This is a genomic window from Winogradskyella sp. A2, from assembly GCF_046762865.1.
GTDB lineage: Bacteria > Bacteroidota > Bacteroidia > Flavobacteriales > Flavobacteriaceae > Winogradskyella.
Window position 1 is genome coordinate 57672 of record NZ_JBKQXM010000007.1, and the last position, 57671, is coordinate 115342.

42 protein-coding genes (2 of these 42 cut by a window edge) are annotated in these 57671 nt (G+C 34.0%); 30 read left to right on the forward strand and 12 right to left on the reverse strand.

Going from position 1 to position 57671, the window contains the following annotated elements; all coding sequences use genetic code 11:
* From ACFWV9_RS13425 to ACFWV9_RS13440, 4 genes are all read left to right on the forward strand, one after another.
* Positions 1-1317, forward strand: the 3' portion of a protein-coding gene (locus ACFWV9_RS13425) for an MBL fold metallo-hydrolase RNA specificity domain-containing protein (RefSeq protein ID WP_411895744.1). Its footprint begins 57 nt before the window's first position; 1317 of the gene's 1374 nt are visible here — the last part of the coding sequence; the start codon falls outside the window, past its left edge; it ends in the stop codon at positions 1315-1317.
* A gap of 86 nt (positions 1318-1403) precedes the next feature.
* Entirely contained in the window at positions 1404-1856 is a 453-nt protein-coding gene (locus ACFWV9_RS13430; RefSeq protein WP_411895745.1) for an Hsp20/alpha crystallin family protein, read from the forward strand.
* A gap of 66 nt (positions 1857-1922) precedes the next feature.
* Complete coding sequence (locus ACFWV9_RS13435; RefSeq protein WP_411895746.1) at positions 1923-2366, forward strand: hypothetical protein; 444 nt, start codon at positions 1923-1925, stop codon at positions 2364-2366.
* Positions 2367-2369: 3 nt separating this feature from the next.
* Complete coding sequence (locus tag ACFWV9_RS13440) at positions 2370-3041, forward strand: hypothetical protein (RefSeq protein WP_411895747.1); 672 nt, start codon at positions 2370-2372, stop codon at positions 3039-3041.
* A gap of 3 nt (positions 3042-3044) precedes the next feature.
* On the opposite strand, the gene ACFWV9_RS13445 is transcribed toward ACFWV9_RS13440, so the two are convergent.
* The gene (locus ACFWV9_RS13445; protein ID WP_411895748.1) at positions 3045-3776 is read right to left on the reverse strand and encodes a VIT1/CCC1 transporter family protein; all 732 of its coding nucleotides are present in this window, start codon (positions 3774-3776) and stop codon (positions 3045-3047) included.
* A 53-nt stretch (positions 3777-3829) separates the two neighbouring features.
* A complete protein-coding gene (locus ACFWV9_RS13450; protein ID WP_411895749.1) occupies positions 3830-3961 on the reverse strand; it encodes a hypothetical protein in 132 nt (43 codons plus the stop codon).
* Between the two features lie 68 nt (positions 3962-4029).
* Between ACFWV9_RS13450 and ACFWV9_RS13455 the strand changes: the two genes are divergently transcribed.
* The 18 genes from ACFWV9_RS13455 (at position 4030) to ACFWV9_RS13540 (ending at position 38729) form a co-directional block, all read left to right on the forward strand.
* Positions 4030-6834 carry a LuxR family transcriptional regulator gene (locus tag ACFWV9_RS13455; RefSeq protein ID WP_411895750.1) on the forward strand — a complete coding sequence of 935 codons (2805 nt, stop codon included), beginning with the start codon at positions 4030-4032 and terminating at the stop codon, positions 6832-6834.
* 272 nt (positions 6835-7106) lie between these two features.
* Positions 7107-10172, forward strand: coding sequence for a SusC/RagA family TonB-linked outer membrane protein (locus ACFWV9_RS13460; protein WP_411895751.1), 3066 nt, complete (start codon positions 7107-7109; stop codon positions 10170-10172).
* 6 nt (positions 10173-10178) lie between these two features.
* Positions 10179-11690: a RagB/SusD family nutrient uptake outer membrane protein gene (locus ACFWV9_RS13465; protein ID WP_411895752.1), complete on the forward strand. Its 1512-nt coding sequence runs from the start codon at positions 10179-10181 to the stop codon at positions 11688-11690.
* 28 nt (positions 11691-11718) lie between these two features.
* A complete protein-coding gene (locus ACFWV9_RS13470; RefSeq protein WP_411895753.1) occupies positions 11719-13587 on the forward strand; it encodes a hypothetical protein in 1869 nt (622 codons plus the stop codon).
* Positions 13588-13743: 156 nt separating this feature from the next.
* Positions 13744-16926 (forward strand): glycoside hydrolase family 2 TIM barrel-domain containing protein, encoded by a 3183-nt coding sequence (locus tag ACFWV9_RS13475; protein WP_411895754.1) that lies wholly within the window; start codon positions 13744-13746, stop codon positions 16924-16926.
* A 12-nt stretch (positions 16927-16938) separates the two neighbouring features.
* A complete protein-coding gene (locus ACFWV9_RS13480; RefSeq protein WP_411895755.1) occupies positions 16939-18375 on the forward strand; it encodes a carbohydrate-binding protein in 1437 nt (478 codons plus the stop codon).
* A gap of 15 nt (positions 18376-18390) precedes the next feature.
* A complete protein-coding gene (locus ACFWV9_RS13485; protein WP_411895756.1) occupies positions 18391-19233 on the forward strand; it encodes a family 16 glycosylhydrolase in 843 nt (280 codons plus the stop codon).
* A 120-nt stretch (positions 19234-19353) separates the two neighbouring features.
* A complete protein-coding gene (locus tag ACFWV9_RS13490; RefSeq protein WP_411895887.1) occupies positions 19354-22776 on the forward strand; it encodes a hypothetical protein in 3423 nt (1140 codons plus the stop codon).
* Positions 22777-22789: 13 nt separating this feature from the next.
* Positions 22790-24085 (forward strand): glycosyl hydrolase family 17 protein, encoded by a 1296-nt coding sequence (locus ACFWV9_RS13495; protein ID WP_411895757.1) that lies wholly within the window; start codon positions 22790-22792, stop codon positions 24083-24085.
* Between the two features lie 4 nt (positions 24086-24089).
* Positions 24090-25583, forward strand: a complete 1494-nt coding sequence (locus ACFWV9_RS13500) for a glycoside hydrolase family 30 protein (RefSeq protein ID WP_411895758.1) — start codon at positions 24090-24092, stop codon at positions 25581-25583.
* Between the two features lie 27 nt (positions 25584-25610).
* Entirely contained in the window at positions 25611-27176 is a 1566-nt protein-coding gene (locus tag ACFWV9_RS13505) for an MFS transporter (protein WP_411895759.1), read from the forward strand.
* Positions 27177-27199: 23 nt separating this feature from the next.
* Positions 27200-28114, forward strand: a complete 915-nt coding sequence (locus ACFWV9_RS13510; protein ID WP_411895760.1) for a glycosyl hydrolase family 17 protein — start codon at positions 27200-27202, stop codon at positions 28112-28114.
* Positions 28115-28129: 15 nt separating this feature from the next.
* The gene (locus ACFWV9_RS13515) at positions 28130-29020 is read left to right on the forward strand and encodes a glycosyl hydrolase family 17 protein (protein WP_411895761.1); all 891 of its coding nucleotides are present in this window, start codon (positions 28130-28132) and stop codon (positions 29018-29020) included.
* 90 nt (positions 29021-29110) lie between these two features.
* Entirely contained in the window at positions 29111-32410 is a 3300-nt protein-coding gene (locus ACFWV9_RS13520) for a VCBS repeat-containing protein (protein WP_411895762.1), read from the forward strand.
* A 205-nt stretch (positions 32411-32615) separates the two neighbouring features.
* The gene (locus ACFWV9_RS13525; protein WP_411895763.1) at positions 32616-33974 is read left to right on the forward strand and encodes a T9SS type A sorting domain-containing protein; all 1359 of its coding nucleotides are present in this window, start codon (positions 32616-32618) and stop codon (positions 33972-33974) included.
* A 179-nt stretch (positions 33975-34153) separates the two neighbouring features.
* A complete protein-coding gene (locus ACFWV9_RS13530; RefSeq protein ID WP_411895764.1) occupies positions 34154-35446 on the forward strand; it encodes a T9SS type A sorting domain-containing protein in 1293 nt (430 codons plus the stop codon).
* Positions 35447-35562: 116 nt separating this feature from the next.
* The gene (locus tag ACFWV9_RS13535; protein WP_411895765.1) at positions 35563-37680 is read left to right on the forward strand and encodes a thioredoxin domain-containing protein; all 2118 of its coding nucleotides are present in this window, start codon (positions 35563-35565) and stop codon (positions 37678-37680) included.
* 44 nt (positions 37681-37724) lie between these two features.
* Positions 37725-38729, forward strand: coding sequence for a LacI family DNA-binding transcriptional regulator (locus ACFWV9_RS13540; protein WP_411895766.1), 1005 nt, complete (start codon positions 37725-37727; stop codon positions 38727-38729).
* 37 nt (positions 38730-38766) lie between these two features.
* On the opposite strand, the gene ACFWV9_RS13545 is transcribed toward ACFWV9_RS13540, so the two are convergent.
* Positions 38767-39156 carry a hypothetical protein gene (locus tag ACFWV9_RS13545; protein ID WP_411895767.1) on the reverse strand — a complete coding sequence of 130 codons (390 nt, stop codon included), beginning with the start codon at positions 39154-39156 and terminating at the stop codon, positions 38767-38769.
* Positions 39157-39248: 92 nt separating this feature from the next.
* Positions 39249-40484 carry a 3-deoxy-D-manno-octulosonic acid transferase gene (locus ACFWV9_RS13550; RefSeq protein ID WP_411895768.1) on the reverse strand — a complete coding sequence of 412 codons (1236 nt, stop codon included), beginning with the start codon at positions 40482-40484 and terminating at the stop codon, positions 39249-39251.
* 117 nt (positions 40485-40601) lie between these two features.
* On the opposite strand from ACFWV9_RS13550, the gene ACFWV9_RS13555 reads away from it, so the two are divergent.
* From ACFWV9_RS13555 to ACFWV9_RS13565, 3 genes are read left to right on the forward strand one after another with little or no spacing between them, the layout of a single operon-like run.
* A complete protein-coding gene (locus tag ACFWV9_RS13555) occupies positions 40602-41762 on the forward strand; it encodes a DegT/DnrJ/EryC1/StrS family aminotransferase (RefSeq protein ID WP_411895769.1) in 1161 nt (386 codons plus the stop codon).
* A 3-nt stretch (positions 41763-41765) separates the two neighbouring features.
* Positions 41766-42782, forward strand: a complete 1017-nt coding sequence (gene galE, locus ACFWV9_RS13560) for a UDP-glucose 4-epimerase GalE (protein ID WP_411895770.1) — start codon at positions 41766-41768, stop codon at positions 42780-42782.
* A 10-nt stretch (positions 42783-42792) separates the two neighbouring features.
* Positions 42793-44070 (forward strand): amidohydrolase family protein, encoded by a 1278-nt coding sequence (locus ACFWV9_RS13565; protein WP_411895771.1) that lies wholly within the window; start codon positions 42793-42795, stop codon positions 44068-44070.
* Positions 44071-44072: 2 nt separating this feature from the next.
* Here the strand turns inward: ACFWV9_RS13565 and lspA are convergent, their stop codons facing one another.
* From lspA to ACFWV9_RS13580, 3 genes are read right to left on the reverse strand one after another with little or no spacing between them, the layout of a single operon-like run.
* Positions 44073-44567 (reverse strand): signal peptidase II, encoded by a 495-nt coding sequence (gene lspA / locus ACFWV9_RS13570; RefSeq protein WP_411895772.1) that lies wholly within the window; start codon positions 44565-44567, stop codon positions 44073-44075.
* A gap of 11 nt (positions 44568-44578) precedes the next feature.
* Positions 44579-45472 (reverse strand): ACP S-malonyltransferase, encoded by an 894-nt coding sequence (gene fabD / locus ACFWV9_RS13575; protein ID WP_411895773.1) that lies wholly within the window; start codon positions 45470-45472, stop codon positions 44579-44581.
* A gap of 38 nt (positions 45473-45510) precedes the next feature.
* Positions 45511-46443, reverse strand: coding sequence for a dihydrofolate reductase (locus tag ACFWV9_RS13580; protein WP_411895774.1), 933 nt, complete (start codon positions 46441-46443; stop codon positions 45511-45513).
* Positions 46444-46729: 286 nt separating this feature from the next.
* Between ACFWV9_RS13580 and ACFWV9_RS13585 the strand changes: the two genes are divergently transcribed.
* A complete protein-coding gene (locus tag ACFWV9_RS13585; protein ID WP_411895775.1) occupies positions 46730-47029 on the forward strand; it encodes an isoamylase early set domain-containing protein in 300 nt (99 codons plus the stop codon).
* Positions 47030-47099: 70 nt separating this feature from the next.
* Here ACFWV9_RS13585 and ACFWV9_RS13590 read toward each other — a convergent pair whose 3' ends face one another.
* The 5 genes from ACFWV9_RS13590 to ACFWV9_RS13610 form a co-directional block, all read right to left on the reverse strand.
* Positions 47100-47924: a thymidylate synthase gene (locus ACFWV9_RS13590; protein WP_411895776.1), complete on the reverse strand. Its 825-nt coding sequence runs from the start codon at positions 47922-47924 to the stop codon at positions 47100-47102.
* A 159-nt stretch (positions 47925-48083) separates the two neighbouring features.
* Entirely contained in the window at positions 48084-49781 is a 1698-nt protein-coding gene (locus ACFWV9_RS13595; RefSeq protein WP_411895777.1) for a nucleoside transporter C-terminal domain-containing protein, read from the reverse strand.
* A gap of 16 nt (positions 49782-49797) precedes the next feature.
* A complete protein-coding gene (locus tag ACFWV9_RS13600) occupies positions 49798-50412 on the reverse strand; it encodes a bifunctional nuclease domain-containing protein (protein WP_411895778.1) in 615 nt (204 codons plus the stop codon).
* 150 nt (positions 50413-50562) lie between these two features.
* On the reverse strand, positions 50563-51525 hold the full coding sequence (locus tag ACFWV9_RS13605) for an electron transfer flavoprotein subunit alpha/FixB family protein (protein ID WP_411895779.1): 963 nt from the start codon (positions 51523-51525) through the stop codon (positions 50563-50565).
* Between the two features lie 11 nt (positions 51526-51536).
* Positions 51537-52283, reverse strand: coding sequence for an electron transfer flavoprotein subunit beta/FixA family protein (locus ACFWV9_RS13610; protein WP_411895780.1), 747 nt, complete (start codon positions 52281-52283; stop codon positions 51537-51539).
* 243 nt (positions 52284-52526) lie between these two features.
* Here ACFWV9_RS13610 and ACFWV9_RS13615 point away from each other — a divergent pair, with 243 nt between their 5' ends.
* From ACFWV9_RS13615 to ACFWV9_RS13630, 4 genes are all read left to right on the forward strand, one after another.
* Entirely contained in the window at positions 52527-53504 is a 978-nt protein-coding gene (locus tag ACFWV9_RS13615) for a pyruvate dehydrogenase complex E1 component subunit beta (protein WP_411895781.1), read from the forward strand.
* Positions 53505-53594: 90 nt separating this feature from the next.
* On the forward strand, positions 53595-56105 hold the full coding sequence (locus ACFWV9_RS13620; RefSeq protein ID WP_411895782.1) for a DUF5686 family protein: 2511 nt from the start codon (positions 53595-53597) through the stop codon (positions 56103-56105).
* Between the two features lie 146 nt (positions 56106-56251).
* Positions 56252-56779, forward strand: a complete 528-nt coding sequence (locus ACFWV9_RS13625) for an inorganic diphosphatase (protein WP_411895783.1) — start codon at positions 56252-56254, stop codon at positions 56777-56779.
* A gap of 127 nt (positions 56780-56906) precedes the next feature.
* On the forward strand, positions 56907-57671 hold the start of the coding sequence (locus ACFWV9_RS13630) for a sodium-translocating pyrophosphatase (RefSeq protein ID WP_411895784.1). The gene runs 1605 nt beyond the window's last position; the window shows 765 of its 2370 coding nt (coding positions 1-765); it begins with the start codon at positions 56907-56909; its stop codon lies off the right edge, out of view.

The window sequence follows — 57671 nt, forward strand, 5'->3', positions numbered from 1 at the left end:
AAGTTTTTATTAGAAACTTCAGAATGTAATATGATGATAGATTGTGGCATGTTTCAGGGTTTAAAAGAGCTTAGGAAATTAAATTGGGTCAATTTACCCGTAGATGTGCCTGCAATAGACTTAGTATTATTGAGCCATGGTCATTTAGATCATGTAGGTTATCTACCCAGACTGATACAACAAGGATTTAAAGGTAAAATTCTAGGCACTTCACCAACTTTGGCAATTGCAGAAATTATATTAAAGGATAGCGCAAAAATTCATGAAGAGGAAGCAAAAAAGGCCAACAAAGAAAAGTATACGAAGCATAATCCTGCCTTACCATTTTATACCATAAATGAGGCTGAAAAGACTATTAAGCACTTTAAATCTATTGAGCCAGACAAGTGGTTTCAATTAACGGATAATATAGCCGCCAGATTTCAGTATAATGGACATATAATAGGTTCAACTTTTATTGAGTTAGATATAAATGATAAGCGTTTTGTTTTTTCGGGTGATGTTGGTAGAAAGAATGATTATTTACTTAGTAATCCTAAAAAACCACAATGGGCAGATTATCTCTTTATAGAAAGTACTTATGGAAACAAACTTCATCCAGAACAAAATGTAGAAATTGTTCTTACGGATCTTGTTAAAAAAACAATTCAAAACAAAGGTAATTTGATAATACCAAGCTTTGCGGTTGAAAGACTTCAGACCTTAATGTACATTTTCTGGAAACTGTATAAGCAAAATAAAATTCCAGATATACCAATATTCATTGATAGTCCTATGGGAACCAATGTGTTAGATGTTTTTAAACACTATCCAAATTGGCATAAATTACCAGAATCAGAGTATTATGCCATGTGTAATCATATAAATATTGTTAGTTCCTACAAGGAAACCTGGGAGACAATAGATGATAGAAGAGCAAAGGTTGTTATTGCTGGTAGTGGCATGGTTACTGGAGGAAGGGTGCTTACATACTTGCAACAATATATTGATGAACCTTCAACAACAGTTTTATTGGTTGGTTACCAAGCCGAAGGAACCCGTGGACGCCAATTGATAGAGGGTGCTCATGAAATTAAGTTCTTTGGTAAATACTATCCAATAAAAGCACAAGTAGAGCATATAGAAAGTTTATCTGCCCATGCCGACCAAGGTGAACTTTTAGACTGGTTAGGTGAAATTAAAAACGTCCCTGAGCAGGTTTTTTTAATTCATGGTGAGCCCAACGCTCTTAGCGCATTTAGGGTTAAGCTAGAAACCTTAAATAATTGGCTTGTAAAAATTCCAAAGCTGACTGATGTAGAACAACTAATTATTTAATAGTAAACTGATTAATATCATTTCAGGAATCAGCCTTGATTTTTAAATTTCAGCTAGAATCATGTTTAACTATTAAAATAAAAGCTATGTCATTAATTAAATTTAACAATCGTAACCGATTATTCCCATGGAATAACACGCAGCTAAAAGATTTTTTTAGCTCTGATGATTTCTTTTTTAACGATAACTTTTTTGAAGGAGATTCTTTAATGCCTGCAATGAATGTAAAAGAGTTAGAAGGTGAGTTTGAAGTTGAATTTGCAGCACCTGGTTTTAAGAAATCTGATTTTGAAGTTACATTAGAAGATAATATGCTAAATGTATCTGCTAAAAAAGAAATGGAAAAAGAAGAGGAAAAAGAAGATTACATGCGCAGAGAATTTAGCTATAATGCGTTTAAACGTTCATTAAGATTGCCAGAAACTGTTGATAATGCAGCAGATATAAAAGCAGTTTACAATGAGGGTATTTTAAAATTAAATCTTCTTAAAAAGGAACCATCAAAAGAAACACCTAAAAAAGTTATAGAGGTTATTTAAAAATCAACATTTTAAGCAGAGTACATTTTTTAGGTGTTGTACTCTGCTTTTTTATACCATACTATCATGAAAACAATTCACACAAAAGCAAAACACACAGAATGGTTAAGTGCAGAAGACATGCACGATGCCTCAAGACTATGGCTTTCTGAATTACAGTTTTTTAAAGAAGAACAACTTTTCTTAGAAGATCTGATTAAATCCTACACATTGAATTTAATAGACAATAATCATTTTGAAGAAAGCAAAACAATTATTGATAAACTTTCAGTGGTTGTTAAAAACACGCAAGTTTTATTAAATGCAGTTAATTCTCACGAAAAAGGTCTAGCAATTATGGTAGATGGAATAGATCAACTAGAAGAAGAAGCAGCGTATAGAAAAGAACATCGAAATTTAATTGAGCTTATAGGCGAATTCAAAAAGCGTTACCAAAAAATAAAGAAAAAGCTTTTTAGTTTAATAAAACTGGTAATGAAGGAAAGTAAACAAAAGAGACTTTTAAAATAGTATATGAGATATTTTAAATATTTATTGGCTTTAATAATAATTACTAGTTGTTCTGAGACTCAATTGGTTGAGTATTGGAAAAACCCAGAAATTGATAATTATAGTCCAAATAAGGTACTTGTTGTAGGACTCACATCAAATGAAGAGGCAGGTCTGAAATTTGAAAATAAACTCAAAGAGGCTCTAGAAATTAGAGGTGTTGAAACTGCAACGAGTACCGATTTCAATATACTTTCGAGTTCAAAAGATCCACTTAATGAAAATAAGCTCAATAGTTTAGAGAAAACATTAATTGAAAAAGGGTTTGATGCTATCTTATTTTCTAAGGTCGTGGGTGTAGAGGATATGATAACCTATAAGAAAGACTTCGATGGATACGATGAAACTTACCGAAGATTTAAAGAAGATTTTTTAAGATATCAAGACGCATTTTATAATGAGGATTATTACAATGAATATACTGTATATCATGCTGAAACGTCCATGTACTGTATATGCCCTTCAAAAGAAAGGGAACTCTTATGGAAAGGATATATTGATATTACAGACCCAAGAGAAGTAGATAAGACTATAAACCAGTACGTTAATATAGTTGTTAGTGCATTAGAAGAACTTAGTTTAATAGATCCAGTAGAGATAATTACCGATAAAAAAGAGCAAGAAAATATACTGTAATAATTAAGATCCTACTATTATTGCTTCTAATATATCACCAACATAATAGGCCACAGTTGCCGCTATTGCGCCAAGTACTAAGGTTTCAAATATGCCTTTAAGCTTGCTAGTTTCAGTGATATAGGTCTTTAATAAACCTATGAGTATAAAGGCTGAAGAAGTTAATATACTAGTCCATAAAAACAAATGACCTGGAAAATTCCAAATAATATCCCATACATAAACAGTTAAAGGGATGAGGCCAACACATATAAATGCCAAATAGGTAGATAATCCAATTTTGAAAGCTGATTTGCGCAAATTAATTGGGTCAATATTATTTTTTTTAAATTCCTTTTTCCATATATCTTTTTGTGTGACAATTTCTTTTACTGTAGTTTCTAATGACTCTCCCTTGTAACCTTTAGATATAAGGATTTCTTTAATCTTTGTTGACTCTTCTGCTATATTGCTATGTAAATATTCAATATTAGTTTTATCAATATTTGTTTGGCTGTCTTTTACTGATTTTGCAGACAGATAAGCCCCTACAGACATGGCAAAACCATCTGCTAGTAAATTTGCAAACCCAAGAATTACAATTACAGAATTGCTAAGACCAGCGCCAACAGCGCCAGAAACAACAGCAAATGTTGTAACAGCACCATCAATGCCACCATATACAATTTCTCCTAGATATTTTTGAATAGGATTGAACCAATTATTAGTCTTAATAGGTGGTTTTTGTTTCGTCACAATCAATAAAGTATAACTAAAAATAGAGATCATTTATCTCATAATCTATGATATTAATCATTCTCTTTATTATTTGATAATAATGGGAAATTGGGTTTATTCTGTTGCATTAGTAGTGATTCTATAGCTGTTTTATCTGTAAAATCATGATAGTTTACCACTACAGATATTGTAATAACCCTCATAAATACTTACCTTGCACCTTAACAAATCATTTTGCCAAATGTTGTGGTGATATTTAAAGCATTATAAAATGAGTTTTGTTAGAAAACCACTTTGTGTATTTTTTATTCTACTTGCTACTTTAATCCAGTCTCAAGAAATTCCACCTATTAATATTTTTACGCCCCAAGATTATGGTGCGGAAGATCAAAATTGGTCTATAACTCAAAACGATAGAAACTTCATTTATGTTGCTAATAATATTGGTCTATTAGAATACAATGGAGCGTCTTGGAAATTATACAAATCCCCAAATGACATAATTCTAAGATCTGTTAAAAGTGTTGGCAATCTTATATACACCGGTGGCTATATGGATTTTGGCTATTGGCAGAGAAATGAATTCGGAGAATTGTTTTATACATCCTTATCTAAGGAAAATGATGTCATTATTCATGAAGATGAGGAGTTTTGGGGTATTATTGAGGTTGAGAATTATATTCTATTTCAATCATTTGAAAGTATTTTCATCTACAACACAAATGACAATTCTTTTAGAATAATTGAATCAAAAGATCGAATCAATAAGGTTTTTGAAGTTAATGATGTTGTTTATTTTCAGAAACGTGGTGAGGGAATATTTAAATTCGAAAATGGGAAAGAATCCGTATTTCTATCTTCAGATGAAATAAATAACCTCGAAGTAGTAAATATGTTTAGCTATGAAGATGATTTATTACTTATTACTAAAGAAAATGGATTTTATAAAGTAGATGGTGAAGACTTGTTTAAATGGTCTATCAATGCTGATAATGTTATTCTTAATGAGAGCATATATAGCAGTGCAAGATTAAAGGATGGTAGTTTTGTACTCGGCACAATTTCAAATGGTATAATTAATATTGACGCTAATGGTGATATACTGTTTACAATAAATCAAGAGATAGGATTAAGTAATAATACTGTGTTGTCTATTAATGAAGATACTTACGGAAATGCCTGGCTGGGATTAGATAATGGTATTAATGTCATTAATTTTAATTCACCATATAGAGTTTATAAAGATAAGTTAGGGATATTAGGAACAGTATATGTCTCTAAGAAAATAGGTACTACATTGTATCTTGGTACAAATCAAGGATTATTTTATAAAGATCTTAATACTAATGAGGGATTTACTTTCATTAATGGAACCAATGGGCAAGTTTGGAGCCTAGAATTAATTGATAACGTTTTATTTTGTGGGCATGACAAGGGGACATTTGTTATAACTAATAATCGAGCAAATTTAGTCTCTGATGAAATGGGAACTTGGAACATGAAGCCGATAAAGAATCAGCCTAATTTAATTGTTACAGGTAATTATAAAGGACTTCATGTTTTAGAAAAGACTGAAAGAGGATGGGAAAAAAGAAATAAAATTCAAGGTTTTGATATCTCCAGTAGATATCTAGAATTTATATCGCCTTCAGAAATATTGGTTAGCCATGAGTACAAAGGAGTATACAAGTTAACATTGGATGATGATTTTAGAAACGTTGTTAAGTCTAATCAGATTTCAAATTTAATGGGTTCAAAGTCTGGTATTGCACGTTATAATGATAACCTGCTATATTGTAACCAAGACGGTGTATTTACATATATGAGTGAGACTTCGACTTTAATAAGGGATAGTTTATTTAGTTCTATTTTAAGTGAAGACAAGTACCTTTCCGGTAAATTAATTTATAACACTGATGAAAAAAGACTTTGGGGCTTTCCTAAAAATGATATCGTATATATTGAACCTGGAAAACTCTCGGATAAGCCAGAAATAGAAGTGGTTCCCATTCCTAGTGAGATTAGAAAAGGAAAACCTGGTTATGACAATATTCTATATTTAGATAATAAGCGCTATCTAATTGGTACAACCGAAGGTTATTTAATAATTGATTTAGACAAGTTTAAAGAAGAAAAGAAAGAAATATTTTTAAATGGTGTTACCTATAATTCCGCGCAAGATAAATCTGTTCCATTAGCAATTAATGCGTCACCATCGCTAAAAACAAATGAAAATAGGATCCATTTTAAATATAGTGTGACAAGTTATAATGCATTGTCATCGACCAAATTTCAATATAGGTTGTTGGGGATGTATGATCAATGGAGTAATTGGTCTAACATGCCAGGAGTAGTATTTGAAAATTTACCACATGGCGATTTTACATTTGAAACAAGAGCTAGTACCGACGGTAATCTCTCAGAAAACATCGTAAAGTATAATTTTTCCATAGAAAAGCCATGGTACCTAAAACCATTGGCTATAATCCTATACACTATATTAGCTTTGGTTACTGTATATCTAGTTCATTTTTTTAATAAGCGTTACTATAAAAGGCAAAAGGAAGAATTATTAAGAAAAAAAGCGCGTGAGTTAGAACTTGAGCAATCAGAAAATCAAAGACAGCTTATTCAGTTTAAAAACAAAAATCTGAAGTTAGATATTGAAAATAAAAATAGGGAATTAGGAATAGCAACTATGAACCTCGTTAAGCGAAATGAACTATTAAATAATATTAAAGAGGAACTTACAAGATCAAAATCATCCGATGATATTAAAAATGTAATTAAGGTTATTAATTCAAGTTTAAATAGCACTGGAGATTGGAAACTTTTTGAAGAAGCATTTAATAATGTAGATAAGGACTTTATGAAAAAAATAAAGTCATTACATCCCGCAATTACACCAAATGATTTGAGACTTTGTGCTTATTTAAGACTTAACTTATCGTCTAAAGAAATTGCACCACTCTTAAATATCTCACATAAGAGTGTTGAAGTTAAACGTTATCGTTTACGTAAAAAAATAGGCTTAGAGCATGATCAAAGCCTGTCTAACTATATCATAGAGTTGTAAATCTCCTATACAACTTCAAAAAACACCTATACATAAACTATACATTCGTGTTAAATCAGCTGTTTTAATGAAATTGTGTTAATTAATTATTAAATTCAAGAATCCTTATTTTATTGGCTAAATATTGAGTTTGCGTTAAAAAAAGGCCTAAAATATTGCCTTGTATATTCATTGTATAGCCAATAATTAATGATTTCTTAACAACTTGTTTTAAGTTGCAATAAATCAAAATAACTATGCGCAATCAATTTTTAACTTTAATTGTTATGCTAATGACAAGTTTAATCTCTGGTCAAAACATTAGCATTTCAGGAACAGTTACAGAAGCCTCCTCAGGCCAACCATTACCCGGAGTAAATGTTATTCTCAAAAACACCGCAAAAGGTGCTTCTACAGATTTTGACGGAAAATTTACTCTAGATGATGTTCCACTTAACTCAATACTCGTTATTTCATATATCGGGTATCAAACACAAGAAATTACAATTGTCAATGCAGAGCCATTAGCCATTCAACTTCAAGAAGATGCTGAAGCATTAAGTGAAGTTGTAGTTATTGGTTATGGGACACAAAAAAAGAAAGAAGTCACAGGTGCTGTTAGTGTACTTGATTCTAAAGCGATTGAGAAGCTTAATCCAGTCAGGGTTGAGCAAGCTATTCAAGGTCAGGTTGCGGGTGTTAACATTACATCCAACTCTGGTTCTCCAGGAAGTGGACTCAATATTAGAATTAGAGGTATTACTACAAATGGTAATAACGCACCATTAATTTTAGTAGATGGTAACAGAATTACTGATTTATCTGTTTTAAATCCTAATGATATTAAAACTATTAATGTTTTAAAAGATGCTACGGCAGGTATATATGGTGTACAGGCAGCAAATGGTGTTATTTTAATTACTACTAAATCTGGTAGAACAAATTCTGAACTAAAGTTTCAATTAGATACTTACTCTGGTTTTCAAGTAACAAGTAAGAAAATGGACCTATTAAACTCAAGAGAATTTGCAATCTATGTAAATGACGCTGCAGATGACACAGAGTTTTTTGTTTATCCAAATAGCGGTACGAATTGGCAAGATGAAGTTTTTGAAGCTGCACCAATTTCAGATATCAGTTTAAATGTTAGCGGTGGTACTGATAAGTCTGCATTTTCTGCAGGTATTTCATATTTAAATCAAGATGGTATTGTTGGTGGAGATAAAAACGGTTATGAAAGGTTAACAGGTAGAATAAATTATCAATATGATATATTAGATAATTTAAAGCTAACTGCAAACACTTTACTTACTAAGTCTGAAAAAAGTAATTTAGCTGAAGGTGGTATTGGAGCAGTTTTATATAATGCGGTAAATATTAACCCGACTATGCCAGTACGAGACGCAAATGGTGCTTTTGCATTGGCAAATGATATCACACAAATTGAGATTATAAACCCAGTTGCTCAAATAGCAGACACCTATAATACTAGTAAAGTAGAACGTTACAGTGGTGTATTAGGGTTAGACTACACATTCTGGGAAAACTTTACCGTTACTTCAAGATTTCAAGGAAACCATGCCAACGTTCGTGATGATATTTTTAGACCAGAAGTATATTATGGTGGTGGTAAATCTGCTAATACTGTAAATTCCTTAGCAGCTCTAGAAGATGACGTTATATTCAACGAAGTAGTAGATTTTGGTGCAGATTTCACTGATTTTACTTGGGATAATCTTATAACATATACAAACACCTTTAATAATGATCATAATTTAACGGTTTTATTGGGAACATCCTTATATAGAACAAAAGGTCGTTTCTATGGTGATGTTGGTAGAACTGAGATGGGTACAAATGAGCCTGGACAATCTATCTATGATGAAGGAATGGAAAGACAGCCAAGATTCACTGAAGCTGCATTAGAAAATGGTGCGGACTGGTTTGATTCTCGACTATCATCTTTATTCACAAGAATTCAATACAATTATAAAGGCAAGTATTTATTTTCTGCAGTATTGAGAAGAGATGTGTCTTCGCAATTTTCTTCACAAGATGATAATAATGTAGGCTACTTTCCTTCAGGTTCTATCGGATGGAATGTTTCCGACGAAGACTTTATGCAAGAAGTTAATTGGATAAACAGTTTAAAACTGAGAGCCAGTTACGGTGTAATTGGTAATGACCGTATACCTAACTTTGCCTTCGTTACTAGATTAGACGGACAAGCAACTATTGATGTTGGTTCTGATGATTTATTATTTGGATTAGCGCCTGGTAGACCAGGTAATCCAGATTTAAAATGGGAAGAACAAGAAACTGCAAATATTGGACTTGATTTACGTTTTTGGGATAATAAAATTAACATAACTGCAGATGCCTACAGAAAACAAACCAAAGACTTGTTATTAACACCTCAGGCTTCAGGGGTTACTGGTGTTGGTGCACCTGCTACAGGGCCATCAGTAGTTAACGCTGGTACAGTGCGTAATACAGGTTTGGAGTTTGCAATAGGGTATAATGATGATTTATCTGATGATTTCAATTTTAATATAAATTTCAATTTTACAACTATAGACAATGAGGTAATCTCTTTAAATGGAAGAACAACTCCTGTTGGTGGAGAATATGGTGTAGGTATCAACCAAACCGGGATAACTAGAATGGTTCCTGGTCTTCCGCTTGGTCACTATTATGGGTACGAGACAGATGGTATTTACCAAACACAAGCACAAATAGATGCCTTAGATGCTTCTGCACCTTCTGGAACATACAGTACTATAGGAGATGTAGCGCCAGGTGATTTAATATTTGTAGATACTAATGGAGATGGTGAAATAACAGCAGAAGATAGAACTAATATAGGTGATCCAATACCAGATGTTACCTTTGGTTTAAATATCGGTTTTACTTATAAGAATATAGATTTTAGTGCAAATGCCTTCGCATCTATTGGTCAAGAAATGATAAGAGATTATGAGCGTAAAGATTTATATGCAAATAGAGGATTATATATGTTAGATAGATGGCAAGGTAGTGGAACTAGTAATTCAGTGCCAAGAGCAGTTTCTGGCGCAAATGTAAATACTGATGTGTTTAATGATTTTCATGTTGAGGACGCATCATTTTTAAGATTGCAAAATGTACAGATTGGGTATACTTTCGGTGAGAAAATGAACAGCTCTTTAGGGATAAATAGTTTTAGAGTATATGTGTCAGGAAATAATTTATTTACTATTTCTGACTATTTTGGGTTTGACCCATCTGCAAATACAGGTGCTCCTCTTGGAGGTGGAATTGATAAAGGATTCTACCCGGTTGCGGCATCTTATCTATTAGGAATTAATTTAAACTTTTAATTTGTTATGAAAAGAACGTTAATAATTTTATTTGGTCTCACTTTATTCTATGTGGTAGGATGTAGTGATGACTTTGTTGAAGTGGAACCAGATGGTTTCAATGACACTGATTTTTTTAATAATCAGGAAGAATATGAAAGTGCGCTTATAGGTGCATATGACATGCTTCAGTCTACATTTTGGAATGTGCTTACCGGCATAGTTGCTTCGCCAGATTACGCAGCAGGCGGTGATGCATTTAATTATGATCAGGCTACATTACAGAATATTAATTTAATGATCCATACACCTGCTGATGAAAATCAGTTGAGAAGTATTTGGGGGCTGATGTATGCTGGTATTAACAGAGCCAATTTTATTTTAGAATTTAAGGATAAAACTGATTTTGCTGGTAAAGAAGAAATTATTGCTGAAACATATTTTTTAAGAGCATATTATACTTTTGAGTTGGCGAAATATTTTGGTAATGTACCATTAAAGCTTGAAGAGCGTAATGGCGTAATGAGAATAGCAGATGAGAGAATTTTTCCTGAAGAAGAATTCGGACTAGAGAGAGTTACTAATATTGCTACAGTATATGGTTTAATTGAGGAAGATTTAAAAGAAGCGATTCCTAATTTACCTGTTACTCAAGATTTACCATATGAGGCAACCAAAAATGCAGCACAAGCTTTACTAGGTAAAGTTTATTTGTATCACGGTACGTTTGATCAATCAAAGTTTGCTGATGCGGCAACACAACTAAATCAAGTTATTGCTAGCAATCAATTTTCGTTAACACAAGGAGAAAACTATGCGATGCTTTTTGAAGGTGAAGGAGAAAACAGTTCTGAAGCTGTATTTGAAATTCAATATACAGGAGTAGAAGCTGCAGGCTGGGGATGTATAGAATGTAGTCAAGGAACTTATTTCCCTCAATTCTGTGGTCCACGCTCACCGTATAATAATAGCGAATTTTCATCGGGCTGGGGCTTTTGTTTGCCTTCTGTAGAATTATATGATTTATTTGAAGATGGTGATGCAAGACGCGATGTTACTATTTTTGATTTAAGAGATGACCAAGACAGCTATTCACAAGGAAGAGATGATACTGGCTTATTCAACAGAAAATATATGCCACGCAAGGCAGCTGATGGCGTGGGCGCTGACCCTTTAAACTACTCACAAAATTATCGTGCTATTAGATATTCTGATGTACTTTTAATGGCAGCCGAAGCAGAAGCACAAAGTGGAGGTTCTAATGCTACAAATTACTTAAATGAAGTTAGAGCAAGAGCTTTTGGAGATAACAGCCATGACTTCGATTCTTCTGAGGGTACGCTATTAGAAGCTATTTATACAGAAAGAAGAAAAGAATTAGGCGGTGAAGGTCATGGATTCTTCGATTTGGTAAGAACTGGAAGAGCTGCTTCAACCATTGAAGGATTTACACCAAATAAAAACGAAGTATTTCCAATACCATTAATTGAACTTCAATTAGCCAATGCAGAAGAGCGTTGGGGAAATCCAGGATATTAAAAATTGTTAAATAAAAAAATAGATTAAAATGAAAATATTAAAAAAAGGAGCTTTTAAAATCTTAGCATTGTTGCTTTTAGTAAGTACACCATATGCTTGTGATGAAGACGATGATTTAAATATTATTGCAGGCTTGGATTTTACCATTGCAACGTTAAATGCAGAAGGTACTGAAACAGGAGTTGTAGCAACGACTATACCTCCAGATGGAAGAATGTTATTCACCGTTGATTTCGGAAATCCAGATGATGACGCAGATGTATTCCAAACAAGTGGCCCTATGGTAATATATGATTATCCATTAGAAACGGCTACATATACTATTACAGTTACGGCTTCTTTACCAGGTAGAGATGACGTTACTATAACTAAGGATCATACTGTTATTTATGTAACAGAACCAGAACCAACACCAGACTCGCCAATAGCGGGTACTTGGAGACTTGCTCCAATAGCTGGTGCATTTGGTGTAGGTCCAGGATTAAATGATACATCATGGTTTTCAAGTTCTGCAGAAGACGTTGTAACAAGAGATTGTTTATTTGATGATGAGTATGTACTTGGATCAGATGGTTCTTTTATGAATGTATTAGGTTCAGAAACATGGTTAGAGGCATGGCAAGGTACAGATCCTGAGGCATGTGGTACTCCGGTATTCCCTCATGACGGTTCAGCCGCAGCAACGTATACATATAATGCCGCAATGGGTACTTTAACTGTTGAAGGAACGGGTGCTTTCATGGGACTTGCAAAAGTTATAAATGGCGCTGAATTGGCATCTCCTGGTGATGCTCCAGGTTCAATTACTTACGTGGCAGAACTTTCAGCTGATGGAAATACATTAGATTTAGATATACAGGTAGCTGGTGATGGATGGTGGTCATTCACTTTCCAAAAAGATGCGCCACCTGAGCCTTCGGCATTAGATGGTACTTGGAGATTTGCACCTGAAGCTGGCGCTTTTGGAGTAGGTCCAGGATTAAACGATGTATCTTGGTTCTCAAGTTCGGAAGAAGATATAACAACAAGAGCTTGTTTGTTTGATGATGAATATGTGTTTAATTCAGACGGTACTTTTCAAAATGTATTAGGATCGGATACTTGGTTAGAAGGATGGCAAGGTGTAACACCAGATGCTTGTGGAGCACCAATATTCCCGCATGACGGTTCAGCTTCTGCAACATACGCGTATGATGATGCGGCAGGAACAGTAACTATAAGTGGTCAAGGAGCATTCTTAGGATTAGCGAAAGTTTTTAATGGTGGTGAATTAGGTTCACCTGGTGCAGCACCAGATTCTATAGAATATTTGATTGAGTTATCAGAAGATGGCAACACAATGGAACTAGATATTGCAGTAGAAGGAGATGGCTGGTGGTCTTTTAAATTAGTAAAAGATGCGGCACCTGCAAATCCATTAGTAGGTTCATGGGTGTTTGCACCTCAAGCTGGTGCTTTTGGAGTTGGTCCAGGGTTTAACGATGTGTCTTGGTTCTCAAGTTCAGATGAAGATGTAACAACTAGAGCTTGTTTATTTGATGACGAATATGTGTTTAATGCAGACGGATCATTCCAAAATGTATTAGGACCAGATACTTGGTTAGAAGGATGGCAAGGAGTAGCTCCAGATGCTTGTGGTGCACCTATATTCCCACATGATGGTTCAGCTACAGCAACCTATTCGTACGATGAAGGTGCTGGAACTGTGACAATAGATGGTCAAGGAGCTTTCTTAGGATTAGCGAAGGTATTTAATGGAGGTGAATTAGGTTCACCAGGAGCGGCACCAGATTCTATAGAATATATTGTAGAGTTAACAGATGGTGGCAATACAATGGAATTAGACATTGCAGTAGAAGGTGATGGCTGGTGGTCATTTACACTTGTAAAACAATAATTATTTAGTTTAATAGTCTGAGATAAGGTCAGTACCTTGACGTATTGACCTTATCAATTAAGCTCAAGACAGTAGCTAGATGACCGTTAAATTCAAATAATTGGGTATGAAATAATTACCCAACTAATCAAAAAATAAAATCATTAAATAAACTATATGAAAAATAATCTAATTGTACTTTTCTTCATGTTTTGTGTGTCATTTGCACTCGCACAAGCAGATAAAGTAACCGTAGAAAATAGTGCTGATGGTTCTCGACTACTTGTAAATGGCGAAAGCTTTATGATTAATGGTATGAATTGGGATTATATACCAATTGGTACTGATGTAGTTGACGCAAGTTTCTGGACTAAATCAGACGATGTAATTAAATCTGGATTGGAAACAGAAATGTCCCTTTTAAAAAATATGGGCGTTAATGTTATAAGACAATATACTGGTGTTCCTGCCAGATGGATCCAATATATTTATGAAAATTATGGCATTTATACGATGCTTAACCACTCTTTTGGTAGATATGGTCTTACTATAGATGGAGTTTGGACACCTGTAACTATTTACGATGACGAAAAAACTTCAGAGCTTTTAATGTCTGAAATTACCACTCTCGTTGAGGATTATAAAGATACACCAGGATTATTACTATATCTTTTAGGTAATGAAAATAATTATGGTTTATTCTGGCAAGGTGCTGAAACAGAAGATTTCCCTGATGATGATGAACAAAAGGCATTTATTGGGGAGTCTCGTGGACGACCAATGTATAAATTAATGAATGATGCAGCATTAGCCATGAAGGCTATTGATCCTTCTCACCCAGTTGCAATTTGTAATGGTGACGTATTATTCATTGATATTATTGCAGAAGAATGTAAAGATATTGATATCTATGGTACAAATACTTATAGAGGAGCTTCATTCTCGGATATGTTCGATGTAGTTAAGGAGAAATTAAATAAACCATTAGTTTTTACAGAGTTTGGTGCAGATGCGTTCAACGCAAAAGAGAACAGAGAAGATCAAAAAGCACAAGCTTATTATATGGTAGAAAACTGGAAAGAAATCTATCAAAATGCAGCTGGTTTAGGTAAAGCAGGAAATTCTATTGGTGGTTTTACTTTTCAATTTAGTGATGGCTGGTGGAAATTTGGATTTGATGATAGAAAAAATGCCGATGTACATGATAACAATGCATCATGGGCAAATGGCGGTTACCCTATTGATTTAGCACCAGGTGAAAATAACATGAATGAGGAATGGTTCGGGATTTGTGCTAAGGGAGCAACAAACGAAAGAGGATTATATGAATTATATCCAAGAGCTGCATATTATGCTTTAAAAGAAGCACATAGTTTAAATCCTTTTGATGAGGGTATGACGCTAGAATTTGTGACAAATTATTTCAAGAATATTCAAATAATGGATCACGTTCTTAGAGCACGAGGCGATAAAGCCGCTTTAGGGGGAAACGATTCACAAAAGATTAGATTAAGCCAACTTACGGCTAGATTCACAACTTTTAGTACAGGTGGTTCTTTAATAACAACACCAGATAATGCAGATCCTAATGCAAATGTGTTTCCAAATCAATTAGGTTTTGATCATATGCAATCGTATTTCATTGGTGTGGAAGGTAATCCAGCGCCAAATGTTAGAGCTAATCTTGTTTTTAACCTATTAGGTAATGTTGCTCAAAATCCAATTGACGAAATTTTTTATGAGAATCGTGGTAGAGTGGTAACCCTTGACACAGACCGAGGTGAGGTAACTCTTAATGATATTAATAGGCTTAATATTTATCAAAGTGAATTTGAGTGGAATGCAAAAGACTTTGATTTAAGAGGATTTTATAGAACAGGGCATTTCCATTGGCAATACGAGGGTGACTTCTTCGGTCTTTATCCTGAAGCTAATTATGGGCCTAACTTAGATATCTATGGAGGTGAGATTTTTGGAGCTGAAATTGATGGTAAAGGCGCACTAGAAGGACTGAAAGCTGCTTTTGGACCTCAATTATGGTGGGGAGCAAATCCAACTATGTTATTTAAATATCACAAAAAGGTAGGTAAGTATGATGTTACAGGTATTTATCACCGCGATGTAGAGAGAGATTTAGAGTTTGATGCAACTGGGCGTCGTGTTTTAGATCAAAATCAATTACGAAGTGGTATTATCCCAGCATGGCCAACAGAAAGAGCAGCTTTAGCTGTTGAACGAGAATTTGGGAAATTTGATGTTACAGTTGGTGGTATTTGGGGTGGTAGTCCTTTAAATGGTAGTTCATTTCAAATGTATGAAGAAGAGAATGATGTTGTAGTTGTAGATAAAATTAATAGTGATGATAACTGGGGTGGAAAAGCAAAAATCACTTATACAGGTGGAAGATTTAATATGTACGCTCAAGCGGCTTACATGGGCTTAGTAGCAAATGGTGGATTTGATGCAACAAGAACCTTTACAGGCTGGAAACTAAAAGATACAGGAAGTAGTAATGTTACAAACTTCTTGTCTGGGTTTACATATTCTTTTGGAAATCTGCAAGTAGCACCAAATTTTATGTGGCAAAAACCATTGGTAGATCCAATGCCAAATGATGTCAATGCTCCAGGGAGATTAAGAAATGTTATTGATGATCCTTTTGCAGTTAGACAAGGTAATAGAGAAATGACCGCAGGTGAGATTTTATTCTCATTTGACCCTACGCCAGGTACTTGGATGTACGAGTGGAATAACGATAGAGCTGAGGATGCTAAATTTGCGATGAATTTAGGTTTTGTTTATCGTTATCTTCCAACAACTATGGATGCACATATAGGTTTCTTAGCAAATCGTACTTTCTTTGCATTTCCAAATTCTGCACCTGCAGAAGATTTATGGGAAGTTCACTCAAGAATGGTGTCAAAAGTGACATCAGATCTTGGTATTATTGGAAATTTCTACTATGGAAATGCACAAGCGAATGGTGATAGTGATAGAACTATTAAACGATTTGGTGGAGATATTAGAGCCATATACAAGAAAATGAAACTAGAAACCCATGTAAAAGTTAATGATTGGGGACCTTTTGATTATCATAGAGATTTTAACTTAACATTTCCGTTACAACTTATGTTAGATATTTCTACATCATTAGGAAAACCAGATTGGTTTATTTTACCAAGCACAACAATTGGGTTAAGAGGAACTTGGCGTTCTTTAGATCAATTCTCACCGAGATACTCGCCAAATGCAGTACCGGCGAATACATTTCCACCTGTGGCCCCAGTTAGTTCTGTTGGGTTTCCAGATGGTTCAGAGTGGGAAATCAGGACTTATGTCCATATAAATATTGGAAAATAAAAATAGCAAACGATGAAAAATATAAAATTAAGACATTGGAAAACTACACTAGTTGTATTTGCTCTAATGATAATTACAATAGGTTGTGATAGAGGCTTCTCTGATGAAGTAGAATTAGCAACTTTTAATCCAAACGGTGAAATATTTACTGATAATCCTATAGGATTAAATGATTCATTATTTATATCATTTGACCCAGCAACTGGAGCCAATGTAGAAGGTTTTGATGTTGATAATAACGTAGCTTTTGAAGGTTCATCGTCAATTAGAATTGATGTGCCAACTCCAACAGATCCTAATGGAGGTTACATAGGTGGTATTTTTAAAGACCGAGGAGCAGGGAGAGATTTAACAGGTTATGATGCACTAACGTTTTGGGCAAAAGGCTCAACTACAGCATCCGTAGGAACCTTTGGGTTTGGATCAGACTTTGGAGAAAATAAATATGCGGTTGAAGTAAATGATGTTGAACTGTCTACAACTTGGAGAAAAATAATAATTCCAATTCCAGATCCTTCAAAATTGGTTCAAGAAAAAGGAATGTTTCTTTTTGCTGCTGGTACACAAAGTACCAACGGCGTTGGATTTACATTTTGGATGGATGAAATGCGCTTTGAAAAATTAGGAACCATAGGACAACCTAGACCAGCTATACAGGGTGGGCAAGATCAAACCGCACAAGCAAATTTAGACACGTCTGTACCTTTAGTCAACTTAACGCAAACTTTTAATTTGCCAGATGGTCAGGATATAACAATGACTGCTGCGCCTGCATATTTCGATTTTGTAACATCTAATCCATTCGTGGCTTCCGTAGATGAGAACGGAGTTGTTACCGTGGATGGTCCTGGTGAAATAGATCCAGATACTGGGTTGCTTGATAACACAGCAGTTATTTCTGCCTTTTTAGGAGGTGTAATGGCTTCAGGATCTTTAACTATTGAAGCAGTAAATATAGATGTAATAGCCATTTTTAGTGATATTTTTGCTAATGTGCCTGTGGATAATTATAACGGATTCTATTTAGACGGGTTTCAGACAACACTAGGTGGTGCCATTGTGGAAGATGGTAATAATATTATTGATTATACTGATATGAACTTCGTAGCCATTGAATTTTATGGTAGAGAGGGTAGCGGAATACAACCTGTTGATGCCTCTGATATGACGATGTTACACATTGATATTAGAGTAAATGAAACTGTAGATCCTTCTGACTTTTTCAGAATTGAGTTATTCAACAACTTTACCTTAGGTAATTCTGTCTCGGGAAGTTTTACCATTTCTGGAAGTGAGTTACAAAGTAACGAATGGGTAGAGTTTGATATTCCACTTGCGAGTTTTGCTGGTCTAACTGCACAGGATGCTTTAGGTGCATTTATTTTTGTAACAGATGGTACAATTGCAAATGTCTCTTTGGATAATATCTATTTCTTTAATGAAAATTAATAAAAAACTAAGAAAATGAATTTTACAAAAAATTTTAAAATATCAATAATAGTTTTAGTTGTTGCATCATGTTTACTAATTTTTAATTGTAATCCAGATGAAACTCAGACAGTAGCTCAATTTAATAATTTGTCATGGCACGATGAATTTGCTGAAGATGGTGCACCAGACCCTGGTATGTGGACCTATGATATAGGTATTGGCGACAATGGTTGGGGTAATAATGAGTTGCAATATTATACTGATAGACCAGAAAATGTTGTTGTAGAAGATGGCATGTTAAAGATTACAGCAATACAAGAGAGCTTTGAAGGTTCTGGTTATACGTCTGCACGAATCTTAACAAAAGGGTTGTTTGAACAAAAATATGGACGTTTTGAGGCCAGAATGAAATTACCATTCGGTAAAGGTATGTGGCCTGCATTTTGGTTATTAGGCTCCAACATAGACGAAGTCAGTTGGCCGTTTTGTGGTGAGATAGATGTTATGGAAAATGGTGGTTCTAATCCAACCATAGTAAGTAGCGCTGTTCATGGTCCAGGGTATTCTGGTGGTAATCCTATTAAAAAAGAATATACTTTTGATAGTTCTCGTGCGGATGAATTCCATATATATGGTATTGAATGGGGACCACGATATATCAATTTTTACGTAGATGATGTCTTATACAATCAATTAACACCAGAAAGTTTAGATGCAAAAAATGTTGATAGATCTAATTGGGTATTTGATAACGGACCTTTCTATATTATTATTAATTTAGCAGTTGGTGGAAATTTTGATGGAAATCCTAACGCAGATACTGTATTTCCTCAAACCATGTATGTTGATTACGTAAGAGTATTCTCTGAAGATTAAATACCAAATAATAATAAAATTAAAAGGTCAAGAGATTAACTTCTTGACCTTTTTACCCACCAAATAGTAAGTAGTAATAACTAATTAACTTTTATTTTGAAAGATACTATTGCACACGATATGGATGTGAAATTAGAGCCAATAACTATTAATGAAAAGGCTTATTTCAAAATTTCCAATAGTAATAAAATGCGTCCATTTTTTATGAGCATCGTAAGTGATTCTAATCACTGGATGTTTATTTCTAGTAATGGAGGCCTCACAGCAGGTCGTAAAAATTCTGAATTTTCAATATTTCCATATTATTCAGATGATAAAATAACTGAATCTTCGGAAATAACTGGAGCAAAATCTATTTTTCAGGTTAGTAAGAATGGAAAAAGATATATTTGGGAACCATTCTCTATTAGATTCCAAGATAATTACAACACAAGATGTAATCTTTACAAAAGTGTTTATGGTAATGCTATCATTTTCGAAGAAGAAAATCTAGATTTGGACCTCATATATAGGTACGAGTGGTGCTCAAGTGACAAGTATGGTTTTGTGAAGAAATCAACGCTTTCTAATAATGGAGAATCCTCAGTTGAGGTGAATGTATTAGATGGTATTCAAAATGTATTACCATATGGTGTAAATAGTGCGCTTCAAAGCGCTAGTAGTAATTTAGTTGATGCCTATAAACGCACAGAATTAGTTAAAGAAACAGGTATAGGTATTTTTGCATTAAGTGCTATAATTGTTGATAAGGCAGAGCCAAGTGAAGCATTAAAAGCAAATGTTGTTTGGTCTTTGGGAATTGATAAACCAAATTATTTATTGTCTTCCCTGCAACTTGATAGATTCAGAAATTTTGAAAATGTTGAGTTAGAAACTGATGTAAAAGCAGAGAAAGGGGCTTATTTTATTAATACTAAAATTCAACTTGCGCCTCAGAGTAAGGAAAAATGGGTAATAGTAGCAAATGTTAACCAAGACACCTCTGATATAGTTAATATTTCCAATCAAATAAGCCAGGATAATCAACTATTACAAAAACTAGAGGATGATATAGCATCAGGTACTAAAAAACTCGTACAGCTCAATGCCTCCTCTGATGGACTACAATTAACTTCTGATAATTTCAGAGATACTAGACATTTCTCAAATACGCTTTTTAATATAATGCGTGGTGGGATTTTTGATGATGGTTACACCATAGAAAAATGGGACTTAGAAAAATACTTAGCAAAGGCAAATAAGAAAGTATCAAGAAACTGTGAGGGTATAATTAATGATTTGCCAGATACATTTTCTGTTGGGCGTTTAAAAGAAATTGCATACCAATCTGATGATAAAAATTTCCGAAGATTGTGTTTAGAATACATGCCTTTAAAGTTTAGCCGACGTCATGGTGATCCAAGCCGTCCATGGAATAAATTTTCAATTAATACAAGAGATGAAGTAGATGGGTCTAAAATATTAGATTACGAAGGTAATTGGAGGGATATTTTTCAAAATTGGGAAGCTTTAGCATGTTCATATCCTGAATTTATTGAGAGTATGATTCATAAATTCCTCAATGCAACGACTTTTGATGGTTATAACCCTTACAGGGTAACAAAAGATGGCTTTGATTGGGAAATAATAGAACCAGACGATCCATGGTCTTACATTGGATATTGGGGAGATCATCAGATTATATATTTGCTTAAGTTTTTAGAATTTATTGAGGAATATACTCCAGGTAAATTAGAAAGCTTTTTTGATAAAGATTTATTTGTTTATGCAAACGTACCTTACAAAATAAAACCCTATGCAGATTTACTAAAAAATCCAAAGGATACTATAGAGTTTAATGAAGAATTAGATAATAGGATCAATCAAGATAGAACAGAGATTGGTGCTGATGGAGCTCTATTAAGGGATGAAAATAGATTTATTGTAAAAGTTAATTTCATTGAAAAAATATTAGCGACAACACTTGCTAAATTATCGAATTTTATTCCAGAAGGTGGTATTTGGATGAATACCCAACGTCCAGAATGGAACGACGCTAACAATGCATTGGTTGGTAACGGTGTTTCAATGGTTACACTTTATTATTTAAGACGCTTTTTAAAGTTTTTTGATGATGTATTTGCTGGTGCTAATACTGAAACGGTTGAGATTTCAAATGAGCTAAAAGTGTTTTTTGATGCTGTTTTCGATGCGTTCAAATCACATACACATATTTTATCATCATCTACAAGTGATGAAGATCGCAAGAATGTTGTAGATGCTTTGGGACAAGCCGGAAGTAATTATAGAGAACAGATTTACGATCATGCATTTTCAGGTAGAAAATCTGAAATAGCGATTGCCTCACTAAAAGAATTTGTAGATGTAAGTCTTAAATATTTAGAACAGTCAATAGAAGCTAACAAAAGAGAAGACAATTTATATCACGCATATAACTTAATGACAGTTAACAATGATGACTCAGTTTCTATTTCTTATTTAGACGAAATGCTAGAAGGTCAAGTAGCAGTTTTAAGTTCTGGCTATCTTAGTTCTAAAGAAAATTTGGCGGTATTAGATGGTTTAAAAGCAAGTAAACTGTTTAGGCCAGACCAGTACAGTTATATATTATATCCATATAAGAATTTAAAGGGCTTCATGGATAGAAATACTATTCCAGCAGAAGCAGTTAAAAGTTCTGAGTTGTTACAAACTTTAGTCACAGATAGTAATACTCTAATATTGAACAAAGATGTTTATGGTGAGTATCATTTTAATGGTAATTTTAAAAATGCAAACGATCTAAAAGAAGCTTTAGAAAATTTGAAAGATTCAAATTATTCAGAATTAGCTGAAAAGGAGCAAAATAAAGTGCTTCAAATATTTGAAGATATTTTCAATCATAAAGCATTCACTGGTCGTTCAGGTACATTTTATGGTTATGAAGGTTTAGGCTCAATTTATTGGCATATGGTTTCCAAGTTGCTACTTGCAGTCATGGAATGTTGCCAAAAGGCAATGAGAGAAAACGAATCAGATGAAGTAGTTGGAAGATTACTAGAGCACTATTATGAAATTAATGAAGGTATTGGGGTGCATAAATCACCAGAATTATATGGTGCATTCCCTACAGACCCTTACTCGCATACACCAGCAGGCAAAGGCGCGCAACAGCCAGGCATGACTGGTCAAGTTAAGGAAGATATTTTAAGTCGCTTTGGGGAATTAGGTGTGTTCTTTAAGGATGGATTACTAGTTTTTAATCCATGTATGCTTCGTAAAGATGAGTTTTTAAGTGAGGCACAAACCTTCAATTACATTACTGCTGAAGGAATAGAATCTTCAATAGAAATTGGTAAAGGACAACTTGTATTTACCTTCTGCCAAGTACCTGTTATTTATTCAATTTCTAATGAATATAAAACAGTTGCTACACTAAATGATGGTTCTGAAAGAACATTTAATCAACTTAGCTTAGATGAGGCTATGAGTAAAGAAGTTTTCAGCCGTTCAGGAAATGTAAAAATAATAACAGTTCATATTAAAGAAGAATATTTAAAGTAAACAGAGAATAATCATGAAAAAAGGAAATATAATAGCTTGTGTTTTATCTTTATTTATCATGATGTCTTGTAATGAAGAAAATAAAAAGGATCAAGAATCTTCAACCCAAACAACAAAAGAAGTGACAGCAAAAGATATACTAGGAAATCCGGATTATTTAGCTATTTCATACGGAGGTTATCGTGAAAAATCGAGAGATAGTCAACCAACGATTCCACAGTTAAAGGAAGATCTGAAAATACTAGCAGCAATGGGAGTTAAGGTGCTTAGAACATACAATGTTCAGCCAAAACTGCCACATGCTTCAAATATTTTAAAGGCAATTACTGAGTTAAAAGCAGAAGATGAGAATTTTGAAATGTACGTCATGTTAGGTGCATGGATTGATTGTCTTAATGCATGGACTGATAAGGAACCAGATCACAATGTTGAAAGCCCTAATAACGCAGGTGAAATAGATAGGGCAGTTGCACTAGCTAATGAGTATCCAGATATAGTAAAGGTTATTGCCGTTGGAAATGAGGCCATGGTAAAGTGGGCAACCTCTTATTATGTGCAACCAGAAGTTATTTTAAAATGGGTTAACTACCTTCAAAATCTTAAGAAAGAGGGTAAATTGTCAAAGGATTTATGGATAACAAGCTCAGATGATTTTGCATCTTGGGGAGGCGGTGAAGATAGCTACCATGTTGAGGATTTAGAGAAATTAGTTAAGGCTGTAGATTATATCTCCATGCATACCTATCCTTATCACAATACGCACTATAATCCAGAATTCTGGGGAGTACCTGAAGCACATTCAAACATGCCATATTTAACTAAAATAGAAATGGCAATGGAGCGTTCTATAAAGTTTGCTCAAAAGCATTATGACAGTGTAACAAATTATATGAAAAGCTTGGGTGTTAACAAGCCTGTGCACATAGGTGAGACAGGTTGGGCTACAACATCTAATGGACATTATGGGCCTAACGGTTCTAGAGCAACCGATGAGTATAAACAAGGATTATATTTCAAACAGATGAGACGTTGGACGGACAGAGCTGGTATTTCTTGTTTTTATTTTGAAGCTTTTAATGAACAATGGAAGGATTCTCATAATGCAAAAGGATCAGAAAATCATTTTGGATTGATCACAATAGATGGAAAAGCAAAATTTCCAATTTGGGATTTAGTGGATAAAGGAGTTTTTGAAGGATTAACCAGAGATGGTAATACAATAACAAAAACATATAATGGTGATAAAAAAGCACTTTTAGATGATGTGTTGGTACCGCCAAGTGAGGTGGAAATTATGGCAAATAAATAAAATTATGAAACTACTACGATTTGGTATTTGTTGTTTATTAATTACAACTATGAGTTGCAACAAGGAAGAAAAGAAAGAACTTATTGCTGATGTATACGAAACCTCAGCAAGTGGTAACCAGTTAACTCAAATTAATGAATTTAAGAAATTAGATTCCTCGTCTGTAATAAAAATAAACCCAAATCAAAAGTTTCAAACTATAACAGGCTTCGGAGGTGCCTTTACAGAATCTTCTGCCTATTTACTTAACAAACTAAGTAAGAAAAATAGAGATACAATTTTACAAGCCTATTTTAGTGAAGATGGTGCTAATTATTCACTATGTAGAACACATATGAATTCTTGTGATTTCTCCTTAGGACAATATTCTTATACACCTACTGAGGATAAAGAATTAAAGGATTTTTCTGTTAAAGAAGATATGGATGATTTAATTCCTATGATTAAAGAGGCCAGCGCAATATCTAAAGATGGATTTAAACTTTTTGCTTCGCCATGGACAGCACCGCCTTGGATGAAAGATAACAAAGAATGGGTAGGTGGTAAACTGTTACCAGAACACTATCCTACTTGGGCTTTATTCTTTTCAAAATATGTAGATGCATACAAAGAGCAAGGAATTGATGTTTGGGGATTCACCGTTGAGAATGAGCCTTTAGGTAATGGAAACAATTGGGAAAGTATGCACTATACACCAGATGAAATGACTGATTTTGTTGTCAATCATTTAGGTCCAAAATTAGAAGCAGATGGTAAAGGTGACTTAAAAATTATAGGATACGATCAAAATAGAGAACACTTAAAAGAATGGGTAGATTCTCAATTTAAAAATGAAGAAACATCTAATTACTTTGATGGTACCGCAATTCATTGGTATGCAAGTACATTTGAGATTTTTGCGGATGAATTACAGAATGCGCATAATAAAGCTCCGGATAAACTTCTTATCCAATCTGAAGCATGTATAGATGCACAAGTTCCTGTTTGGAATGATGATGCATGGTATTGGAAAAAAGAGGCTACAGATTGGGGTTTCACATGGGCACCAGAAAAAGACAAACATTTACATCCAAAATATTCACCAGTTAATAGATATGCAAGAGATATTATTGGTTGCCTAAATAATTGGGTAGATGGTTGGGTAGATTGGAATATGGTTTTAGATACGAAAGGTGGACCTAATTGGTTTAAAAACTGGTGTATCGCTCCAGTTATTGTTGATCCTGAAAAAGATGAAGTCTATTTTACACCACTTTATTATACAATGGCGCACTTCAGTAAGTTTATTAGACCAGGAGCTGAAGTTATAGGTGTAGAAAAAACGGATGATGACTTATTGGTATCAGCATCAAAAAACACTGATGGTTCAATAGCCATAGTGGTTTTTAATGAAGGAAAAGAAGCAAAGGATTTTACTCTTAGTTTAAATGATGAAACTAAAAATATGGGAATAAAAGGGCAAGCAATTCAAACCATTGTTATCCCATCAAAGAAATAAAATATAAACTAACTAACTAATACAATTATGTCTAACATCGCTACACCAAAAAGAGATAAAGTGCCAATGGGTCAAAAGGCTGCATTTGGTTCTGGTCATTTTATATTAAACATTTTACCAGGAACCTTAGGTGTCTTTATTCAATTCTTTTTATTAACTGCTTGGGGAGTTGACCCCCTTTGGGCCGGCCTCTTAGGTGGTTTGCCTAGAATATTTGATTCCGTTACAGACCCTATAATGGGCTTTATCTCAGATAACACAAAATCTAGATGGGGTCGTCGTAGACCATATATATTTGTAGGTGCAATTTTAAGTGGTATACTTTTCTTCTTAATGTGGCAATTAGATGATAATGCATCGCAAAGCTACATCATCTGGCATGTTATGGTTGTTCAACTGCTGTTCTTAATAGGTAATACCATGTTTGCTACGCCTTTAGTAGGGTTAGGTTACGAGATGACTTCAGACTATAATGAGCGTACGCGTCTTATGGCATTCTCAAATACTATGGGGCAAATTGCTTGGATAATTGTGCCTTGGTTATATGTTATTATACCAGACTCTGAAACATTTAACACCCAGACAGAAGGTGTGAGGACTATGGCGCTTATAGTAGGTGCCATGTGTGTAGTATTCGGTATATTACCAGCACTATTTTGTAAGGGAATTGATTCTTCACATATGGAAAATCGTAAAGAAATCAATTTTAAATCCCTTGCATCTAATATGAAAGAATTATTAGCGGGTATTGTACAAGTTTCTAAGAATAAACCATTCATGAAGCTCTGTGGAGCAACATTCTTAGTGTTTAACGGTTTTCAGTTAGTTGCCGCCTTTGGTGTATTTATTATTGTGTTTTACATGTACAATGGTAGCTACGAACTTGCTGGCACATGGCCTGCATGGTTTAATACTATTAATGCGATGATAACGGCATTTATTGTAATACCTATTATATCCAAAATGGCTAATAAATGGGGTAAGAAAAATGCATTTATAATATCAACAGTACTTTCTGTTATAGGTTATATATTAAAATGGTGGGGATTTGATAAGGAACTAAACAGTGAGTTTAGCCAAACAGGTTTAGCAAAAAGCTTAAACTCTGGTGTGGGTTCAATATTCGAATCAATAAATCCTGCTTTAGATAATATAGGTATGTCTTGGTTTAGTATTGATCCAGGTACGGAAATCCCTTGGTTAATATTTGCTCCAATTCCACTTTTCGCATTTGGTATGGGTGGATTATTTACCTTGATGATGTCTATGACTGCAGATGTTTGTGATTTAGATGAATTAGAGAACGGCATGCCAAGAAAAGAAGGTACTTTTGGCGCTATTTATTGGTTAATGGTAAAAATTGGTCAATCAATAGCACTAGTTTTGGGTGGTGTAATTTTAAGTGTAGTAGGTTTCGATCCTAATGTCACTGAACAGTCTGTTGAGACTATGAATAATTTAAGAATAGCGGATATCATTGTACCTTCCGCTACAGCTGCTCTTGCTGTTTGGGTGATGTGGAAATACAATCTAACAGAAGAAAGAGCAAGAGATATAAAAGCAGAACTAATAGAACGAAGAGGAGAATTATAATAAAAATATAAATAGAAAAATAAATGGGTTACAGAAAAGAATCTTATTATAAATATAAAGGTTATAGTCAAATAGCTACTCAAGGAATAGATGTATCAAATCTATCGTTAGAAGAACTTAAGAGTCTTTGGCTTAAAACAATGAATGATGGTTTTCACGGTATATGTTTTAGCATGTACGAAGATGGACAAACACCAGGAGATCATATTAGTTATGAGCAGGTAGAACGTCGTATCAGCATTTTAAAACCGTACGTGAAGGCTATCCGATCATTTTCATGTATTGAAGGTAACGAACATGTTCCGGTAGCAGCAAAGAAACAAGGATTAAAAACTCTTGTTGGTGCATGGTTAAGTGATGATAAAGAAGATAATGAAAAAGAAATAGAAAGCTTAATAGCACTTGCCAAAGCAGGCCATGTTGACGTTGCAGCGGTTGGGAATGAAGTATTGTATCGTAATGATCTCACAAAAGAAGAATTATTAGGATATATAAAACGTGTTAAGGATGCTTTACAAGGTCTGGATATTCCCGTAGGATATGTAGACGCTTACTATGAATTTTCTCGTCATCCTGAAATTGTTGAGATTTCAGATGTACTTCTGGCAAACTTATACCCATTTTGGGAAGGTTGCCCGATTGAGTATGCCTTAGGACATATGCAGGCTATGTATGGTCAAGTAGTTGATGCGGCTCAGGGAAAACCAATTATTATTACAGAAACCGGGTGGCCTAGTGAAGGTGGTAGTTATAAGGGAGCTATAGCAGGAGATGTTGCGGCCATGAAATATTTTATAGATACCATAAGATGGACCAAAGAAAACGATATACCTATTTTTTATTTTTCTTCATTTGACGAATCGTGGAAAACAGGAGATGAAGGTGATGTTGGCGCATATTGGGGCCTTTGGGATAAGCACGAAAAACTTAAATACTAATGTAAGTATAAAATTATGTCTCGAAGAGATGAAAAATTTTTTGCATTAGCCTCTATAGATTATCAAGGGAAGTCACTAGAGGAATTAAAGTCTATGTTTAAAAAGACTTTAAAATCTGGTGTACACGGATTATGTTCTAGTCCTTATGAAGAAGGACAAAAACCAGGTGATCAATTATCAGAATCTCAGATTCATCGTAGATTAGAAATTATGAAACCACACACAGAATGGATTCGTTCTTTTTCTTGTACAGATGGTAATGAAATGATTCCAAAAATCGCCAAGAAAATGGGAATGAAAACGCTTGTAGGAGCTTGGTTAGGTGATGATCCCGAGATTAATGAAAAAGAATTAGAAGGCTTAATTAGTCTTTGCCATGAAGGTTTGGTGGATATTGCTGCTGTAGGTAATGAAGTTATGTACAGAGGTGATTTAACGGAAGCGGAATTACTTGATAAGTTGCACTATGTAAAGGCTTCAATAAAAGATTTGGATATTCCGGTAGGCTATGTAGATGCTTATTACGAGTTTGAAGAAAGACCAGCTGTTACTGAAGCATGTGATATAATATTGGCAAATTGTTATCCGTTTTGGGAAGGATGTGATTTAGATTACTCATTATTGTACATGAAGGATATGTATAATAAGGCAAAACGAGCGGGTAATGGTAAACGCACTGTAATTACTGAAACAGGTTGGCCAAGTGAAGGAACAAATTTACAAGGCGCTTTCCCTTCAGAGGAGAATGCAATAAAATACTTTATTAATACCCAGAAATGGTCTCAGGAAGAAGATATTGAGATTTTCTATTTCTCCTCTTTTGATGAATCGTGGAAAGTGGGTGCTGAAGGCGATGTTGGCGCTTATTGGGGAATTTGGGATACGAATGAACAACCAAAGTTTTAAACACGTTTTTTAACAATTCTCTATACTTAAAAATCTGGATTAATCTCCGCAATTACATATCTTTACCTTAAGCTAATTATTTAATGAAAGATGAAGAATTTTTGTAAGAGACTAATCCAGATTTTTTGTTTATGCCTTTTTATTTGGAGTTGTAACGACCAGCCAATACGAGATTTAAATCCTGAGCAACTTACCGCTGGATTTAATTTACTGCCCTCTGAAGTTACAGGAATAGATTTTAATAATAGCATTAAGGAGTCGCCTAAATTCAATCATTTTTATTTTAGTCAAATTTATAGTGGTTCAGGTGTTGCCATTGGTGATATAAATAATGATGGATTATCAGATATATTTTTTGGTGGTAATCAAGTTAACGATCGTTTATATTTAAACAAAGGTGATTTAAAGTTTGAGGATATTACAAAATCATCGAAGATTGCCAGAAAACCAGGTTGGACTTGGGGCGTGACCATGGTAGATATTAATGCAGATGGATATTTAGATATTTATATGAGTAGAAATGGTAATTCTATGAAATTAGAAGATAGGAGTAATCTACTTTACATTAATAACCAAGATCTAACGTTTACAGAATCGGCACAACGTTATGGTTTAGCTGATGTGGGCTTTTCAGCCCAGGCTATATTTTTTGATATGGATAATGATGGTGATCTAGACATGTACCAGGTTAATCAACCAGCAGATGCGAAGTTGTTTCTAATCCATGATATACCTAAACAAGATTACAGGTTTTTTGCGGATAGGTTATATGAGAATGTGGGAGGAAAGTATAAAGATATTACCATAGAAGCAGGTCTGATCGGTAAGACCTTTAAGTTTGGATTAGGAGTTTGTGCAGGAGATTTGAATAATGATGGTTGGACGGACTTATATGTGTCTAACGATTATGAGCAACCAGATTTGTATCTATTAAACAATAAAGATAAAACCTTCACAAATGTTATAGATGATAAAATGAAACACATTTCATTTTATAGTATGGGTATTGATATTAACGATATTAACAATGATGGTTTTCAAGATATTTTAACAATAGACATGACACCATCAGATCATTATAGATCAAAAGTAAATATGCCTTCCATGAACTCTGATAGGTTTTATGAATTGGTAAATAATGGGAACCACTATCAGTATATGAAGAATGCACTTCAAATCAATGTGAATAATGGGGAGTTTTCAGATATATCTAACCTTATTGGTATTTCTAGAACAGATTGGAGCTGGTCTGGTCTAATTCAAGATTTTAATAATGACGGTTTAAAAGATATAATTATTTCGAATGGTGTTAAATACGATTTATTGAATAATGATTATAAACAATCAGTGTCAAACTTAGAGGACGATATATCATTAGACCGCTTTTTCGAACTAAGCAAAAAGGCCCCTAAAAAGAAAATTGGAAATCAGATTTTTGTAAATAAAGGAAATTACAACTTTAGTGATAAAAGTAGCGAATGGAATTTTGATACACCAACATATTCAAGTGGTATGGCATATGGTGATTTAGATAATGACGGTGACTTAGACCTTGTTATAAATAATATGGAAGATTTTGCACATGTTTATGAGAATACAACGAATGGTAATTTCATAAAAGTCAACTTTGAAGGTTCAGAATTGAATAGATTAGGAATTGGAGCCAAGGTTTTAATAAATTATGATGACAAAAAACAAATTGCAGAACACTTTAATACCAGAGGTTATTTTTCGTCAGTTGAACCAGGTTTGTTTTTCGGCTTAGGTAAAACTAAAACTATTGATAAAGTAGAAGTTATTTGGTCTAATGGAAAATCGAATATATATGAAAATGTACAAGCTAATCAAGTAATTACTGCAAAATATTCTGAGGCTGAAGCCTATAATAAAATTGAGACTTCTGGAAACAGCCTTCTAACTCAAGTTGATTCAAATGTACTTGGTATAGATTATGAACATAAGGAAAACCAGTTCAATGAATATGTAGAGGAAATCTTACTACCTCATAATGTGTCTCAGAACGGCCCATTTTCAGAAGTAGCTGATGTTAATGGTGATGGTCTTGATGATTTGTTTGTTGGCGGTGCAAAAGAGCAGGCAGGTGTATTGTATATTCAAAATACTACAGGAAAATTTATAAAATCTATTTCTCAGCCATGGCAAAGTGACAGTGGATCTGAGGATTTAGGCTGTCTTTTCTTCGATGCAGACGGTGATACTGATTTAGATTTATATGTAACAAGTGGTGGCAGTGAATATAAACGCGGAAGTTCTAACATGTATGATCGATTATACCTAAATGATGGAAGTGGTCAATTTAGTAAAACTCAAAATGTATTACCAAAAATTGGGGAGAGCACTCAATGTGTAAAGGGATCTGACATTGATAATGATGGTGATTTAGATTTGTTCGTAGGTACAAGGTTAATTCCAGGCCAATATACTTTTCCGGCTGATAGTTACTTGCTTATTAATGAAAATGGAAAGTTTACAAAGGCACCATCTGAATTAGCACCAGCACTTAAAAATATAGGAATGGTTACTGATGCTGTGTTTACTGATATTAATAAAGATGGAACAGAAGATTTAATGATAGTTGGTGAATGGATGGAAGTGAAAGTACTGCTTAATGTAAACGGAAATTTTGAAGATAAATCCTCTGATTTTGGATTAGAAGATACACGAGGCATATGGTGGTCTATTACTGCTGCCGATTTAGATGGTGATGGTGATGATGATTATGTATTGGGCAACTTAGGGAAGAATAATAAATTTAAGGCATCAGAAGAACATCCCTTCAAAGTATATGCCAATGACTTTGATGATAATGGTACTAACGATATTGTATTAGCAAAATTTTATAAAGACGATTATGTACCTGTGAGAGGTAGAGAATGTACCAGTCAACAGATGCCTTATGTAGCAGAAAAGTTTGAGGATTACCACAGTTTCGCATCTTCTAAGTTATTTGAAATATTACCTGAGGATAAAGTTGATGAGGCGGTTATATACGAGATTAAGAGTTTTGAGAGTGTAGTTTTAATTAATGAAGGAGATCATTTTGTTAAGAAATCACTACCAAATGAAGCACAGGTTTCACCAATAAAATCATCCATGGTTTTAGATTTTAATGGCGATGGTATTAATGATATTTTGGTTGCAGGGAATCATTATGGTGTCGAAGTAGAGACAACACGATATGATGCAGGATATGGTAACATTCTTTTAGGCACTAGAGATGGATCATTTAAGGCCATGAACCCAAAAGAAAGTGGTTTTTATGTGCCTTTTGATAGCAGACATTTATCCCAAATAACAATAAATGGTCAAAAATCCATAGTGGTTACAAATAACAATGATGAATTAAAAATATTCAATACTAAAGGATAATCAGTATTGCTGTATAGTTGTGTTTTAGTAATATTTACTTACAAGAAAATTAAATATCTATATATCAAATACTTAGTATTGTGAACAAAAAATCTTACAAAGCGTTAAAATATGACTTGTATAGTTTTTGTATAGGTTGTTTTTCGCCTTTTTTTGAATTATATTCACGTTATTGTGTAAAATATTAACTAAATAATAAACAAACATGAAAAAAATTACTTTTTTAATTTTAATGGTTCTGGTTTCATTCGTGGGTTCGGCTCAGGTGATTCTTGAAGATTTTGACACGCTTACTTTAAATGCCGGTGGAGGAGCTACGGGGGATTATGGTGGCTTTGGTAGTATCGCTACTAGTTTAACAACGGATGGATCTGATAATGTTGGTGAAGCTATAAATAATGCTGCAGGTGAGGTTTGGCAGGGTATCTATGTTGTTTTAGACACTAACTTCATGGATTTGTCAACTAATAAAACTGTTACTGTTGATGTTTTCAATAATGACGGTAACACATTTTATTTGACTGGTCAAGTTGAGTTAGGCCAAAGTGGTGCTGCTACTTCTCGAGCAGTTGCAAGTCATGCTGGAGGTGGATGGCAAACTATGTCATTTGATTTCAGTGCTCCACCAACTGGATTTCCTGCTGCAGACGGAGAATATGGCCAATTTACAATATATACTAATTCAGATAGTGCTGGAGGTAATCCTTCACCAATAGGTGCTCTAACTATTTTAGTAGATGACATTACGGCTGTTGCTGGTGCAGCAATTGCACCTCCGGCGCTCCCAACTGTCGCTGCGCCAACACCTCCTGCAAGAGCAGCAAGTGATGTAGTTGCACTTTACAGTGATTCTTATACACAGTCTACAAACTGGGGTCAGATAGATGTATTCGCAGCCTCTTCACTAACAGATGTAACAGTTGATGGTAATAACACTTACCAATTAACAGGTGCTCCAGGTGGAGGATATCAATACAATTATTTTGCACCTCCAGGAACTTCAGAAGATTTATCAGGGATGACTCATTACCATGTTGATATTTGGGTAGAAGGTACTATAGCAGGAGGAGAAGTTTTTACGGTTCAAGCATTAAACTATGACCCTTCAGATGCTCCAGAGTCTAATAATTTCTATCAAGCACCAGTTACATCAACAGGTGAGTGGATATCAATAGATGTGCCAATTTCTAGTTTTGCAAATGCAGACGGAAATACAAATTATAACAACATCAGAATATTACAAATCATTTTACAAGGTCCAGCTTATGGTCCTGTGTTTTTTGATAACTTATATTTCCACAACAATCAAGTATTGAGTACAGATGAATTTGATACGGCTGAGTTTAGTGTATTCCCTAACCCAACTAACGGTGAGTGGAATATTAACAGCAACTCTGAAATGAGCAAAGTTTCATTATTTGATATTTTAGGTAAAGAAGTATTAACTATTACTCCTAATGCGACTGAGGCTACAATAGATGCTTCTACATTTAGAACTGGCGTATATTTTGCTAGAATTGAAGGTGTAAGTGGTACTAAAACTGTTAAGCTTGTTAGACAATAAGTCTTTTTAAGATAAATTATAGTTATAAATTTATAGCGTGCTTATATTTTATATGCACGCTTTTTTTTCTTTGTAAGTTTTCAATTGACTTAATTTATTTCGTCTTACTAACTTTTAATCAGTAAAGTAAAATGGTGTCAGTATAGGTCATTTGATTTTTAATAATTAAATATACTATTATGAAAAAAATTACGTTTTTATGTTTAGCCTTTATATTGCCACTTGGCATTATGGCTCAAGAATTCCCATTAGATTTTGAAGTCTCTGAGGATGATAATTGGAGTGCTTTTAATGGGGCAACAGTAGCTGTCTTAGTTGACCCAACAAATGCGTCTAACCAAGTATTAGAATTAACTAGTAATGGCGCAGACTTTGATGGTGCATCTATTAACATGGGTACATACATTGATTTATCAGATGACAATAATAATACCATAACTCTAGAGTTTTGGACACCAGACGCAACAACTAGGACGCATTTGCTCAAATTAGAAGGAGCGTCAAGTAGTCCTACAGTTACAGAACTATACTTTAGTACTTCAGTTGCAGGGTGGCAAACGGTAACGCTTAATTTTGGTCCTGGTTTAGCCAATGATTATCCAATTTTGGTCTTATTTGCAGATTCTGGTGAGGGTAATACTGCAACTGGCACATATTATATTGATGACATAGACGGGCCAAACGGTGCGGTAATTCCACCAGACCCAGTACCTTCTGGTCCGGCAACTGTGCCAAACGCACCGGATTCTGAAGTTTATAGTATCTATAATGATAGCCCAGGTTTTTCAACTAATTTTCCGGTTGCTTATACTTTTGGTACCCTTTCAGGCGAGCCAGATTTAGACGCTTCAGCTACAGAGAATAAAGCGCTTAAATTTAATTTTGGTGTTGCAGGTTGGGGTCAAGGTGAAGGTGGTCCTGATGATGTATCTTCTTATGGCTTTGTTTCATTTGACTATTGGGCTGGCCCTACGGTTGTTGGTTTTGATTTTGTATTAATTAGCAACAACGGTGGAATTACAGAACATAAGTACCAAATCAGTATTCAAGAACCTGTTGTAAATGAAGCTTGGACTAAAGTTCAAATTCCGATGTCTTTCTTTACAAATATAGGTTTTGCAAATACGGCATTGTGGCAATGGAAATTCAGCCCACTTAATGATAGTGTAGATAATAGTGGAATTGTATATGTAGATAATATACTATTAACGCAAAACTTACTTTCTATAAATGAATTTGACACTGAAAGTTTTAGTGCATATCCTAACCCAACAAATAACGATTGGAATATAAAAAGCAATTCTTTTATGAGTAAAGTTGCCGTCTATGATATTTTAGGTAAAGAAGTATTAGCTATAACACCTAATACTACTGAAACTACAATAGATGCCTCTACATTAAAATCAGGTGTATACTTCGCTAGAATTGAAGGTGTAAACGGTACAGCAACGCTTAAGCTTGTTAGACAATAATATTTAATAAGACTTTTATAGGTATAATAATAAAGCGTGTTAATATTTTGTAAGCACGCTTTTTTCATTATAAGCAGTCAATTAACTAAATTTAATCTTCAACAATTAAAACCTAAATGATAAATAGGACGGTTCTCATATTATGTGTTTCTTTATTATTGTTTGGGTGTAACCAAGAAACAAACCTAGCAGTTAATGAAAAGGGTGTAAAACCAAATGACTTAATTAAGGAGACCAGCCCTTATTTATTGCAACATGCCTATAATCCTGTGAATTGGAAAGCATGGAATGATGAAGCATTAGCACTTGCAATAGCAGAGAAGAAACTTGTTGTGATTTCAATTGGTTATTCTGCATGCCACTGGTGCCATGTTATGGAAGAAGAAAGTTTTGAAAACGATACTGTCGCAAAACTGATGAATGAGAAATTCATCAATATTAAAGTAGATAGAGAAGAACGTCCAGATGTAGATCAAGTATATGTCAATGCTGTAACATTAATGACAGGGAGTGCTGGTTGGCCCTTAAACGTTATTGCTCTGCCGGATGGGAGGCCAGTATTTGGTGGCACCTATTTTACCAAAGACCAATGGCTAAAAGTTTTAAAACAGACATCTTCTCTTTTTGAGTCTGATCCACAAAAAATGATTTCCTACGCAGAAAAATTGACTGAAGGCGTTATTAAGACGGATTTAATTGAAGTTAACAAAGAGAAAACACCATTTGAAGCATCAGAGCTAAAGGATATAATAACCAACTTTAAAACTAATCTAGATTTTAAGTTGGGTGGTCAGAAAAAGGCACCCAAATTCCCGATGCCAAGCCATTTGAGTTTGTCATTGCGTTATGCACATCAATTTAATGACACAGAACTTTTAGAATATGTCACCAACACATTGAATAAAATGGCCTATGGTGGTTTATATGATCAAATAGCAGGTGGTTTTTCAAGGTATTCCGTAGATGATAAATGGCATGTGCCTCATTTTGAAAAAATGCTTTATGATAATGCTCAATTAGTTAGTCTATATGCTGAGGCTTATAAGCTAACAGAGAATGAAGATTATAAAGGAATCATAATTGAGACCTTAGATTTTATTAATGCAGAAATGACTTCATCCGAGGGTGCATTTTATTCTTCGTTAGATGCGGATAGTAAAAATGAAAATGATGAACTAGAAGAAGGTATTTATTACACTTGGACAAAGGAAGAGCTCAAAAAAATATTAAAAGAAGATTATGATTTATTTAAAGCGTATTACAACATAAATAATATTGGCCAATGGGAAAAAGGGCAGTACATTCTGTATAAAACTAAATCCGATACCGAATTTACAAAGCAAAATAATATTGATCCAAATTCGTTTCAATCTAAATTAAAGCAATGGAAGAACATGCTTTCTGTAGAACGCAATAAAAGAAATCGTCCAAGATTAGATGATAAGGCACTTACATCTTGGAATGCTCTTATGCTAAAAGCGTATTTAGATGCATATAGAGCTTTAGGTAATAAAGCTTATTTAATGCAGGCATTAAATAATGCCAATTTTATTAAGGAAAAACAGCTTCAACCTAATGGCCAATTACTACATAGTTATAAAGATGGGACTAGTGCAATTGATGGTTTTGCAGAGGACTATGCACATGTTATAAATGCATTCATAGAATTGTATCAAACTACATTAGATAAAGCCTGGTTAAATTTAGCTAAGGATTTAATGGATTATACTGTAGACCATTTTTTAAACAATGAGAATAGTATGTTCTATTTCACTTCAGATAAAGTCAATAATCTCATTGCGCGAAAAACTGAAGTTTATGATAATGTAATACCAGCTTCTAATTCAGTATTGGCAGAAAACCTCTTTAAATTGGGCCATTACTATTATGATAAATCTTATACTGAACGAGCCGAACAAATGTTAAGTAATATTAATGGAGATATAGTTAAATCTCCTACGGCATTTACAAATTGGTTAGAGCTATATATCAGTTTTGCGAATCCATTTTATGAGGTAGCAATTAGTGGACCCAATGCATTAGAAAAAATAAACGAAGTTAATAGTAAATTTATACCTAATATAATTATTGCAGGAGCTACGCAAGAAGATGACTTACCACTATTAATTAATAAATTTACAGAAGACAATACTTTAATTTATGTTTGTGTTAATGGCACATGTAAATTACCTGTTGCTGAAGTTGAAGTGGCACTAAAGCAGATAGAAAAATAAATAGTAGATAGAAGTATTATCTTTATTTTAAATAAAAACGAATTATGACTACACTAAAGGAATTAGCGAAGCTACTCAACATATCTGTTTCTACAGTGTCCAAGGCATTAAATGACAGTCATGAAATTAGTACACAAACTAAAATAAGGGTTCACGAACTAGCGGAAAAACTCAACTATAAGCCAAATAGGATTGCACAACAGTTAAAAACCAATAAAACAAAAACGATTGGAGTTATTCTTCCTACAGTGACCAATCCCTTCTTTGCAGAGGTTTTACATGGTATCGAGACAGCTTCATCTAAGAACGATTATGATATTATTGTATGTCTCTCAGAAGAAACCTGTGCTAAGGAAGCCAGAAGTTTAGAGTTGTTATCTAATGGTAGTGTTGATGGTTTTATAATGGCAGTAGCGAGGGAGAGTCAAGTTAAGGAGCAATGGGATCATATTAATTCAATTCTAGAAAGAAAAATTCCTGTTTTAATGTTCGATAGAGTTGTAAAGGATATTGTTTGTGATAAAGTCATTGTAGATGATTTTCAATCTGTTTATGAAGCAACAAAATATCTTGCTGAAGAGGAGAAAAGAAAGAACATTTTACTAATTAGTAATATTGAAGAATTGAGTGTTGGTAAGCTCAGGATAAATGGGTACAAACAGGCAGTTGCAGAAAATAATCTTACAAGCGACATTTTAAAATTAGATAACGTAAAAGATGTGGAAGAAGCACTTTTCTCATATCTAAAGAATAATGACCAAATAGATGCTATAATCTCTAATGATCATATCACGGGAATTGTAGCGATTAATATGGCTAGAAAGTTAGGGAAGGAGATCCCAAAAGATATTTCTGTTATTGGTTTTGGTTATGAAAACACACAGATAATATCGAGTCCTAAGATTTCTATTATTCATCAAAAGGCATTCGAAATAGGTGAAATTGCAATTAAGCTCTTAATTGAAAATCTCAATAACGAAACTCACGAATTACAGACTATAATAGTTCCGAGTGAACTTAAACTAAGTGGGTCAACAAAAAAAGCCTGATCATATGACCAGGCTTAACTCATTATTTTAATTGGTATTAGTTACCAATACTTCCTTTAGCTTTATCTACTGCGTCATTACCAGCATCTTTAGCTTTTTCAATAGCATCATCACCAGCTTCCTTTACTTTGTCAACCGCATCGTTTGCAACATCCTTAGCATCGTTAGCCATATCTTCGGCACCTTCTTTTACTGCATCAACAGCATCGTTAGCTGCATCTTTTGCACTGTCAACCGCATCGTTAGCCATTTCAGCTGCGTCATCAACCGCATCGGTTGCAGCGTCTTTAGCATCATTTACAGCATCCGTTGCTGAGTCAGCTGCTTTTTCTACAGCATTTTCAGTTTTTTCTTTTGTTTCTCTACAAGAGTTTAAAGATAGTCCTAGAGCAGCAACTAGTGCTAAACTCATTACAATTCTTTTCATGTTAATAGTTTTAGTGTTAATTGTTATAGTACGAAAATAGCATTTTTAATGAAATTTTAACATTTATAGTGCTATTTATCGATGTTACGATTTTATATACGAATATAATCTAGTATTTGGTTTACGGCACCTTTATTTTCTTTAATGAAATTCTCGTTAATGGTACCCATTGCTTTACGTTTGGACACATTGTTTATCAGTGAAGCCACAATTTTATCAAATTTAATTTTCGAATTTACAGATACTAGACCATTTGAAGCCAGTAGCGCTTTGGCCTCAGGAAACTTTTCATAATTTTTCCCAATTATTATAGGTATGCCAAATACAGCCGGCTCTAGTATATTATGAAGACCAGTCGAGCCCGCTCCACCACCAACGTAAGCTATATCTGCATAACTATAAGCCTTAGACAAATAACCGATAGTGTCTAAAATGAAAATATTATAATCACTAAAATTTTCACTATTCATCTCAGAAAAGGTAATGTATTTGCCTTTCAATTGTGCTTTGTATGAAGCAATGTAATTGGGTTTAATATTATGAGGAGCAATTACATACTTTACATCCTTATCAGAATTGTTATTAATAAAATCAATGTATAATTTATCATCTTCTGGCCAAGTGCTACCAAAAACAAAACATAACTTATCATTAATAAATTGTTCTAGAAAAGGAAGTGAATTATCAACTTTTAGTTGATTTGATACACGGTCGAATCTTGTGTCACCAGAAATGGTAACATTATGATATTCAATTGTTTCTAGGAGTTGTTTTGATTTTTCATCTTGAGTAAAAATATGCTTGAATGCAAATATAGCTTTGCTCATAAATGTACCATACCATTTGAAAAAACTTTGATTTTCTCTAAAAAGTGCTGAAATCAGTATTGCATTAATCTTTCGTTTTTTTATTTCATTGAGAAGATTAGGCCATATTTCATATTTTACAAAAATGACATATGTAGGATTCACCAAATCAAGAAAACGCTTAGCATTCTTATTTGTATCCAGAGGTAAATAGACTACAATATCTGCTATATCTGCATTTTTTCTTATCTCATAGCCAGATGGTGAGAAAAAGCTAAGTACAATTTTAAAGTCTAAATATTTTTCTTTCAAAGCTTCAAATACAGGAAGACCTTGCTCATATTCACCGAGTGAGGCACAGTGAAACCAAAACACATTATCATTTTCATCAATTGCAGATTTAAGGAGATAGAATGTGTCTTTTCTGCCTGCTACTCCTAATTTTAATTTAGGATTAAAAACAGCAAAAATTTTAATAAAAACACCGGCAATATAAATCCCTATGTTATAAAATACTTTCAATTGTTGAAATTTGTGCTAAAATACATTTCTTTCAATTAAATGCATTGGCATAGCAATTACATTTTCGTATTTTCGCTCTAGTTGTAAGCTATTAACGCTTTAAAAGAATTCTTCAGAATGAAAAAAATCCAAATGGTTGACCTTCAGAGTCAATATTCGAAAATTAAAGATGTTGTAGATCCTTCAATTAAAGAAGTAATGGATAGTGCGGCATTTATAAATGGTCCAAAAGTTCATCAGTTTCAGAAAAATCTAGAGGATTATTTAGGTGCCAAACATGTTATTCCATGTGCAAATGGAACAGATGCATTGCAAATTGCTATGATGGGTTTAGAATTAAAGCCAGGAGATGAGGTAATTACCGCAGATTTTACTTTTGCAGCTACAGTAGAAGTAATCGCGTTATTACAACTAACACCTGTATTGGTAGATGTGGATCCTATAACTTTTAATATAGATGTAGATGCTATTAAGAAGGCCATTACACCTAAAACAAAAGCAATTGTACCTGTTCATCTTTTTGGCTTGGCAGCCAATATGGATGAAATTATGGACCTGGCCAAACAACATAATTTATATGTTATTGAAGACAATGCTCAAGGCATTGGTGCCAATTATACAAGTAAAGATGGATCAAAAATAAAGACAGGTGTTATTGGAGATGTGGCATCAACCTCTTTTTTTCCTTCAAAAAATTTGGGTTGTTATGGTGATGGTGGAGCAATATTTACAAATGATAATGATCTAGCACATACTATTAGAGGAATTGTAAATCATGGAATGTATAAACGCTACCATCATGATGTCGTGGGTGTAAATTCTAGATTAGATTCTATTCAAGCTGCAGTGTTAGATGCTAAACTCCCGCATTTAGATACTTACAATGACACACGACGAAATACAGCAAGAAAGTATAATAACGCCTTTAAAGAACATGAGAAAATAACTATTCCATCAGGTAGAAGTGAATGTGATGGGATTTGCAATACTTGTGATTGTCATGTATTTCATCAATACACCTTAAACCTTAAGGATGTGGACAGAGATGCGTTAGTAGCGCACTTAAATGAAAAGAGTATTCCTTGTGGTGTTTATTATCCTATACCCTTACATAATCAGAAAGCCTATACTGATAATCGTTATAATGAAGCAGATTTCACGGTGACCAATGAACTAGTGAAATCTGTGATATCATTACCAATGCATACAGAACTTGATGATGAACAAATTGATTTTATTACCAGTACAGTTTTAAATTTTATAAACTCCAATTCTTAATTAATGAAAGTATTAGTAACGGGTGGTCTAGGTTTTATAGGATCTCACACCGTAGTAGAATTACAAAACAAAGGCTTTGAAGTGGTTATTATTGATAATCTCAGTAACTCCTCAATTGAAGTATTAGATGGTATAACAAAAATCACTAAAAAGAAACCACATTTTGAAAAGCTAGATTTAAAAGATAGGTTAAGTGTTAATCAGTTTTTTAATAAACATAACGACATAGCTGGAGTAATACATTTTGCTGCTAGTAAGGCTGTTGGTGAAAGTGTAAAGGAACCATTAATGTATTATGAAAATAACATTAATACTCTGGTTTACGTGTTACAGCAAATTTGCCAGTTAGAAAGTAAAAATTTTATTTTTAGTTCTTCTTGTACAGTTTATGGGCAGGCAGATGAATTACCTATTACAGAATCTGCTCCTGTTAAACCGGCAGAATCACCGTACGGTAACACCAAACAAATAGGTGAGGAAATCATAAGAGATACATGTAAGGTAAATGAAGATTTAAATGCTATTGCACTAAGATATTTTAATCCAATTGGTGCTCACCCATCATCTGATATTGGGGAATTACCTATTGGAGTGCCTCAAAATTTGGTGCCTTATATTACCCAAACAGCAATTGGTTTAAGAGATCAGCTTTCTGTGTTTGGAGATGATTATCCTACTCCAGATGGTACTTGTATAAGAGATTATATACATGTAGTAGACGTTGCAAAAGCTCATGTCATTGCATTAGAACGTCTTATTGAAAACAAAGGTGACTCAAATTTTGAGGTGTTTAACTTAGGTACTGGCAAAGGGAGTTCTGTTTTAGAAGTCATTCAATCTTTTGAAAAAGTATCAGGCCAAAAACTTAATTATAAGATTGTAGATCGAAGAGAAGGCGATGTTATCGCAGCCTACGCTGACACAACTCACGCTAATGATGTTCTAGGTTGGAAAACAGAATCTACTTTAGATGATGCCATGGCATCTGCCTGGAATTGGGAGAAAAAAATAAGAAATTAATAAATCTAATATGAGAACTTTACTGAACATCTTAGTATTCACATTTACTCTTTCTATAGTGTCGCAAAACACATATTTACACTGTGGTAAACTTATAGACACAGAAACAGGTAAAGTTTTAAATGAAAGAACAATTGTTGTAAAAGGTAATACCATCGTTTCCGTAAATGATGGTTTTGTTACTTCAGAAAATCCTGAGGATGTTATTATTGACTTAAAGTCTAAAACGGTAATGCCAGGATTAATTGATATGCATGTACATATTGAGTCTGAGACAAATCCGAAAAAATATCTTGAAGCTTATACTTTAAATGATGCAGATGTAGCGTTTAATTCAGTAAAATATGCTGAGATAACTTTAATGAATGGTTTCACTACAGTTAGAGATTTGGGAGGTTCTGGTGTAAATGTATCATTACGAAATGCTATAAATGCTAATAAAGTTAATGGACCTCGAATATTTACAGCAGAAAAAGCATTAGCCACAACAGGTGGTCATGCAGATCCAACTAATGGTGCAAAACGGAGTTTAATTGGAAATCCAGGACCAAAGGAAGGTATAGTTAATGGTGTTGAAGATGCTAAAAAAGCCGTGAGACAGCGTTATAAAAATGGTGCAGACTTAATAAAAATCACTGCAACTGGTGGTGTTTTGAGCGTTGCTAAAAGTGGTCAGAATCCTCAATTTACTATAGAAGAAATAAAAACTATTTGTGAAACCGCTAATGATTATGGATTTCATGTTGCGGCACATGCGCATGGTGATGAAGGAATGCAACGCGCTATTTTAGGTGGTGTAAAAACTATAGAGCACGGAACTCTAATGAGTGACGAGACTATGGAGTTAATGAAAAAACACGACGTATATCTGGTGCCTACAATTTCTGCTGGGAAATTTGTAACTGAGAAAGCTCAAATTAAAGGATACTATCCAGATATTATTGTGCCTAAAGCTTTAAATATTGGTCCTAAAATTCAAGATATGTTTGGCAGAGCTTATAAGTCTGGCGTTGGTATTGCATTTGGTACTGATGCAGCAGTATTTTTTCATGGAGATAATGGTAAGGAGTTTGCATATATGGCCGAAGCTGGAATGCCTGCAATAGAAACAATCCAAAGCGCAACTGTTACGAATGCCATGATTTTGAAGATGGAAAATAAATTGGGTCAAATTGAAGAAGGTTTCTTAGCAGATATTATTGCTGTAGATGAAGATCCTACTAAGGATATAACCACAATGGAACGGGTTAGTTTCGTTATGAAGGATGGTATTATTTACAAAAAATAACCTTAAGCTTCTTTTTTCTTTTTATTAAATACACCACTGAATAATAACATAATCATACCTGTTGTTACGGATAAATCTGCAACATTGAAGATTCCCGTTTTAATTGTTTCTGTAATTTTTATAAAGAAAAAATCTGTTACCTGACCATATACAATTCTATCAAAAACATTTGCAATTCCACCACCAACTATGCAACAAAATGCAATTAAACTAGTACGATCTAATTCTTTTGTTTTGACTATGTAATAAATTACATAACCAAGAACAATAGTTGGTAATATTAGAAGAAAAATTAGTTTTAAGGTAGGGTTCATATCACTACCCATACCTAAAAAAGCACCTTTATTTTCTACCCAAATCAGTTGAAAATAGTCTTTAATAACGTCAATCTCTCCGCGAGCTCCTTCTATCATATTAGATCTAACAATTGCTTTTGAGATTTGATCAATTGCTATGTTAAATGCTATAAGTAGGGTAATAAATATGTTTCTATTCAAAATGAATTGTATTAGGCGTTAGAATCTAAACTAGCAGAAGATGTTTCAGCCTCTCTGTGTATTTTCTTTACCAGACCTTGTAATACTTTGCCAGGACCAACTTCAGTAAAATGGGTAGCGCCATCTGCAACCATTTGCTTTACAGATTGTGTCCAACGTACAGGAGCTGTTAATTGACTAATTAAATTTGCCTTTATTTCATTTTCATCAGTAATTGCAGTGGCGGTTACATTCTGATATATTGGGCAATTTGGTGTACTAAAGGTTGTACTTTCTATAGCTGCAGCTAATTCTTCACGAGCAGGTTCCATCATAGGCGAGTGAAAAGCACCACCAACTGGAAGAACTAAAGCACGTCTTGCACCTTCTTCTTTTAAAGACTCACAAGCTTTGTTTATAGCTTCAATTTCTCCAGAAATAACTAATTGACCAGGACAGTTATAATTAGCAGCCACAACTACGCCTTCAGTCATTGCACAAACTTTTTCAACAATATCGTCATCTAATCCCAGTACTGCAGCCATTGTACTCGGTTGTATTTCACAGGCTTTTTGCATGGCTTGTGCACGTTGAGACACTAATTTAAGACCATCTTCAAAAGTTAAGGCACCATTTGCAACGAGTGCAGAGAATTCACCAAGGGAATGTCCTGCAACCATGTCTGGTTTGAAACTTTCTCCAATTGTTTTTGCTAATATTACGGAGTGCAGAAAAATAGCAGGCTGCGTAACCTTTGTTTGTTTGAGGTCTTCTGCAGAGCCTTCAAACATAATATCCGTAATATGAAACCCTAAAATATCATTTGCTTTTTCAAATAACTCTTGTGCTAAAGGAGAGTTTTCATAAAGGTCTAAACCCATTCCCGAAAACTGTGCGCCCTGACCTGGAAATATATATGCGTTCATGTTGATCTAATTTTTAAGTGATGCAAAAATAGGAATATTTATTTTCTCAAATATGTAACAAATGAAAATGCATGTTTATGTTTTTCATCTGCATCATGGACAGTTCTACTCACTTCATTCCACATGGATTTATCAATTTCAGGGAAAAACGTATCTGCATCATCAAAAGTGGCATGAACCCTTGTAATTTCGAGCTTGTCAGCAATACCTATAGATTGTTTGTATATTTCGCCTCCGCCAATAATAAATGGTTGGTCATCTTTTTTTGAGGCATCAATTGCATCTTCTAAGCTATTGACTATGATGATGCCATCAGGTGCATTATAATTTTCTTGTCTTGTAATAACAATATGAGTGCGATTAGGAAGAGGTTTCTGAAAACTTTCAAAAGTCTTTCGTCCCATAATTATGTGATGACCATTAGTTAATTTTTTAAAGCGTTTAAGGTCATCGCTTAAATGCCAAATAAGATCATTGTCTTTGCCAATGGCATTGTTTTCTCCTACCGCAACTATTACAGTTAATACTCTAGTCTTTTTTTTTTCTGAAATCTCAGTTGGTGATTGGGCTTCGTTATAAGCCTGTGATTGAGCTATTTTTGATTCTTCTTTTAGAAAATCTTTTTTAAGAGCATCAATACGTGTTTGTTGTTGGTTTACTAATTTATCTAACTGCATTTTCTCCCAATCTTTACCCATAAACTTATTGGTAATAAACACATTAATGAAATGATATATAAATAGGAATAACCAAGCTAATATGGCATACACAAACCAATTTACACCAGCGATGGTAAAATCTTTACCAATTCCTAATACGGTATTAGCAATAATTAAGAAAACGGCGCCAATTAAAAATATTACGAAATGGATGTAAAGACGCTTTTTTTGCCTTATCCGCTTTTGCGCATATTCTATGATTTCTAATTGTTCTTTATCTATAGAAGAAACTTGTTTTTTCTTACCAAACATAATTGTAATTTGAAGAGATAAAGATACCTATTTTTCACTAAAACGTTATAGTATTCTGAAGACTTTAGAATCATTGGTTTTTCGCAAACGATATAGTTGATAATCAGGGTTTAAAGGTTGGAAAAGGGATTGAGAATCTCTCAAAATTTGTCTTATAAAAATAGATACTTTATCGAAAAGTTATGGCTATTTTGTCAAAATGATAATTCTTTAATTTTAAGAGATTTAAATTATTATTAGTGATTTTTTCTTTAATACTTTTGAGCCATAATTAAATCTATCTATTATGGCAATTAAAAAGCAGTATTTAAAAAGCAAGCCAGTATGTAAGGTTACATTTTCTGTGCCTGCGGAAGAAGCAAAAAAAGTAGCAGTTGTTGGAACATTCAATGAATGGAACGAAAAGAAAGCTGTCAAACTTAAGAAATTAAAAAGCGGAACCTTTAAAGGAACTGTTGATTTAGAAAAAGACAATTCTTATGAATTTAGATACCTTGTTGATGGTACTTATATCAATGATGACCAAGCAGATGCTTATGCATGGAGTGACTATGCAGGAGCTGAGAACGGTGTTCTAAATGTATAATTAGTCGATTTACAAAGCATAAAAAGCGTCTCATATTTGAGACGCTTTTTTTATTAAAAGTAAGTAATGTCTATACAGCAACAACGCCTTTAATATGAGGATGTGGGTTGTAATCTACAAGTGTGAAATCTTCAAATTTAAAATCAAAAATATTCTTAATTTCAGGATTTAAAATCATTTTTGGTAAGGGTCTAATATCTCTAGAAAGTTGCAGTTCTAATTGTTCTAAATGGTTGTTGTAAATATGTGCATCACCAAACGTATGGATAAAATCTCCAGGTTGAAATCCACATACCTGTGCCATCATCATGGTAAATAACGCATAAGAGGCGATATTGAAAGGTACTCCTAAAAATATATCGGCACTTCTTTGATATAACTGGCAAGACAATTTGCCGTCAGCCACATAAAATTGAAAAAAAGCATGGCATGGAGGCAAAGCCGCTTTGCCATTGGCAACATTTTCGGAGAATGACTTTGACGTGTCTGGCAAAACTGAAGGGTTCCAAGCAGAAACTAGCATTCTACGACTATCTGGATTCTTCTTTAACCCATTAATCACTGCTTTAATCTGGTCAATATCTTCACTGGCCCAATTGCGCCATTGATGGCCGTAAACAGGACCAAGATCACCATTTTCATCTGCCCACTCATTCCAAATTCTAACACCGTTTTCGTTAAGATACTCAATATTAGTATCTCCTTTTAAAAACCAGAGCAACTCATATATAATAGATTTAAGGTGTAACTTTTTTGTTGTCACCATTGGAAAACCCTCACTTAAATCAAATCGCATTTGATAGCCAAAAACACTTTTTGTACCAGTGCCTGTTCTATCACTTTTTTCGTTTCCGTGTTCTAATACATGTTTTACTAAGTCGTGGTATTGTTTCATAAGCGTAATATTTCCAGTCCTATTTGATTGGAATTTTTAGAAAATTATTCGGGAACGAATTTAAGTAAAAACTCAAAAATTAATGACCAAAGATGTGACTCAGATATAAAAAGTTATTAACGCCTTTTGATAGATATAATGATAAATGGCGATTATATTTTATCCAATAATCATACCCGCTATTGTAGCGGATAAAAGCGAAGCTAAAGTACCTCCGATTAGAGCCTTTATTCCAAACTCTGATAAGGTCTTTCGTTGGCCTGGTGCTAATGAGCCTATACCCCCAATTTGAATTCCGATGGAGGCGAAATTGGCAAAACCACATAACATATATGTGGCCATAATGATAGATTTCTGATATTTCAAATGAAGAAATTGTGTAGGGTCTTTTAATTCAGCCAATTGAATATATCCCACAAATTCACTAGCTGCTAATTTGATGCCTAAGAGTTGTCCCATTAGTGCAATATCCTCTTTAGCAACTCCAATTAGCCACATCAAAGGTGCAAACGTATAGCCAAGAATAAATTCAAGAGAAAATTCAGTATACGTTGTATTATTTGCAATCCAACCATTTAAATTTGTGATATCTCCGGCCCAACCTAGAATGCCATTTATCATTGCAATAAATGCCAAGAATACAAGTAGCATAGCTCCAACATTGACTGCAAGTTTAAGTCCTTCAGTTGTACCATTGGCAATGGCATCTAAAATATTAGAGCCAATTTTATCTTGTGTTATTTTAATTTCAGAATTAATTTTTTCTTGTTGAGGATATAAAATCTTAGAAATAACAATTGCTCCAGGTGCAGCCATTACTGAGGCTGTTAATAGGTGTTTGGCATAAAATAATCTCAATGCTTCATCAGATCCGCCTAAAAAACCTATATATGCTGCAAGTACACCACCAGCTACTGTAGCCATACCACCAATCATAACCAACAGTATTTCTGATTTGGTCATTTTTTCTAAATAAGCCTTTATCATTAATGGCGACTCTGTTTGGCCTAAAAAGATATTACCAGCAACACTTAAACTCTCTGCACCAGAAATCTGCAATAATTTGGTTAGTAACCATGCCATACCTTTTACTACCTTCTGAATAATTCCTAGATAAAATAGCACTGATGTTAAAGCAGAGAAAAATATAATTGTTGGTAAAATGGAAATGGCAAAAGTCATTAGGGAATCTGCAATTTCATTGGTACTGAAAGCTGCGAATAGAAACTTTGTGCCTGACATGGTGAAGTCCAAAACACTTATAAATAGTCCACCAACCCATTCAAATGCTGACTGAATAAATGGTACCTTTAAAACTCCAATTGCTAAAATCAATTGAGATAGTAAACCAAAACCTACCGTTCGCCAATTAATAGCTTTCCTGTTTTTACTTAATAGAAAGGCAATTAACAATAAAACAAGCATACCTAATGCACCACGCATTAAACTATTAGCAGAGAAGCCTTGACTTGGAATAATATCACTTATAATTGCCTTTTTTTGTAAAAATGGTTTGTAACTATAAGCAATATTGTTTTCTGTAAAAACAAGAGTAGAATCTGTTAATTCCTTAATTCTATAATGTCTTATGGTATCTTTAGGTGACGAATAATAGAGAACTAAAACATTGTTTTGGTGCAAATAATCACCAGTTGCTTTTAAATTGTTTTTTGCCTTTAGCGAATAACTAAATTTACCAGAGTTAAATCGTAGTGTATCAGATTTAATTATTTCGAATAGGTCTTGTCCTGAAGTATCTTTTATGGATTCAAATTGCCAGTTTTTTTCAAGCTCTTGTGCCGTTATTATTGATAGTGCAATAAAAAAAGCTAATAAGGCTTTGAAAAAATTTGTCATTGAAGTTTTTGATTAGTTAGCGCTTAGAAATCTCATCTCGTATTTTGGCGGCTTTTTCATAATCTTCGTTTTTGACAGCATCTTCAAGAAGTTTTTTAAGATCATCTAACGATTTATCCTTATATCCTTCCTGTTCTACCACCGCAGTCTCAATTTCCTCTGCTATTATATCGTCAACCAAAATACTATCCTGTTCTTCATCCTCTTTTTTAGGATTAACTTTTAGGTAGATACCTGCTTTATCCAAGATGTTTTTATATGTAAAAATTGGTGCTTGAAATCTAAGTGCTAATGCAATGGCATCGCTAGTTCTGGCATCAATAATTTCTTCAATTTTATCTCGTTCACAAATCAGACTAGAATAAAATACACCATCTACTAATTTGTGGATTATTACTTGCTTTACAACAATGTCAAATCTATCAGCAAAATTTTTGAATAAATCGTGTGTAAGTGGGCGAGGTGGCCTAATTTCTTTTTCTAAAGCAATTGCTATAGATTGAGCTTCAAACGCCCCAATTACAATAGGAAGCTTTCTATCACCATCAACCTCATTAAGGATTAAGGCATAAGCGCCATTTTGAGTTTGGCTATAAGAAATTCCTTTGATATTTAATCGAACTAAGCTCATAAAATGTAAAACACAAAGAACTGTTTAAATTTGGACTTTACCAACTGTAATTAACAGTTTTGGTTATTTTTCACTGAACTATCGATAAAATGAATGTATCAGTGAATTTCCAAATTTAAACAGCCCTATTGATTATACAAGTTAATAAATTTATGCGTTTTGCGCTTTAAAAGCTTTTAATTTTTCTGTTAATTTTGGTACTACTTCAAACGCATCTCCTACAATACCGTAGTCTGCTGCTTTAAAGAATGGAGCTTCAGGATCTGTATTAATTACTACTTTCACTTTAGAGGAGTTTATACCAGCTAAATGTTGAATTGCACCAGAAATTCCAATTGCGATATATAAATTAGAAGCTACAGGTTTTCCTGTTTGTCCTACGTGTTCACTATGTGGTCTCCAACCTAAATCAGATACTGGTTTAGAACATGCTGTTGCAGCGCCTAAAACCTCAGCTAAATCCTCAATTAATGCCCAATTTTCAGGTCCTTTTAATCCTCTACCTCCAGAAACTACCACTTCTGCATCTGCAATACTTACTTTATCGGTTGCCTTATCTACAGACTCTACTGAAACACCAGAGTCTGGTAGGGATGGTGTAAAGTTTTCTACTGTAGCGCTACCACCAGATTCTACTAAACCAAATGAGTTATTAGACAGACCTATAAGTTTTGTTTCTGTATTAATTTCTGTATTAGCAAATGCTTTGTTTGTAAAGGCTGTTCTTTTTACTGTAAAAGGTGAAACACTAGAAGGTGCCTCAATTACATTTGATACATAGCCTGCATCTAATCCAACTGCTAATAGGGGAGCTAAATATTTACTATCTGCACTAGAACCCACAACTACCACCTTAGCCTCTTCTTGTTTAGTTGCTTGCTCAATAACTGAAGCAAATTTTTTGGCATTAAATATATTTAAGCTGTCATCATTAACAGATAAAATTTTTGACGCACCATAATTACCTAAGCTATCTGTGTTATCTGCGTTAATTGCAACCGCAGTCACGGAAGTACCCATTTGGTCTGCAATAGCCTTTGCATAAGAAACAACTTCGAAAGCTGCTTTCTTAAATTTTCCTTTTTCTGATTCTGTATATACTATAACTGACATATCTGTTTTTTTTAAATCACTTTAGCTTCGTTGTGAAGTAAGTTTACTAATTCATCTACATTATCTGCATCCACTAATTTTACCGCTCCTTTTGGTGCTGGTTTTTCAAAACTGGTAGCATTTGTTCCGTCGCTTGTCTCTATTGGATCTAAAACATTTAAAGGTTTTTTTCTAGCCATCATAATACCTCTCATATTTGGTATTCTAAGATCACTTTCTTCAACTAATCCTTTTTGCCCACCAATAACTAAAGGAAGTGATGTTGAAACTGTTTCTTTACCACCATCAATTTCTCTGATGGCTTTGGCATTAGAACCATCAATTTCTAACCCAATACAATTTGCTACAAAATTTGCTTCTGTCATTGATGCCAGCATTCCTGGAACCATTCCTCCATTATAATCGATAGACTCACGCCCAGCAATTACTAGATCGTATGCGCCATCAGTTACTACTTTGGCTAATTGTTTAGCCACTGCAAAACCATCAGTAGCTTCAGTATTTATTCTAATAGCAGTGTCGGCACCAATTGCTAATGCCTTTCTTAATGTAGGTTCTGTTTCTGCTCCTCCAACATTGACAACATCAACACTTGCTCCTTGTTTTTCCTTAAACCACATGGCACGTGTTAATCCAAATTCATCATTGGGATTTATGACAAACTGAACACCGTTGGTGTCAAATTTGGTTTCACCATCCGTGAAATTAATCTTTGATGTTGTATCAGGTACGTGACTAATACACACTAAAATCTTCATATTTATATATTATTTAGGTTCTATTATTGATTTAAAGCATTACGATAACGTTATCGTAAATACTCGAAAAAAATTTATTTTTTGCAATAAATTAGGGCAATCTATACCGTAGATTATTGAGGTAGCGAAGATAAATATTTTATTTCGAATATTTACTATGCGTGCATAATAAATTTTAAAGAAATTTGACCAATATAGTTTTTCATTTATTCCTATTTTTGCTACTCGATTAAAAAATAGATAATGAAGACAATTCAATTTAGAGAAGCTATATGTGAGGCAATGAGCGAAGAAATGCGTCGCGATGAAAGCATTTATCTAATGGGTGAGGAAGTGGCAGAGTATAATGGTGCTTACAAAGCGTCTAAAGGTATGCTAGATGAGTTTGGACCAAAACGAGTTATAGATACACCTATCGCTGAATTAGGATTTGCTGGTATAGCAATAGGTTCTACGATGACAGGAAATAGACCTATCGTAGAATATATGACCTTTAACTTCTCCTTAGTTGGAATTGATCAAATTATTAATAATGCTGCAAAGATTAGACAGATGTCGGGTGGTCAGTTTAAATGTCCGATTGTTTTTAGAGGTCCTACTGCATCTGCAGGTCAGTTAGCGGCAACTCACTCTCAAGCTTTTGAAAGCTGGTTTGCTAACACTCCAGGACTAAAAGTTATTGTACCTTCTAATCCTTATGATGCTAAAGGCTTATTAAAATCGGCAATTCGTGATGACGATCCTGTTATTTTTATGGAAAGTGAGCAGATGTATGGAGATAAGGGTGAAGTACCAGAAGGAGAATATACTATACCAATTGGTGTTGCAGAACTAAAGCGCGAAGGTACCGATGTTACAATAGTGTCATTTGGTAAAATTATCAAGGAAGCTTACAAAGCAGCGGATATTCTTGCAGAAGAAGGAATAAGTTGTGAGATTATAGATTTACGAACCGTTAGACCATTGGATAGAAAAGCCATCTTGGAATCTGTAAAGAAAACTAATCGTCTAGTAATATTAGAAGAGGCTTGGCCTTTTGGTAATGTCGCAACTGAAATTACTTATTTGGTTCAGTCTGAAGCATTTGATTATTTGGATGCACCAATTGTAAAAATTAATACTGCTGATACACCAGCACCTTATTCACCTGTACTATTAGCAGAATGGTTACCCAACAGTGACGAAGTTGTTAAAGCAGTGAAAAAAGTGATGTATAAATAAATAATGCGCAGTTTTTTGCGTTAAATAGACTTCATTAATAACCACAAAGACCTTGAAATTTTGGTTGTCAATGAAGTTTATTTTTTTAATATGAGGATAAAACTACTTTTATTTTTATTTGCCCTATCATCTATTTGTGCATTAGCCCAAACAAAGGTGAGCGGTTATGTGTTTGATGAATTTAATGAACCCATTGCATATGCGAATATCCTCTTCAAAGGATCTACAGAAGGGACAACTTCTAATGAAAACGGGAGATTTTATCTTGAGTCTGATGAAAAATGGGATACACTGGTAGTCTCTTTTATTGGTTATGAATTGCTAGAAATACCACTTACAAAGCCTGTTAATTTTGATTTAAAATTTGTACTAAAAGAAGAGGCGTCGTCGTTAGATGAAGTTGTTATTATAACAGGTAAGCAATCCAAGAAAGCTTCAGAGAATCCCGCAATTAAATTACTTCAGAAAATTTGGGATCGAAAACGTCAAAACGGTTTAAATCAGTTTAAACAATATGAATACGATCAATACGAGAAAGTAGAATTTGATCTTAATACAATTGATAGTTCATTAATTAAAAGCAAGCTTTTTAGAGGTATGGAATTTGTTTTTGAAGAAGTGGACACTTCTAGTGTAACGGGTAAGACGTATCTTCCAATTTTTTTAAATGAGTCTGTAAAAAGAGTTTCTGGTGATAATATATTAAACAAGGAACGTCAAGATTTAGTAGGAAACAAAAACAGTGGATTTAGTAATAATCAAGTGATTATTGATTTCATTGATGACTTGTATTCAGAGTATAACGTATATGATAATTATATTAAGTTTTTTGATAAAAGCTTTGTTAGTCCATTAGGTAAGTCTGGAGTTCAAACTTATAATTATATTCTTTCGGATAGTGCATTTATAGATAACAAATGGTGCTATAATATTATTTATTACCCAAGACGAAAAAATGAATTGACCTTTAAAGGAGATTTTTGGGTAAATGATTCAACCTATGCTATTAAGGAAATTAATATGCAAGCATCAAAAAGTGCTAATATAAATTGGGTTAAGGAAATCTATATTGAACAAGAGTTTGAGGTATTGAACGACTCAGTATTTTTAATAAAACGAGACTATTTTTTATCTGATTTTGCATTCAATAAGAAGGAGAAATCACGTGGAGTATATGGTAAGCGCACAACCTTATATGATAACTATAAATTTAATGAGCGAAAGGACCCTAAGTATTATGACAAGGTAGTTTATAATTACGATGCCGATGTTTATAATAGAAATGATGATTTTTGGGAACAAAACAGGTTAGAAGTTCTTAATAAAGATGAAGAGGGTGTCTATACTATGTTAGATACGTTAAAGACAGTAAAGAAATTTAAACGACTTTATAACTTGGGTAGTATTCTTGCGTCAGGTTATGTAGAGTTTCCAAGCATTAATTTCGATTATGGACCAATATTCTCAACCTTTGGTTTTAATGATGTTGAAGGGTTGCGAATAAGAACCGGTGGTAGAACTTATTTTGGGCCTAACGATATGTGGAGACTTGAAGGTTTTGTTGCTTACGGATTTAGAGACAATAAATTTAAACATGGTATTTCTGGCAAATGGTTGTTAGATAAAAAAAGTAGACTTACCTTATTTGGTGGACATCGAAGAGATATTGAACAAATCGGTGCTAGTTTAACAAGTTCAACGGATGTTTTGGGAAGAAGTTTAGCGTCTAATGCTGTATTTACCGCTGGAGCGAATGACAAACTTTCAAATATTAATCTCACGAATTTTGGAGTGGCAATTGAACCGGTCAGGAATTTAGAGATTAGATGGGATGGAAGTTTCAGGAAGATTAGTAGTGCGTCTCCAACATTTAGTTTGGATTTTAATGATCCAACCTCTGCAACAGGTATCAGTTCAGAAGTTAGACAATTTGAAAGTAGGTTTTCTTTAGGGTATTTCCCAAAACGTCAAATGACTGGTTTTGGGGTAGAGCGAAAGTATAAGAATGACAATTTTGCACAATTGTTTGCCCAAGTAACTAGAGGGGATAAGGATTGGTTTAAAGGTGATTTTGATTATACTAAACTACAGTTCTCTTATATACAACCATGGCAAATAGGAGGATTTGGTAGATTGGTTAGTTCAGTTGAGATAGGTAAAACTTTTGGTGAAGTGCCTTTAGCATTGCTTAGTGTGGTTCCTGGGAATCAAACTTATTTTTCAATTTATAATACTTTCCCGCAACTAGATTTTTACGAGTTTGTCACTGATACTTATTCCTCATTGCATTTAGAACATAACTTTAATGGACGGTTATTCTCAAGAATTCCTTTCTTAAAAAAATACAATCTTCGCGCTATTGTTGCCTTAAGAGGTGTTTGGGGTGAGTTGTCTGATGAAAATAGAGCCTTAAGTACAACTGGTAATCCTTTAGAATTTCCATTAATTGCACCAGATTCTGAAGTCTACTATGAATACAGTTTCGGTGTAGCTAATATTTTCAAGGTTCTGCGGATAGACTTCAATTTTAGAGGAAATTATCTCGATAATCCAGATGCAAGACGCTTCGGTGTAACAGGAAGTTTTGGTTTTTATTTCTAGCCCTATCCAAATCGACTACAAGAAAAGTTGATCATTTTATTATTACTCATAACCTTTTACTAGGTATAACCTTTGCTATGTTGTAACTTTGCCGCCCTAAAAATGAATCAATTGTCCCCAAAAAGGGTTAACCTAAATAATATTAAATGAAAGAAAAGAAGAAAATAACTTTTGATGTATTAATTGAAATACCAAAAGGAAGTAGAAATAAGTACGAATATGATTTTACGCTAAACAAAATAAGGTTTGACAGAACCTTGTTCTCATCTATGATGTATCCTGGTGATTATGGTTTTGTACCTGAAACTTTGGCTTTAGATCAAGATCCGCTGGATGTGTTAGTACTTTCAACAGAACCATCCTACCCTATGGTAGTAATGGAAGTTAGACCTATTGGTGTATTTCATATGACAGATGAAAAAGGTCCTGATGAAAAAATTATTTGTGTACCGGTTTCCGATCCAGTTTGGAGTAAGCGTTCAGATATCAATGATTTAAATCCACATAGATTAAAAGAAATTGAGCATTTCTTTCAGGTTTATAAGGATTTGGAAAAGAAAAAAGTTGATGTTGGCGGTTGGGGAAATGCAGAAGAAGCGAGGAAAATTTATCTACAATGTGTAGAGCGTTATGAAGAAAGCGAGCACAAAAAGAAAAGAACATTTACAATATAATTGCATTATTGTAAATTTTCAGCATATACAATGAGCTATCTTTAATTAAAGGTAGCTTTTTTTATCAGGTATATTTTTCTATTTTTGGCAGCATTAAAAAATTAGTAACTAACTAACACATATTAATATGGAAATTATTATTAAAGCGCTTCCAGCTTTTGGTGTATTGGCATTACTCTTTGTTTTTGTAAAGAGTGCATGGGTAAGCAAACAAGACCAAGGAACGGACAAAATGAAAAGAATTGCTAAAAACATTGCAGATGGTGCAATGTCTTTTTTGAAGGCAGAATACAAAATTTTAGCCATATTCGTTATAGCGGTCGCGATATTACTTTTCTTTAAAGGTAGTAATGAGGAGGGGTCAAATAGTTTCGTTGCTGTGTCCTTTATTATTGGAGCAATATGTTCTGCTCTTGCAGGTTTCATCGGGATGAAAGTTGCAACCAAGGCTAATGTAAGGACTACAAGTGCGGCAAGGACATCTTTAGGTAAAGCTTTAGAGGTTGCATTTGCTGGTGGTGCTGTAATGGGTCTTGGTGTTGTAGGTCTAGGTGTATTGGGTCTTAGTAGTTTGTTTATGATTTATGGTGAAATGGGCTGGGGAATAAACGAGGTCTTAAATGTACTTTCAGGCTTTTCATTAGGAGCTTCATCAATAGCATTATTTGCTCGTGTAGGTGGAGGTATTTATACCAAGGCGGCAGATGTTGGAGCAGATTTAGTAGGTAAAGTAGAAGCTGGTATTCCAGAAGATCACCCATTAAACCCAGCAACTATTGCTGACAATGTTGGTGATAATGTAGGTGATGTTGCTGGTATGGGTGCGGATTTATTTGAATCCTACGTAGGTTCTATAATTGGTACTATGGTACTTGGAGCATATATCATAACC

Excerpts from the sequence above, each read along its gene's own strand:
- ACFWV9_RS13430 (WP_411895745.1), top strand. The coding sequence starts at position 1,404 with ATGTCATTAATTAAATTTAACAATCGTAACCGATTATTCCCATGGAAT.
- ACFWV9_RS13435 (WP_411895746.1), top strand. The coding sequence starts at position 1,923 with ATGAAAACAATTCACACAAAAGCAAAACACACAGAATGGTTAAGTGCA.
- ACFWV9_RS13440 (WP_411895747.1), top strand. The coding sequence starts at position 2,370 with ATGAGATATTTTAAATATTTATTGGCTTTAATAATAATTACTAGTTGT.
- ACFWV9_RS13450 (WP_411895749.1), bottom strand. The coding sequence starts at position 3,961 with ATGAGGGTTATTACAATATCTGTAGTGGTAAACTATCATGATTTTACA.
- ACFWV9_RS13455 (WP_411895750.1), top strand. The coding sequence starts at position 4,030 with ATGAGTTTTGTTAGAAAACCACTTTGTGTATTTTTTATTCTACTTGCT.
- ACFWV9_RS13460 (WP_411895751.1), top strand. The coding sequence starts at position 7,107 with ATGACAAGTTTAATCTCTGGTCAAAACATTAGCATTTCAGGAACAGTT.
- ACFWV9_RS13465 (WP_411895752.1), top strand. The coding sequence starts at position 10,179 with ATGAAAAGAACGTTAATAATTTTATTTGGTCTCACTTTATTCTATGTG.
- ACFWV9_RS13470 (WP_411895753.1), top strand. The coding sequence starts at position 11,719 with ATGAAAATATTAAAAAAAGGAGCTTTTAAAATCTTAGCATTGTTGCTT.
- ACFWV9_RS13475 (WP_411895754.1), top strand. The coding sequence starts at position 13,744 with ATGAAAAATAATCTAATTGTACTTTTCTTCATGTTTTGTGTGTCATTT.
- ACFWV9_RS13480 (WP_411895755.1), top strand. The coding sequence starts at position 16,939 with ATGAAAAATATAAAATTAAGACATTGGAAAACTACACTAGTTGTATTT.
- ACFWV9_RS13485 (WP_411895756.1), top strand. The coding sequence starts at position 18,391 with ATGAATTTTACAAAAAATTTTAAAATATCAATAATAGTTTTAGTTGTT.
- ACFWV9_RS13490 (WP_411895887.1), top strand. The coding sequence starts at position 19,354 with ATGGATGTGAAATTAGAGCCAATAACTATTAATGAAAAGGCTTATTTC.
- ACFWV9_RS13495 (WP_411895757.1), top strand. The coding sequence starts at position 22,790 with ATGAAAAAAGGAAATATAATAGCTTGTGTTTTATCTTTATTTATCATG.
- ACFWV9_RS13500 (WP_411895758.1), top strand. The coding sequence starts at position 24,090 with ATGAAACTACTACGATTTGGTATTTGTTGTTTATTAATTACAACTATG.
- ACFWV9_RS13505 (WP_411895759.1), top strand. The coding sequence starts at position 25,611 with ATGTCTAACATCGCTACACCAAAAAGAGATAAAGTGCCAATGGGTCAA.
- ACFWV9_RS13510 (WP_411895760.1), top strand. The coding sequence starts at position 27,200 with ATGGGTTACAGAAAAGAATCTTATTATAAATATAAAGGTTATAGTCAA.
- ACFWV9_RS13515 (WP_411895761.1), top strand. The coding sequence starts at position 28,130 with ATGTCTCGAAGAGATGAAAAATTTTTTGCATTAGCCTCTATAGATTAT.
- ACFWV9_RS13520 (WP_411895762.1), top strand. The coding sequence starts at position 29,111 with ATGAAGAATTTTTGTAAGAGACTAATCCAGATTTTTTGTTTATGCCTT.
- ACFWV9_RS13525 (WP_411895763.1), top strand. The coding sequence starts at position 32,616 with ATGAAAAAAATTACTTTTTTAATTTTAATGGTTCTGGTTTCATTCGTG.
- ACFWV9_RS13530 (WP_411895764.1), top strand. The coding sequence starts at position 34,154 with ATGAAAAAAATTACGTTTTTATGTTTAGCCTTTATATTGCCACTTGGC.
- ACFWV9_RS13535 (WP_411895765.1), top strand. The coding sequence starts at position 35,563 with ATGATAAATAGGACGGTTCTCATATTATGTGTTTCTTTATTATTGTTT.
- ACFWV9_RS13540 (WP_411895766.1), top strand. The coding sequence starts at position 37,725 with ATGACTACACTAAAGGAATTAGCGAAGCTACTCAACATATCTGTTTCT.
- ACFWV9_RS13545 (WP_411895767.1), bottom strand. The coding sequence starts at position 39,156 with ATGAAAAGAATTGTAATGAGTTTAGCACTAGTTGCTGCTCTAGGACTA.
- ACFWV9_RS13555 (WP_411895769.1), top strand. The coding sequence starts at position 40,602 with ATGAAAAAAATCCAAATGGTTGACCTTCAGAGTCAATATTCGAAAATT.
- galE (WP_411895770.1), top strand. The coding sequence starts at position 41,766 with ATGAAAGTATTAGTAACGGGTGGTCTAGGTTTTATAGGATCTCACACC.
- ACFWV9_RS13565 (WP_411895771.1), top strand. The coding sequence starts at position 42,793 with ATGAGAACTTTACTGAACATCTTAGTATTCACATTTACTCTTTCTATA.
- fabD (WP_411895773.1), bottom strand. The coding sequence starts at position 45,472 with ATGAACGCATATATATTTCCAGGTCAGGGCGCACAGTTTTCGGGAATG.
- ACFWV9_RS13580 (WP_411895774.1), bottom strand. The coding sequence starts at position 46,443 with ATGTTTGGTAAGAAAAAACAAGTTTCTTCTATAGATAAAGAACAATTA.
- ACFWV9_RS13585 (WP_411895775.1), top strand. The coding sequence starts at position 46,730 with ATGGCAATTAAAAAGCAGTATTTAAAAAGCAAGCCAGTATGTAAGGTT.
- ACFWV9_RS13590 (WP_411895776.1), bottom strand. The coding sequence starts at position 47,924 with ATGAAACAATACCACGACTTAGTAAAACATGTATTAGAACACGGAAAC.
- ACFWV9_RS13595 (WP_411895777.1), bottom strand. The coding sequence starts at position 49,781 with ATGACAAATTTTTTCAAAGCCTTATTAGCTTTTTTTATTGCACTATCA.
- ACFWV9_RS13600 (WP_411895778.1), bottom strand. The coding sequence starts at position 50,412 with ATGAGCTTAGTTCGATTAAATATCAAAGGAATTTCTTATAGCCAAACT.
- ACFWV9_RS13605 (WP_411895779.1), bottom strand. The coding sequence starts at position 51,525 with ATGTCAGTTATAGTATATACAGAATCAGAAAAAGGAAAATTTAAGAAA.
- ACFWV9_RS13610 (WP_411895780.1), bottom strand. The coding sequence starts at position 52,283 with ATGAAGATTTTAGTGTGTATTAGTCACGTACCTGATACAACATCAAAG.
- ACFWV9_RS13615 (WP_411895781.1), top strand. The coding sequence starts at position 52,527 with ATGAAGACAATTCAATTTAGAGAAGCTATATGTGAGGCAATGAGCGAA.
- ACFWV9_RS13620 (WP_411895782.1), top strand. The coding sequence starts at position 53,595 with ATGAGGATAAAACTACTTTTATTTTTATTTGCCCTATCATCTATTTGT.
- ACFWV9_RS13625 (WP_411895783.1), top strand. The coding sequence starts at position 56,252 with ATGAAAGAAAAGAAGAAAATAACTTTTGATGTATTAATTGAAATACCA.